Origin of the sequence: Oceanidesulfovibrio marinus (assembly GCF_013085545.1) — a bacterium.
Taxonomy (GTDB): domain Bacteria; phylum Desulfobacterota; class Desulfovibrionia; order Desulfovibrionales; family Desulfovibrionaceae; genus Oceanidesulfovibrio; species Oceanidesulfovibrio marinus.
In genome coordinates this window covers 2,236,544-2,291,376 of sequence record NZ_CP039543.1, presented here as the reverse complement: position 1 = coordinate 2,291,376, position 54,833 = coordinate 2,236,544, and the positions used below count along the sequence as shown (strand labels likewise).

Sequence of the window (54,833 nt, the reverse complement as noted above, 5' to 3'; positions counted from 1 at the left end):
GCGCGATATCCGAGATCGAGAGGCCGAGTCGCTCCCACGCCTCGGCCGAGAGCGTGGACACGGAGAACTTGCCACGGTAGCCGCTGCGCAGAGCGCGTGCCAGCACGTCTGCCACATGGAGCACTGCGCAGTCCAGCTCCTTGTCGTCCGAAACAGGATCGTGGTGGCAACCGATGACGCCGCGCAGGCTGTCCGGGAAGTCCCAGGCCTCAAGCATGGCCTCGGCAACCTCGGTGTGGTCGAAGCCCAGGATGGTGCGCTCCGCCTTATGGATGAGGCATGGCGCCCCCATGGCAAGCCGGAAGACCTCCAGGGCGGCGTGGGGGAATGTCTTGAAGATGACGAGCCGGCCGATGTCGTGGATCAGCCCGAGCATGAAATAGCGTTCCTCGAAAAAGCCGGGCAGGCGCGAGGCGATGAGCTTTGCGTAGATGCCGGAAGCGATGGAATGGGTCCAGAAGCGCTTCATGTTGAAGAAGTCCGGCGGAATATCCTCGAAGTACTGGAGCACGGTTATCCCCAGGGTGAGGATGGACAGCTCCTGGGAGCCGACGATGGTGGTGGCGCGGGCGATCGAGTCGATTTTGGAGTGCAGGCCGTAGAAGGGGCTGTTCACGAGCTGCATGAGCCGGGTGGTCAGGCTCGGGTCCTTGCTGACCACGTTGGCGACCTGGGCCGAGGAGCTGTTCGGGTTCTCCAGAACGCGCATGACCTGGAAGTAGATATCCGGGAAGGTGGCAAGCTGCACCTCCTGGGATACCACCTGCGCCACGCTTTCCGGCAGGGGTGGGCTCAGAAGCTCGGAGTCGGGCAGGGCGGGAAGGTCCTGCACCTCGTCCACGTCCGGCACGTGTTTTCCTGCTGTCAGGTCCGCTGCAGTGCGCAGCGTGGCAAGGCGGCAGAGCTCCTGCACGACGGGGTCGTTCTTGTCGCAGAAACGGAACAGCCGCTGGGCGAAACGGTCGCTCTTGGCGAGAATAGTCGGATCGAGAGCCTCGATGGAAGCGGCGGCGCAGGTGCTTTGGTCGTAGCCCTCGATGTTGGCCTCGGTGACGCCCCAGATGGTGATAATCCGTAGATGCGATTCATCAAGGACCGTATGCTTGGGCAGGAGCATGCGGCCGTTCGGCCCCCGGAGGTCATCGGCGAGTTTCATACCGGGCGTCAGATCATCTATGAAAATCATCCCCATGCCATTAAACGTAGCCTGTGCTGTTGTTCGTGTCCAGCAGGTGCATCTGGTAGCCTGCTGAAATTCGGTGCTATTCTGACATATATGGCAGCTTTTCTGATAATAGCGTTTCCTGAAACGGATAATACTTTCCAGTGGAGTTGTTGTCTATCGTTCCTGGTGGAAGGATCTGGTCGATCTCTCCGCGTTGACATGGCCCCCTGCAATGATATCTACTGCCGTTGAATCGCACACAGCGTATATGCTGTTTTTTTTCCGGAGCTTCCCTTCATGAGCGAATCCAATTCTGCGGCCGCAGCGCAGAAGCTGATACCCATATCCCCCATGATGATCTTCCCCAGCACCATGGGGCAGTTCAGCGTCTATCTCCGACAGGACGACAAGTACGTCCTGTACTCCGGAAAGAACGAGCGGTTCACCGAGCGCCACCGCGAGGCTCTGCACGATATCGGCGTCAGCCAGGTGTTCATCCTGCCCCAGCACAAGGAGCTGTACGACCGCTACGTGGAGGAAAACCTGGGCCGCATCCTGAACGACGAGGACCTGCCCTTGCGCGAGCGCGCCGGCGTGCTCTACAACGCCTCGGTAGAGCTCATGCGCGATACCTTCGAGACCAGCCTGCCCATGCCCCTGGGCCATAAGCAGTTCGAGCGCCTCACCGAGCTCGTTCGCTACTCAGCCTCTTTTCTGACCATGGAGCGCGCGCTCAAGGCCGTGGCCGGCTTCATCTCCCACGACTACAAGACCTTCACCCACAGCGTGCAGGTTTTCGTCTATGTGCTCTCCATTCTCTCCACGTACGATCTGGACAAGGAGACCCTGGTGCAGAGCGGGCTGGGCGCCATCCTGCACGACCTGGGCAAGGCCAGGATTCCCAAGTACATCCTGTACAAGCCGGGCTCCCTGACGGACGAGGAGCGCGAGCAGGTGAACGCGCACCCCGTGCTCGGCGTCTCCATGTGCGCGCAACTCCCTCTTTCGTCCCACGCCACCAACACCATCCTCTTCCACCACGAGCGTATGGACGGCAAAGGCTACCCCACAAAGCTCAAGGGCGAGGACATCCCCCTGTGCGTGCGCGTGGCCTCGGTGTGCGACGTGTACGACATGCTCATCACCAACAAGCCGTACGCCCAGGCGCTGCGGCCTTACGAGGCGTTGAAGATGATGCGGGACGGCATGAAGGGCGCCTTCGACCTGGACGTGTACAAGCGGCTCATCACCGTCCTGAGCGGCGCGGAGATCATCTGACCATGACCTCGTCCGACGCCAACGCCACCTCCCCGCTCACGGGCAAGGATTTTTTCCACGTTTCGCCCATGCTCCTTTTTCCGGAGACTATGAACGACTTCAGCGTCTATCTGAAGCACGAGAGCGGCTACACCCTGTACTGCCATGCGGACGAGCGGTTCACGGAGAAGCATCGCCGGCTGCTGTACGAGAACGGCGTGGCCGAGGTCTATGTTCAGCTCAAGGAGAAGGACCAGTTCGAGCGCTATCTGGAAGACCACCTCGGCGAGATACTGACCAACGAGGCCCTGCCGCTCAAGGAGCGCTCCCGCGTGCTCTACTCGGTGTCCTCGTCCCTGGTGGAGGAGACCTTCCGCACCCGGCTGCCGTCGTCCATCAAGCGCGAGTCCTTCGAACGCGTCACCGCCATGGTCCGCAAGGGCACGGAGTTCCTCTCCCACAAGGACTCACTGCGAGCCATGGCCTCGCTTATATCCAACCACTACCAGACCTACACGCACTCGGTGCACGTGTTTGTGTACGCCACAGCCATGCTCCAGGCGTACGACCTGCCCCGGGAGGAGCTTGTCCAGGTGGGCCTCGGCGCCGTGCTGCACGATATCGGCAAGTCGTCCATTCCCAGGCGCATTCTGGACAAACCCGGCCGCCTGGACCGCGAGGAGCGCGAGCTCATCAATACGCATCCTGTGCAAGGCGTCTCCCTGTGCGCCACCATGCCCCTGGCCCAGACGGCGCTCAACTGCATCCTCTTCCACCACGAGCGCATGGACGGCAAAGGCTATCCGTCCGGCATGCCGGCAGAGAACATTCCGCTGCCTGTCCGGGTGGTCACGGTGTGCGATACGTACGACGCCCTGACCTCCGACAGACCCTATGCCCCGGCCCTGGAGCCCTACGCGGCGCTCAAGCTGATGCGCGACGAGATGAACGGCGCCTTTGATCTGGACGTGTTCAAGCGGCTCATCGGCGTGCTGTCGGACTCAAGGATCGTATGACGGCAGGCGCGCGCAAACCGGACGATGCCCTTGTGCGCATGGGCGAGATAGCTGCGGCCGCCGGTCGTGAGCTGGTCGTCCGGTACGCCGTGCGGACCGGCCTGGCCGTGCGCTACAAGGCGGACAGGACTCCGGTGACCGATGCCGACGACGCGGCCCAGGCGATCATCGCGACCGGGCTGGCCGAGGCGTTCCCCGGCGTGCCCGTCATCTCGGAGGAGTCCGCGCTCCCAGGCTTCGAGGCGCGCAAGGACTGGCCCGAGTTCTTCCTGGTCGATCCTCTGGACGGCACCAAGGGCTTTGTCCAGGGCACCGGCGATTTCTGCGTGAACATCGCCCTGGTGCACGGGCGATACCCCGTGGCCGGCGTCATCTTCTTGCCGCTTACAGGCGAGCTCTTTGCCGGCGGTCCGGAGCTCGGCGCATGGCGCATCCCAGACGGCGAATCGCCTTTGAGCCTGCATCCGCAGCCTGTGCGGCCGGAAGAGCGCATCGTGCTTACCAGCCGCGCCAGGCGTACCCCCAGATTGGACGCCTACATGGCGGGCAAGCCGTACCTCGGAAAGCTCCACGTGGGCGGAGCCGTGAAGTTCTGCATGCTCGCCTCGGGCTTCGGCCAGATCTACCCCTGCTTCCACCCCACCTCGGAATGGGACACCGCCGCCGGGCAGGCCCTGCTGGAAGGGGCCGGCGGCAGTGTTCGCGATCTTCACGGCGACCGCTTCCGTTACAACAAGCCGAGCCTGGAGAACGAGTTCTTCGTGGCCGGGATTTGACGCCCCTCCGACTTGCCAAGCCGTAAATCAATTGCATACAACGCTGCGGAAACATCACCTGCCGCAGGAAGGAGTATTATGAATCCGACAGTGTATTACATCGAAGGGGACGGTATCGGCCCCGAGGTCTGGAAAGCGGCGCGCCCCGTCATCGACGCCGCCGTAGAGAAGACGTATGGCGACGGCCGCCGTCTGGAATGGAACGAGCTGCTTGCCGGCGAAAAAGCGTATGAAGCAACGGGTTCCTATCTGCCCGAGGAGACGCTGGAAACGCTGAAAACCGCGACCCTGGCCATGAAGGGCCCGCTGACCACTCCGGTGGGCAAGGGCTTCCGCAGCCTGAACGTGACCATGCGCCAGACCCTGGACCTGTACGCCTGCATCCGCCCGGTGCGCTACTTCCAGGGCATCGAGTCTCCGGTCAAAAGTCCGGAAAATGTGGATGTGGTCGTGTTCCGCGAAAATACGGAAGATGTCTACGCCGGCATCGAGTACGCGGCAGAGTCGGCCGAGGCCGCCAGGCTCATCGCCTTCCTGCGCGAGGAGCTCGGCGCCGAGGTGGACCCCTCCAGCGGCGTGGGCATCAAGCCTATCTGCGCGTGGCGGTCCAAACGCTTGGTGCGCAAGGCCATCCGCTTTGCCCTGGACAACGGCCGCAAGTCCGTGACCCTGGTGCACAAGGGCAACATCATGAAGTACACCGAGGGCGCCTTCCGGCAGTGGGGCTACGACCTGGCCGCCGAGGAGTTCGGCGACGTGACCATTCCCGAGTCTGCCGGCGAGAATGCCGGGGACCGCGTGGTCATCAACGACCGTATCGCCGACGCCATGTTCCAGGAAGCCCTGATCCGGCCGGAGCAGTACGATGTGCTTGCCACCACCAACCTCAACGGCGACTACCTCTCCGACGCCCTGGCAGCCCAGGTCGGCGGCCTCGGCCTCGCGCCGGGCGTCAACATGTCGGACGACCTCGCCTTCTTCGAGCCAACCCATGGCACCGCGCCCACCATTGCCGGGCAGGACAAGGCCAACCCGGGCAGCCTCGTGCTCTCCGGCGCCATGCTCCTGGCCCACATCGGCTGGACCGAAGCGGCCGACCGCATCCACAAGGCCGTGGACATGGTCATCGGCGCCAAGACCGTCACCATAGATCTGGCCACCCAGATCAAGGGTTCGAAAACGGTAGGCTGCACCGAGTTCGGCGAGCTGCTCCTGGCGCAGCTCTAGCGCCGGACGCGCCGGCCTCGGGAGTGTGCATGGCCGTCGACAAGACTACTCATACAGGGCGCGCCCAGGCGGAGGGGACCACTGGTTCCGCCGCCGAGGCGCGCGCCTTTTTTCCTCGCGGGCTCACGCAGCCCGAAGGCGCGTTCCGCTTCTCCGTGGATGCGCTGTTGCTGGCCTGCTTTGCGCGGGCCCTGCGCGGCGGGAAGGAACCCATGGCGGCCGACCTGGGGGCCGGCTGCGGCGTGGTGGGGCTGGCTCTGGCCCTGCTGCGCGAGGACGTGGCCGTGGCCGGCGTGGAGATCGAGCCCACTCTGGCCGCCGCGGCGCATGAGAACGCCGTCCGGCTGGGACTGGAGCATCGCGTGCGCATTGTGGAAGCGGACCTCGCAACGCTGCGCGGTGGCGTGTCCGTTGCCGAGGAATCCGAAAAACAAGGACTGGCGCTGCTTGGTGCCGAGTCCATGGATGCTGTCGCGGCCAATCCGCCATATCGCGAGCCAGGCCGGGGACGCAGGCCTGCGGGCGATGTCCGCCAGGGCGCGCTGTCGGAAACGCGCGGCTCGCTCGACGACTTTGTCTCTGCCGCGGCCTTTCTGCTGAAAAACCGCGGCCAGGCGTTTTTCATCTTTGCGGCCGACGGCGCTGCCCGGTTGTTCCAGAGCCTGGCCGCCCACCGGCTGGAGCCCAAGCGCGTGCTCGCCGTGCATCCCTATGCGGACAAGCCGGCGCGGCTGGTGCTGGTGGAGGCGCGCAAGAACGGCGGGCCCGAGCTGGCCTGGGAGCCGCCCCTGGTGATGTATGAGCCGTCCCCATCCGGCGGCCGCGGCGTGCTGACATCCCGGGCGCGGGGCTTCTGCCCGTTCATGGCGTGTAATGCGATTGGTGATGGTCCGGCCGGGGCCTCGGAGAACAGCTCAGACAATTGCCCTGAGAACCGCCCGGAGGAGGGCGCATGACTGTGTATGAGTCACAGGAGCCATATACCGGCGTCCTGTTCTTTACCGACCCGCACCTGGCGGCCACGCCGCCGTTCGAGCGGCGGGAGAACTACCTGGAGCATGTGCTCGCCAAAATTTCGGCGTGCCTGGAGCTTGCGCAAGAGCGGCAGCTTCTGCCGGTGCTGCTTGGTGATCTGTTCCACCGCAATCCCGGCGATGTACACCGTGTGCTGCGGCGCGCCTTCGAGGTCCTGGGCCCGTACGCCGGCACAAAGTTCCGGCCGTGGGTGCTGCAGGGCAACCACGACCAGTGGGAGGGCGCCAGCCCGGAGGATTCCTGCCTGACCGTGACAGCGCTTGCCGGCATGATCCACCTGATGGACACATCGGGCATCCATTGCCGCTTTGACGCGGCTGGCCATCGCGTGGCCCTGGGCGGTACGCCGTATGGCTCGCCGCATCCCGATGCAGTGGATTCTGATGTTCGCGGCGATGCCGAGTACGTGCTGTGGGGCAGCCACTGCGGCCTGGGCTTTCGTGATAAGAGGCATAAGTATCCGCCCCTGCATGAAATTCCAGGCGTGGACTGGGTAATGAACGGCCACATGCATTGGCACCAACCTACGGAAACCCTCGGCATGACGCGCTGGTCCAACATCGGCGGCATGACGCGCATGTCCTTTGCCCCGCGCAACCAGGAGCGCGAGCTGTGCGCCGGAATCTGGACGCCGGGCTGCGAAGACCTTGATCGATGGGCTATTCCGCATCTTCCCTTCAATCAAGTCTTTCCGGTCAGGCCTTTTCCACCGTAAGTCGGTGTGTGTCTGTTTTTATTGGAAAATGCGCCGCACGGGTCTCTTTGACACACCCATTCCATCCCCGAAAAAATATTGTTCTGCTGTTGTAACGGGTTAAAAAAGTTGGCCCGTTCATTGCTATAGAAAAGTCATATCCCGGGGGTCAAGAAACCTCGAATCCCGTCGATATATGTAGCAACAGGAGTTGGTCATGCGTACTTTCAGAGACAACATCCAGCACCATCTGAATCCATTGCACGTATACTGCCGTCTGCGCATGCTGGGCATCAGCGCCAGCGCCGCAATGCGCCTCTGCGGCGCCTGGGAACGGATCTTCGTTCTCGCGTTCCCGTGCAACTAGCCGTATTCGGATGATCCCCCACACCGGCCGGCTTCCGTGCCGCCGGTATCTTTCGGCCATAATTTCACGCAGCTGTTTCCATGGGCGCTCTGCCGCTGTATGATGCATGTCATGATGAGTGCATTGTCTAATGATTTGGCGCTGCTATGCAGACCACCATCACAGGAGCGTGCATCATGGAAAGACGTTTGACGCAAAAAGAAATCCAGTCCTACCTGGAGGGCATGAACTGGCCCGCAACCCGTAAACAGCTCAAGGATCAGCTCTTTTCGCAGGGCATCGAGTCCTCCATGCTCAGCGTCCTGACGGATACCTCGCGTCACGATATTCAAAGCGAGGACGAGGCGCGAAGGGAGCTGGAGCAGCTCTTCCACCATAGCTAAGAAGCATAGCTAGACGTCAGCATATGCGTCATGCGCGGCGCGTAGATTCGCTCTGCACCCGCACTCTCCGCCGCCCTTGCGTCTCTCCCCTCATCACCCGGCGCAGAAATGCAGTCCATCCAAGGAAACCCGTTCCGGGGCATCCGCCTGTAGGGAAGCCATCAGCGGGAGTCGTTTCCTTGGCCGGCTTTTCTGCGGCCAGGGATATCCATGGAACCAGACCGTTGCGCCAGGGATCTGATCGCACGCGCACTGGAATTTCTTTGAACCTTCCGTAAAGAAAGGAGCTTGAACGAGTGTCCCACTACACGCCAGACGATATCGCCGCGCTGTCCCGCTACCTCAAAGACGCCAATTTTCCGGCGACGCGGAAAACAATTATCGACCTCGCCGTGGAGAACGGCGCGCCCGAGGAATCGCTGGAGGCGCTGGCCGGGCTGCCGGAGCGCGATTACATCCACATGGACGAGGTCATCAAGGAGATCGGCTCGTTGCACAAGTAGCAACGCTGTGGTTGGCTGCTACAGCCGGCGCCAGAGCATGAACCGCCGGGCGGCGTGGTCGCCGCGTCCGGGGGTTGTCCCGTACTGGGACGCATCTGAAGGGAGGGGAGGGCGTGGCGGCAGGACTCGCCGCCGCGATCTATGAGTATGCGGCCTCAGCCGGTGGTGACCTTGGGAGTCAGCACCATGGGCAACCGCGGTTTGAACTTCTCGTAGAGCTCGATGTCCAGGCCGTTGAGCCGCTCGATGCAGCGGCGTGTCTCCCGCGGCAGCTCCTCCACGCGGGGTCTGTTCTCGGAGAGGTTGCGCGAGGGAGGTGGGGTCAGCTGCTTCTCATCGGCGCCAAGCATCTGGGCGAGCATGGCGTAGGATTCCTCGAAGCGCTCCTTTGTTCCAAGAAAACAGTACGATTCAGAGATGTTGCGCGTCGCCGCCTTGAGCATGGACTCCGGGCACTCGCCGTATGGTGGGTTGATGCCCGAGAGCATGCGCGTCATGCAGTTGTTCATTCGCGGCCGCACCGCGGCGTCCAGGAACTCGTCCAGGGTGGTGGACTGGGCAAAGTCGTGAAAGCGGTGCTCCGGTCGGGTGAAGATGTGCCACCAGTGGGAGAAGACGCGTTCCACCGGATCGCGCAGGAAGGCGGCATAAACGGTGGGGCCGTTGAAAATCTTGTGGATGCCGTAATCCACGTGGCCGGAGAAAAAGCGGATAGCGTCCTTCTTCTCGCGAGGAAGGGTCAGCAGGTTGTCCAGCACCCCGTCCTGATCAAACGCAAACACGGACTGGGACGGATAGAGTGCAGCGAACCCCGCACGGGCCGTCGAGCCGGCGGTTTTCGGAATATGTTGAAAAATCAGACGGTCACGCACTGGCTCGCGGTCGCTCTCGTTCTACGTAAGATGTTATTCAGAGACCGGCGCGCCGCCGGCGTATATATCCTGCGTTGCCAGGCCGGAGCCGATATGAACATGCCCGGGAAGCACCATGGAAATCAACAGCAGGATGGCTACCAGGGTAAGTATCAGGGTTTTGAACGGATCGAAAGACCTGACAGGGGGAATGTGTTCGCCGTTTCTGAGAACGTATGTGTGGGTTCGGTTGTCTTCTTTGCGGTTCATGGTGATACCCTCGTGCTCCAAAAGTCCACAAACGCGGGGGGAGAAATGGAATGATGGCTCGTATTTTAGCAGACTCCCCGGCGTGGAGCCATGGACAAGTACATGGTTTGTGTCGCTTTTTCCAGCGGGCATCCGAAACCTTTCCGATCTGTGACTGATTCGTCGAGATGTCAGGTGCTTAGTTGACATTCCAGGCGTCGGGTATAGTTCGGCTGGGGTGTATTTTCTGGCGTGGCGCTATTAGGAAATGCAAAGACTGAGATTTTGTCGGGATGGACCAGGTTTCCCGCCGGCCGCGGTGGACGCCCCGCTGTAAATGGGCTAGGCCCAGATGTGTCCGTCCCATACGGGTCTTTCGGAAACCATCCGCACCAAAGCCAGAAGTCTACTGTTCACTCACGCAAGGAGCGCGCCCTGTGCTGAAGAAGCAAGTGAAGACGAGCGACGCCGGCTCTTCCACCATCGCCCCCACATACGGTTGTCGGTCGTTCTGCGAACCGATCCCCAGGTACGAAATACCCGAATCGCCCATGGACCCCCGCACAGTGAAGCAGCTTGTCCAGGACGAGCTGAATCTGGACGGCAACCCGGCTCTGAACCTCGCCTCCTTTGTGACCACGTGGATGGACCCCGAGGCCAACGAGCTGATGGCCATGTGTGTGAACAAGAACTTCATCGACCAGGATGAGTACCCGCAGACACAGAAGATTCACGAGCGGGTGGTGAGCATGCTGGCCCATCTGCTGAACGCGCCGGAACAAGGCCGGGCCGTGGGCACGGTGACCATCGGCTCCAGCGAGGCCATCATGCTGGGGCTGCTGGCGCACAAGCGCTCCTGGCAGCATCGCCGCAAGGCGGCCGGCAAACCGGCCGACAGGCCCAACATCATCTACGGGCTGGACGTGCACTCCTGCTGGGAGAAGTTCGCCAACTACTTCGAGGTGGAGGCGCGGACCATCGAGCTTGGGCCCGGCAAGTACGTTATCGGGCCGGACGACGTGGCTCCGCTGGTGGACGAGAACACCATCGCCGTGGGTGCGGTGGTGGGCACCACCTACACCGGCCAGATGGACGACGTGGCCGGCATCGACGCCTTGCTGCAGAAGCTGAACGCCGAGCGTGGCCTGTCCATTCCCATGCATGTGGACGGCGCCAGCGGCGGGTTTGTCATGCCCTTCGTGCATCCGGACGAGGCATGGGACTTCCGCCTGCCCACGGTGCGCTCCATCAACGTCTCCAACCACAAGTACGGGCTGGTCTACCCTGGCCTGGGCTCGCTCATCTTCCGCGACGCCAGCGACGTTCCCGAAGATCTGGTCTACAAAATCAACTACCTGGGCGGCGAGATGGAGAACTACAGCCTGAACTTCTCGCGCGGTTCGGCGCTGGTCATGGGCCAGTACTACAACTTCCTGCGCTTCGGCCGGGAGGGATACCGCCAGGTGCTCTCCAATTGCGTGGAAACGGCGCAGCAGTTGGCGCGGACCATCACGGACAGCGGCAAGTTCGAGGTTATCGGCGACAGCCCCATGCTGCCGGTCATCGCGCTGCGGCTGCTGGACGACTCGCGCTACACCGTGTTCCACATCTCGGAGGCCATCCGCGCCAAGGGCTGGATCGTGCCGGCGTACACCCTGCCGCCTAAGGCGGACGGCACGGCCGTGCTGCGCATCGTGGTCAAGGAGAACTTCAGCCGCGACATGGCCGAGCTCTTTGCCGCGGACCTGCAGAACGTGATGCAGAAGCTGGACGCCTCGCCGCCGTCCCACGCCACGGACCATGGCAAGGAAGGGCACGGAATCTGCTGAGACTCAGTCCTGGCAGGCAAGGCAAGGCCAGCGCCGGATTGTTGATATGTCTGGAAAAGCCCTTTGCGCCGATTGCCCGTCTTCAAACCCCCTGATATACGAAAAGTCCCTGACCACCTCCAAGGAGAGTGCTTCCATGCAGCGCCTTGCCGTCTGTTTCGCATTCCTGTTGGTCCTGTGTCTGCCGGGAGCTGGCCATGCCGCAGAGCCGCTCACCGTGGCCTTTCTCGCCGGAGCCGGCGGGTTGAAAAGCCCCTTCAACCAGCTTGCCTACGACGGCCTGATGGAGGCGTCCGAGAACCTCTCGCTGGAGGTCATCGTGGACACCACGCTGGCCGACGCCAACGATCCCGCCCTGAAGCGCGATGCCCTGAAACGGGTGATCGAGCTGGGCGACGCCGAGTACGTCATCGCCAGCGGCAGCGAGTGGGTGGAAGCCGTACAGCAGAGCGCGCAGAAGCATCCCGACGTCTATTATACGCTGGTTAACGCCAGGCTGGAGGGGTTGGACAACGTCTCCTGCATCGTGTTCGCGGACCAGGAGGGCGGCTATCTGGCCGGCGCGCTGGCCGCGCTGACCACCAAGACCGGTCTGGTCGGGTTCATCGGCGGCATGGATATTCCCGAGATCGAATCCTTTGCGGCCGGCTACGCCGCCGGTGTGCACGACGTGGGGCCCAGGGCATCCGTCTATGTGGAGTACATCTCGGACGATGAGGAGACATTTGCCGGGTTCCGCTCGCCGGAGCAGGGCTACACCATGGCCAGCCGCATGTACGCCAAGGGCGTGGACGTCATCTTCGCGGCCGCCGGCGCCTCCGGCGAGGGCGTTATCCGCGCCGCGCAGGAGACCGGAGCCTGGGCAATCGGCGTGGACTACGACCAGGACCACCTGGCCGCGGGCCACGTGCTTACCAGTGTGGTCAAGCAGGTGAACAACGCCGTGCTCCTGGAGGTTTCCAGCGTGGTGGCCGGCAAGTTCTCCCCGGGCGTGCATGTGTACGGCGTGAAGAACGGCGGCGTGGGCCTCTCGCCCATGACCTACACGCGCGACGTGATCGGCAAGGGCGTGCTCGAAGCGCTCAAGGAGATCGAGACAAAGGTGGCCGACGGCGAGGTGGACATCCCCAAGACCCTGCCGCGCCAGTAGAAGCCATCTCAGAAAAGCCCTTTTGCTCTGTGGCGGCGTCAGACTCGTCCTGCTCAGAGGCCGAATAGTATTGGATAGACTCCTTCCGCGCGGAACTCGTCTTCTTTTGCTACAAACCTAAACTTCTATTTCAGAGATGGCCTCTCGCCGGATGGTTTTCATGACGCCCATAGAACGCAACGCCTCCATCGACGTCGTTAAACGCGACCTGGACTACGCCGTGTATGGCGACGGCGCCGTGCTTGTCACCCCTGGCGGAGCGCCTGTGGCCTCGCCCAAGCTCCGCCTGCTGGAGCACATTGTCCGCGACCTGACCGTGGCCGAACCGGGTAGCCTGACCGCCCTGGATGTGTTTGCCTGCGAGCACGACGTGGTGGAAGGGGAGCCGGCCGCCGCCGAAGAGCGGTTCGTGTCCGCCCTGCAGACAGACCCCGTGGCCGCCAGGCGCTTTCCGGAGCTTGGGGCGCAGTGCGCGCCTGTGGATATCGCGCTGGAAAACGTGGACCCGGACATGCCGCCGCTGTTCTTTCTGTACGGCGGCTTGAGCGAGGCCCTGGGCAAGGCTACCAGCTACCTGATGGAGCATGGCGACCAGACCGCGCTCAGCGATTTTGCCATGTTCAGCGCGCTGCTGCTGCAGACCTTCCGCGACATGGCGCCGTACCGCCGCGCCGGCATTCTCGTACTGGCGGAGCGGCACCAGGCCGGCGGACTGCTGCCGTTTTTGCTGCTGGCTGGACGGCTGGGACCCTCCGAGTACGCCAACGCCATCATGAATATCGAGTGGTTCCGCCACGATGCAGCATCGGCGTCACAGCGCTTCCGCGCACTGCGGGACGAGGCGCGCGTGGTGGTGGAGTATGTGGATGTCTGCATGGCCGTGTCCGGTGGAGAAGCGCTGGGGCCGAGGGCTCCGGAGATCATCGCCCGCGGCGAGAGCCATCATGTGGAGTTCAAGTCCACGCTGCGGCTCAACCTGCATACCCAGAAGAGCGACCCGAGCATTACCCACGCAAGCCTGAAGACAATCGCCGCGTTCCTCAACTCCTCCGGCGGCACGCTGCTGGTGGGCGTGCGCGACGACGGTTCCATCGAAGGCATCGAGACGGACGGCTTTCCCAATGACGACCGTTTTGGCCTGCATCTCTGGCAGTCCATGGAATCGTCTCTGGGCGGCTGCGCCTGCCCGTTCGTGGCCAGCCGGTTCGAGCGGCTGAACGGCCGCACCATTTGCTGCGTCACGTGCTCAGAAAGCCCGCGACCTGTCTTTCTGGAGGCCAAGAAGGGCGGGCAGGAGTTCTGGGTTCGCGTAGGCGCCTCCAGCCGGCAGCTCGGCGTGCGCGAAGTGCTGGAGTACACCAGGCTGCGCTTCAAGGAGTAGGGCGCGGTCAAGGCGTTGCCGCTTCCGGCTCCATTCCCTGACTCAAAATTCTTCACGACGCTGTGTCCAGAATATTGGACAGATGGCATGGGTCCGGCCAACAATCGGTGGTGGCTCGCAAGCGCGTAGCTGTCTAATAATTGAGACAGAGAGTGCGACTGCTGCGATCTCAGGCCGCCTGCCCGCGCATGGTCGCGATGAGCGTCTTGAGCTGTCCGGACAGGTCAGTCAGCTCCTGAATGGCCTGGGTGGACTCGTCCATGGCGTTGGCCACGTCCGCGGAAATGGTTTCGATCTCGCTGGTGGCCTGGTTCACGGCGTCGGACACAGAGGACTGCTCCTCGGCCGTAGTGGCGATGGCCTGGATCTGCCCGGCCGTCTCCTCGCTCATGGCCACGATGGCCTCCAGGGAGGAGCGGGACTCGTCCACCAGGGAGCCGGACTCCACCACCGAGTTGATGGCCACCTCGGTCGCCTCCGAGTTGCGCTTTGTCCCGTTCTGGATGTCAGTGATCACGCGGCCCACGTCGCTTGTGGCGTTCATGGTCTTTTCGGCCAGCTTGCGCACTTCGTCCGCAACAACGGCGAATCCTCGGCCTGCCTCGCCGGCCCGAGCCGCCTCGATGGCCGCGTTCAAGGCCAGCAGGTTGGTCTGGTCCGCGATGTCCTGGATTACCGAAATGATGGAGCCCACATTGTGCGCCAGGGTGGAAAGCTCGGTGTGGCTCTGCTCCAGCTCGCCGGAGTGCGCCTTGAGCGTCTGGAACACCTCGGCCACGCGGGACACGAGATTGGCGCCGTTCTGCGCGTGTGATTTGGCGTCCTCGGCCGTGAGCGAGGCGTTGGAGGCGGACTGCGCGATGAGCACCACGGACTCGTTCATGCGCTCCATGGACAGGGAGTTCTCACTGGACCTGGAGCGCTGGCGGTCGGCTCCGTTTCTGGCCACCTCCGCGCGGGAGGAAAGGGTCATGGCCGCCTGGTTCAATTCCTCGGCAATGCCGTCGGCGCGCTTGGCCGCTTCGGCAATGGTCTTGTTCTGCTCCTCGATGCGCAGGCGCTGCTGCGTGATGTCCGTGAGGTCGTACCAGACAGTGAGCGTGCCGAGCAGGTTGCCGTCCATATCGCGGAAGGGCGTGGTGGTCACATCCACGGTGCGCATGCCCAGGGCTGGCAGGTCCAGCTCCATCACATCGTGCATCTGGCGGCCTTCGTCCATGGCGCGGTGGGAGAGCGTTCGGCGCGAGCCGTCGCCAAAGACCATATCGCCGAATGATTGTCCGGCGTAATCCTCGGGATTGCCGCTTTTTTTGAGCATATCGAGCATCTGGCGGTTGGCCCAGGTGACGGCGCCGTCCTTGTCCACAACGGCGGCCGGCAGCGTGACGCCGCCCAGCACGCCCTGAGCAAAGCCCAGCTTGGCCTTCAGGTCACTTACCATGTCCTGGGTAGAGGAGATGGTCCGGGCGATGACGTCGTTTGCTTCGTACTCGATTTCGGCGTCGTAGTGCCCGTCAGACACGGCCTTGGTGTAGTCGGAAAGCTCGCGCAGCGGCCGGGTGGCTATGCGCACCACAAGCAGGATGACCACAACGACCAGCACGATGGCTACCACGGCGAGCACCGAGCCGATGAGCGTCAGCTTCTCGTCCAGGCCGTGGGCCATGTCGGAAATGGGCATGGCAAAGGCGTAGGTCATGCGCCAGGGTTCGAAGTATTTAAGGTAGGCGGCCATGGGCACGCCGTCCTGCTCGAACTCCACAAGCCCGTCCCTGGTGGCCTGGAACTCCTTCCAGTACGGCTCGTCGGCCAGGTTCTGGCCCTGGCGCGTGGGATGGCTGACCAGCGCCCCGTCCTCGGTGAAGATGAAGCCGTGCCCTTTGCCGCCGATCTTCTGCGCGGCGATGATGCGCCGGAACTCGGGCGTGACCACCTCCCGGCCCACGGCGATGGCCCCGATGATTCGCTCCGAGAAATCCTTGAGTGGCATGTAGGCGGACTGGTACCAGCCGTCCGGCTCCTGGACTATGCCGGAGTACGTCTCGCCGGCGAGCAGGGCCTTGGCGATGGGATCGTCCGCGGGAATGGCGCTGCCCGCGGCGTCGCTGCCGTCCTTGTTGGGGATGGAGGTGGAGACGCGTACGAGGCGGTCGTTGTCGAACTGGAAAAAGGTCGCCTCGCTGGCCATCTTGTTCTTGATGAGGTCGGCCATGGTGGCGTTGCCGGTGACCAGCGTACCGGAGATCTCCAGCGCGGGCATGGTGACACTGTCGGACGCGTCGCTGTCCTGGTCGGCCACACTCATGTCGACCGTGGTCATCTGGTTCAGCGCGGGAAAGCCCATGGAGTAGATGGTCTTGGCCATGAACGCGAGGTCGGCCTTGGCCTTGTCTCGCAGGAGCATGGTCTGCATGTCCATCATGGCGCTCACGCTGTCGGCAAAGGACTTGATGGAGGTCCGACCCAGGCTCTTCAGGGAGCGATCCACCTGGAAGAGGTTTGCCGCGGTGAGGCAGGCGATGGCCAGGGTTACGGACGCGATGGTGCCGAGGAGCAGCTTGTTGTGGAAGGCAATCTGTGCGGGTCGCAGCATGGTATCTCCAAAGGGATTAGCAATACGGCGTGCCATACTGCCTTTATGCTGTGACGCGTGGGCGATGATTCAGTTACGGAACTGTGTCGAAAAAACACAAAGAAATACGGAATGTTGGCGCGGGGAATTGCTGGCCGACCTGCGAATTACGACTGCTGTGATCTTCGGAACAGGCATCGCTTGCCCGATAGCTCGGAGTGTTTGTATAGAGATCAGATGGGATTTCAGACGTTAGATATTTAGAGGCGTGATGACAGGGGGAAGAGTCCTCTACACGAAGGGGTACAGGCGCGTTACGTTGCTCAGGATCGGATCGGGCTCACAAAAACCGCTGCTCCAGCTCCTTCACATAAGCCACCGCCTCGGGCGTGTTTGGCTCTGGGGCCCAGGGCGCGAAGTCCTTGTCCGAGTGGGGCGCGTACGGGCCGTTTTTGACCTCGAAGAGCACGGTATCCGGCGCCAGGCAGACAAGGCCGTGCCAGACGCCAGGCCGGATATCCACGACGTATGAGCCGTGGTCGCGACCGAGCAGCACGTAACCGGCGCTGTTCAGGTCCGGCGTATCGTCCTCCCAGAGTACGAACCCGGCCCGGCCGGTGAGCACGATGAAGGTCTCGGACTTGGCCGGATGCAGATGGCGGTGCGGCCGGATGTACGTTCCAGGCTGCATGGCGTTGAGCATGCGCTGCAGCGGGTCGTCGTCCCCGGCGTGGAGCACATGGATCTCGCGGCGGCGTGGGTTAGCTGCGGCGGCTGCCGCCTTGGCGGCCATCAGCGCCGGGTCCACGCTGGTCCAGCGTTCATGGTCAGATATGGTCGCGTACGGGTTGATGCGTCGTGCGGTCATGCGTTCTCCAGTTGATGAAGGAACAGGATTCCGATCAGCAATGCTTCCACAAAGCCGCGGCCCGGACAAGGCGAGTCTTGCGATTTTCCGGGCGTCGTCTTAGGTAGTGGAATCCCTTTTCGCACCCATATCCCTTGGAGCTTTCATGTGTGTATTATGCCGTATTTGTTGTGGATTTGTTATAATTACCGCTGTTTTGGGCACCGCTCCGGCCATGGCCGGCCTGCCCGGCGAGCAGTTTCTGCAGGAGCAGCAGCTCTGCGAGGCCCAGGACACGCTGCACACGATGGTCGCCGCCATTGACGCGATGGATGCGGAGTTCCAGGCCCAGCCGGAAATGCTGAACGATCCCGAGTGGGTGCGCTCGGCCATCGCGCATATGGCGCAGGTGGACGACACGGCGCGCGACGCCCTGTTCCACGCTTTGGACTCATCCTGGGAGCCGGACGTGTTCGCAACATTTGTGCAGTTCTTCATCAATCCGCGTCCGGCCGGGGACGAGGACATGGGCTATCTCCAGCGGTTGGACCGCGATCATTATACATTGCTGAAGCGCATTCTGGCCGAAAGCGCGGCACTGGGCGAGGCGGGCTGGCCCGCGCCCCCGGTGTTCGACGCGGCAACGTCCTACCAGACGTTTGTCCTGGCGCGGCGGGGGCTTCCCCTGGACGCAGCCTGGCAGCAATCAACCCTGATCCCGCGGCTGAAAAAACTGGCCGGGCAGGGCGACTTACCCATGGCAGCCGTGGCCTGGTACACGGCGGCGTCGCCGGAGGATTTGTCCATGCAGGCCAGCGCGCTGGCGGGGGTCGATGCCCCGTGGTCCGGTCTGGCGGCGCAGACCAAGCGCACCGAGGCCTTGCTCACCGCGCTGCGCAAGGCGCCGGATGCGGAGCTGCTGCCGCCGCTGACGCCGGAGCCGTGCGGCGTGCAGAAGTTTACGGTGGAGCCGGCGCCGAAGGCCGGGAACCAGACGCGGGCCGGGCAGGAGTAGAGGAGGGGGCCGGCTGCTTCAGGGGGGGCGAGCACGGGGCGTGATGGGGCGGTTGTAGTGCGGTTACCGCTCCTGCCGGACGTCCAGCCACGTTCCGCCAGTCAGGCTCCACAGCAGCTCCGGTGTGAGCTTGACCACGGCGAAGGGCGTTCCGGCCGCGGCCCAGATCGTCTCGTAGTGCTGGAGGTCCTCGTCGAGCACGGTCTTCAGCGGCTCGGCATGGCCAACCGGCGGAATGCCGCCGATGGCGAAGCCTGTCTTCTCCTTGACGAGATCGGCCTTGGCCTGCTTCAGGTTGCTGCCGGTGGTCTTGGCGATCTTCTTCGTGTCCACGCGGTTGATGCCCGAAGCGATGACCAACACCAGCTCATCGGAATTCTTATCCTGAAAGACCAGTGACTTGGCTATCTGCGCAACACTGCAGCCCACGCTGTCTGCGGCGTCCTGGGCTGTGCGTGTGGAGCCGGCCAGCTCCATGACCTCAAGGGAGCTGTCGAACTTCGATAGATACTCCTGCACCTTCTGTGCGCTCCTGCTCAACTCCTCTGCCATGGCGATTCTCCTGGTCGATTCCGTGTAATTATGCACGGTTTGTTGATTGCATCACTGCGGCGGTCCTGGTACCGTACGTTATAACGCACATGGGCACTCGTAGCACCGTGCGTTATAACGCACAAGGGGTAATCCGTGTCCTCCGATATCATCAAGGAGTCCGTAGCCAACAGGCTGCGAGCGCACCGCACGCGTTCTGGAATGAGCCTGGACGCGGCTGCTGCTGCCACCGGCGTTTCCAAGGCCATGCTCGGGCAGATCGAGCGGCGGGAGTCTGCACCGACCATCGCAACCCTGTGGAAGATCGCGCGGGGCCTGGGTATCTCCTTCTCCTCGTTCTTTCCGGAGCCCTCGCCGGCCCAACCGGACAGACCGCTTTTCCCCCACGATCCCGATATGCGCGTGGTGCTCGTCTTTCCGTATAACCCGGTCACGCGGATGGAGATGCTGCGGGTGACGTTGAAAAACCACCACCTTCAGCGTTCTTTGGCTCATCAGATAGGGGTTGTCGAGCATGTCGTTCCAATAAGCGGTATCATAGACGTATGGTACGAGGACAGCTGGCGCACGGCCACGCCGGACTCGCCCATCCGCTTCCACGCCGATGTCCCCCACGCCTACCGGGCCGTCACCGAAACGGCCGTCTTCGAGAACATCATTTGCTATACATGACCCCGGCTCTTTGTGCATAAAGGGTAAAACCGACGCATCATCGGCGGGTGTTGACGACCGGTGCCTTTGGGCTGGTGTCCTGATCCGCCCGGCAGAGCAGCCGAAGCGCTGGCTTTGAGCGGGCCGGCGCGTCTGGAGGCGGGCATGTGCTGGGGCTTCCCGATAAACCCGACACAGGGCCGAGCACCCGGCGGCCTTTCCGGCGTTCCTGAAAGCGGGACAGCACGAGCTACGCGAGCCCATATAGTGGAGGATACCCATGCGGAACCCGTTGCCGTACCTCATCGTTCTCGTGATGCTGGCGGCAGGCTGCGTGCAGAGCGACGCGCCCATCTTCGAGGAATCCGAAGCCCAGCGCGGCCGCATTGTCACGCCGGGCGTGTATCTCTGCGAGTCATGCGAGGATGCCGTGGCCGTGGGCTGGGATGAGAGCGCCATGCTCCACGTCTTTGACGGCGAGCATGTCCTGTCCAAGGAGATTAATGGACGGCGGCTCGTGCAGATCAAGTCTGGGAACGACTATATGCTGTTCTGGACGGCCGTGGAAGAAGGCCGCCGCTTCATCATGTTCGATCTCTCGGGCGACGTGGACCCGGCCGCGCAGAAGCAGTACGGCGTGGATGTGGAGCACGACGAGGAGCACGACTTCCATACGCTGCACGGCGAGTCCGCGGCCATCCGGCGGTTCATGCTGGAGTATGCGCCGGAGCACATGCAGGAGGCCGGCGTCTACTCGCTGGTCATTGCAGCCGATATCACCCAGAAAACGCTGGAAGCCTGCGAAGATGCATGCAACGAGCAGCACGGCGAGAGCGATTACTCCGAGATGGTGCGCGGCTGCGTGGCGCGTTGCGCCGCCGCGGTGCAGTGATGGCGTATCGGGGACAGACGTGGCGAGCGTTAAGCCCGCGCGTCAACGATGCGGCCGGCGAGTACGTCGAAGTTCATGTTCGTGGCGGGCTGGGTTATAAGGATGCCGCCGCCTTCCACCACGGTGGAGCCGGCAGGGTGGGCGTAGATCTCGCGCGCGGCAGGGGCCGTGTAGACTTCCCGTGCGGCCGGCGCCGTGAAGGTGATCCGTGCCGCCGGCGCAGTGTAGACCTCCCGCGCGGCCGGAGCCGTGTAGGCCATGGTGGATGTGTCTATGGCGACGCCGTTGAGCGTAAACATGAGTGTTTTGGTAAGGTTTGTTTGTGCTTAGAACTGAACTTATATAAATCCTACCGCGGATCGGTCGGAAGGTAAACGGCCAAAGGCTCGACAGTGGGCCTGAAACATGCGAGTAAGGCCGCGGTACACCTGTAGAATCAGCAGCAAGAGGCTTGCATCATGAGAAACTTCCATCACGAGGTCAATTCTCTTGTCGTCCGGTACATCTGGCCGGTACTGGCGGCATTTTTTCTGTTGACGACGGCCGACGGCGCGGCAGCGCAAAGGAGCGACTGCATGGTCACTTTACATACGAGCAAGGGCGATATCGTCATCGAATTGAACCAGGAGAAGGCTCCGGTCACCAGCGCCAACTTCCTGGAGTACGTCCGCAGCGGACATTACGACGGCACCATATTTCACCGCGTCATCAACGGCTTCATGATCCAGGGCGGCGGCATGGACGCCGAAATGCAGGAGCGCCCCACCAACGAGCCCATCGAGAACGAGGCCGACAACGGTCTGCAGAACGAGGCGTACACCGTGGCCATGGCGCGCACGCAGGACCCGCACTCCGCCACGGCGCAGTTCTTCATCAACGTCGCGGACAACAACTTCCTGAACCACCGCAACAAGACGCCGCAGGGCTGGGGCTACGCCGTGTTCGGCAAGGTCGTGGAAGGCCAGGACGTGGTCGATGAGATCAAAGAGGTGCCCACAGGCCGCAAGGGATTTCATGAGGATGTGCCCACCTCTCCGGTAGTGATTGAGAAGGCCGAGGTGACAGGCGAGGACTGCGAATAATCGCCTGCAATCATGTGATCTTTTCAATATTGTAACTTCAGGTGTTTTCTTCTTGTGAAAAATGCGTTATCACGCAGACTTCTGATTGGCGCATAATGTGTCGCCCTGGTGACGGGCATATCAGTAAGGGAACTTCATCTTGAGGAGAAAGGCATGAAGAAAATTCTGTTCGCGCTCCTGGCCAGTGTCCTGGTGTTTTCCAGCGTGGCGCACGCTGAGAGCATCAAGATCGGATTCAACATCCCTTTGACCGGTGACATTCCGGACGTCGGCGAGTCCTCCAAGAACGCCGCCGAGATGTTGCTGAAGCAGATCAACGACGCCGGCGGCATCGATGTCGGCGGCACGAAGTACACCCTCGAGTTCGTGTACGAGGATAACGAATCCAAGGCCGAGTCTGCGCTCTCCGCTGCTCGCAAGCTCGTCACCCAGGACGACGTCCTGGGCATCATCGGACCGCAATCCTCCAAGCAGGCCGTGCCTGCCGGCGAGGCCGCCAACGACCTGGAAACCCCGATGATTTCCCCCTGGTCCACCAACCCCGACACCACCAAGGACCGTCCCTTCGTCTTCCGCGGCTGCTTCCTCGACCCCTTCCAGGGTCCTGTGGTCGTGAACTTCGCCAGCGACGAGTTCGGCGCCACCAAGGCCGCCGTGCTGTATGACATCGCCAGCGACTATCCCAAGGGCCTGGCCGAGGTGTTCAAGGAAGCCTGGGAGAAGAAGCACGGCGCCGGCTCTGTGGTTGCCTTCGAGACCTTCACCACCAAGGACGTGGACTTCAGCGCCCAGTTGACCAATATCGTCAACTCCGACGCCGAGATCCTCTTTGTGCCCCAGTACTACAACGAGGTTCCGCTGATCGTGAAGCAGGCCCAGAGCCTGGGTTGGGACAAGCCGATCATCGGCGGCGACGCCTGGGCCGGCGGTGACCTGATGAGCCTGTGCGGCGACGACTGCAAGGGTTACTTCTTCTCTACCCACTACGCCGCTGCCGGCGCTCAGGGCGCCACCAAGGAGTTCATCGAGGACTACAAGGCCATCTACGACAAGACTCCCGACGACGTGGCCGCTCTGACCTGGGACTCCACCAACCTGATGCTCGAAGCCATCCAGGCCACCGGCGGCCTGACCGGCGACATCGACGAGGACCGCATCAAGGTCAAGGATGCGCTTGGCACCATCAAGGACTTCAAGGGCATCACCGGCAACATGACCTTCACTCCTGAAGGCGACCCCATCAAGTGCGCCGTGGTCGTGAAGATCAACGACGCGGGCGAGTTCAGCTTCTACAAGCAGGTTTGTCCGTAGATACAATTGGATGAAGCCGCGAGGCCGGGACGTTCCGCGTTCCGGCCTCGCCTTTGCACTCTGACCAGAATCCTATGCGCACCGGGGTTTGATCCGTGCTCGGCCCGATTATTCAGAACATTCTCAACGCGCTGCAGTGGGGCAGCTTCTACTCGCTCATCGCGTTGGGCTACTGTCTCGTCTACGGCGTGCTCCTGCTCATCAACTTCGCCCATGGCGATATCTTCATGGTGGGCGCGTACATCGCCTTTTTCGTTGCGACATTTTTCCTCGCCGCCGTGGGGCTGCCGGGGTGGGCGGTCATCGTGCTGTGCGTACCGCTGACCATGGCGCTGACGGCGCTGGTGGGCGTCACGCTGGAGCGCGTAGCCTACCGGCCTTTGCGGCGCAAGGGCGCGCACCGTCTCTACGTGGTCATCACCGCCCTGATGTGCGGTCTGATCCTGGAGAACGGCAACCTGGCCCTGCTGGGCGCCAGCCGCCGGCTCTTCCCCACGCTGGTGGAGACGCACGTCTACAATATAGGCGGCGTGGCCGTGACCAACCTCAAGATCGCGGTCATCCTGGTGGCGATCCTGGCCTTTGTCTTCCTGGAGACGGTGGTCTCCAGAACCAAGATGGGCATGGCCATGCGCGCCATCTCCTACGACAAGTTCGCCATCCCGCTCATGGGCATCGCGCCGGACAAGGTGGTGGTGTTCACCTTCGTCCTGGGCTCGTCCTTTGCCGGCCTGGCCGGCCTGATGTTCGCCATGAGCTACCCGGTGCTGGACCCCTACATGGGCGCGCTCATCGGCTGGAAGGCCTTTATCGCGGCGGTGGTGGGCGGCATCGGCTCCGTGCGCGGCGCATTTGCCGGCGGGTTCCTGCTGGGCTTCGTGGAGATCATGGTCGTGGCGTTCTTCCCGTCCACGTACCGTGACCTCATCGCCTTCACCATCCTGCTGGTCATTCTCACCTACAAACCCACGGGGCTTTTCGGCGTGGCCCGTTTCCAGAAGATCTAGAGGGGGCAGGAGCGATGCAAAAGTTAGCTGTCCCCATTCTTGTCGGCGCATTGTTCGGCTTTTTCGTGATCACCGCAGCCACGGGCGCGATGAACCTCTACTGGCAGTCGGTGTTCATGTTCATGGGCATCAACGTCATTCTCGCCGCCAGCCTGAACATCATCAACGGCAGCATGGGTGAGTTCGCGTGCGGCCACGCCGGCTTCATGGCCGTGGGTGCGTACGTCTCCTCGCTGCTGTCTGTGCTGCTGTTCGCCAAGGACAAGGTCTTTGGCGCGGCGCTGCTCAGCCCGGACCTGGCGCTGCCCCTGTTCCCGGTCATACTGCTGGTGGGCGCGCTTGTGGCGGCTGTCACCGGCCTCATCGTGGCCATCCCGTCCTTCAAGACACGCGGCGACTACCTGGCCATCATCACCATCGCGGCCAACTACATCGTCAAGTCCACCATCGAGAATATCGACACCATCGGCGGCGCGCGCGGGTTCATGGGCATGAGCCGGGTGACCAAGGCCATGGAGAAGACAATCGACCTGCCGTGGATGGTGATCTGGGTGTTCGTGGGCACCATCTTCACCATCTGGATCATCCGGCGATTCATCTCCTCTACCTATGGCAAGGGCATCATCGCCATCTGCCAGGACGAGATCGCGGCCGAGATCATGAGCGTGAACACGAACAAGATGAAGATCGTCGCGTTCATGCTCTCCTCCGGACTGGCCGGACTGGCCGGCGGGCTCTTCGCCCACGTGCTGGGCTACGTGAACCCGGGCTCGTTCACCATCCTCAAGTCCACCGAGGTCATGGTCATGGTCTACCTGGGCGGCATGGGCTCCCTCTCCGGCTCGGTGATGAGCGCCATCCTCTTCACCCTGCTGCTGGAGGCGTTGCGGCCGCTGCAAATTATCAAGTGGGTGGTCATCCCCCTCATGCTGGTGCTGCTCATGCACATGCGGCCCGAGGGTATCATGGGCAACCGCGAGCTGACGGACGTGTTCCCGCGGCTCAAGAAATTCACCGCGTTCAAGAAGTGATGCCATGAGTCTGCTCGAAATACAGAACATGACACAACGGTTCGGCGGCCTCACGGCGGTCTCCGATTTCAGCGTGCGCCTGGAGGAACGGCAGCTCTGCGGCCTCATCGGCCCCAACGGCGCCGGCAAGACCACCATCTTCAACCTTGTCTCCGGCTTCTACACGCCCACGGTGGGCGACATCTACTTTGCCGGCGAGAAGATCACCGGCAAGAAGCCGCACAAGGTCACGGGCAAGGGCGTCGCCCGGACGTTTCAGAACATCCGTCTGTGGCACGACATGACCGTGCTGGATAACATCCGGGTGTCCCAGCACTACCACCTGGGCTACGGCTTCCTGGACTCGGTGCTCCGCTCGCCGCGCTACAACCGCCGCACGCAGGAGATCGACGACTGGGCGTTCGAGATTCTGGAAGCGCTGGACCTCGCCCGCTACGCCGAAGAGTTTCCCAAGAACCTGCCGTACGGCCTCCGCCGCCGTGTGGAGATAGCGCGGGCCTTGTCCACCAAGCCCAAGCTTCTGTTGCTGGACGAGCCTGCCGCCGGCCTGAACACGGCCGACCTGGATGGGCTCATCTCCCTGATCCGTTGGATCTTCGAGAAGTTCGACATTTCCATCTGGATGATCGAGCACCAGATGCAGGTCGTCATGACCCTGTGTCAGCACATCCAGGTCATCGACTTCGGCGCGACCATCGCCCAGGGATCCCCCAAGGAAATTCAGAACAACCCCGAGGTCATCCGGGCGTACCTCGGAGACGACACAATCTGATGCTGCTCGAAATCGAAAATCTCAAGGTCCGTTACGGAACCATCGAGGCGCTGCACGGGATATCCTTTTCCGTGGACAAGGGCGAGATCGTCGCGCTGCTCGGCGCCAACGGCGCCGGCAAGACCACCACGCTGCACTCCATCATGCGCCTCCCTCCGCCGGAAGCGCCCAAGGTGGTGGAAGGCGACATCCGCTTCCGCGGCCAGTCCATCCTGACCACCGAGCCGTACGACGTGGTGCGCAAGATGAACATGAACCTCGTGCCCGAGGGCCGGCATATCTTCGGCAACCTCTCCGTGTACGAGAACCTCTGGATCGCCACCACCGCGCGCACCGATGGCCAGGAAAACATAGACAAGGACTTCGAGCGGGTCTTCTCGCTCTTTCCCAGACTGGCCGAACGCAAACGCCAGCAGAGCGAGTCCCTCTCCGGCGGTGAGCAGCAGATGCTCGCCGTGGGCCGCGCCCTCATGTCCAAGTGCGACGTCATCCTGCTGGACGAACCCTCCATGGGCCTGGCCCCGCTGCTCATGTACGAGCTGTTTCGCACCCTCAAGCAGCTCAACGAGGAAGGCATGACCATCCTCGTCGTGGAGCAGAACGCCCGCGTCGCCCTCCAGTTCGCCCACCGCGGCTACGTGCTTGATACCGGCGAGATCGTGGCCGAAGGCCCGTCCGCAACGCTCATGGAAGACCCCGAGGTCAAAAAAGCCTACCTCGGCGGCTAGCAAAAAAAGTTATAACAATCAGCCTCCGGCGGGCCGGGGGACTCTGTCCCCCAGCGCCTCCTGCCGGGGACCACTGGTCCCCGGACCCCAATATTTGGGTCCAGGGAGCAGTGCTCCCTGGTGGGGAGTTCGAGGGGCAACGCCCCTCGACACCAGTCATTCCACTGCCACACAATCAAGGCGGCGGCCTCCACGAAGGAGGCCGCCGCCTTTGTTAGTGCAGGGTCATGTTCGGGTTACGGATAGGTCCGGTATATCTCCACGTGCTCGGAGTAGCTGGTGTAGGGCCGGTCGGAGTTCATCTCGAAGGAGAAGGCCGGCCCGAGCTGGATGTTGATCAGCGGGTTGCTGGTGAACAGCCGCCATGCGCCACCCTCGTAGTGGAAGTAGCGGTCGCGCGAGACGTCGTAGTACAGCTTGTGCTTGGGGTAGAAGCGGTACCTGTGGGGTCGCACGATAACCGGGGCAGGCGCCGGAACAGGGACAGGCACCGGGGTCGGGACCATGACGGGGGCCGGCACGGGCTGCGGGTAGTAGTGATCCCTGTGGATCACCCTGGGCGGCGGTCCGCGGTGTCCGCGGCCATGGTGCCCACGGTAGTCGTGATGGTTATGGCGATTGCCATGCCCGCCGTGGCGTCCATGCCCGGCGTACGACGGCGTAGCGGTCAGCAGCAGGATTGCTGCGAGGAGCATCAGGACACAGGTGATACATCCACGTCGTTTCGATTGGGTCATATGAGTCTCCCTCTCGTGTGCCGGGAAGAAGGGTCAGCTTCGTGCCGGCTGTTGAACGTGCGTACTGCGTGCGGCGGTTCGGGGGACCGATCCCCCGGACCCGAACAGGTTCGTGTACTGCGCGCGCCTGGGCCAAAGCTGGCGGGCGCAGGGCGCAACGGTAGCCTCCACGGTTTTTCGTGTTGAAAAAAACCGTGCGCTGCCGTGCTGGAACCGTGTTCCACTACTGTTGAGAGAACGTCCGGCGGTGAAGACGAGTCACCGCCGGAGGGTGCATCCGGAAGCGATCAGGGGCTGACTTTGTAGCGGGTCCTGTGCTCCTGGTAGTGCGTGTAGGGCAGGTCCGTATCCATATCGATGGTGAAGAACGGTCCAAGCTGTATGTTGAGCAGCGGGTTGTTGTCGAAGCGCCGCCACTGGCCGCCCTCGTAGTGGTAGTACCAGCCGTCGTCGATGTCGTAGTAAAGCTTCTGCTCCGGATAGAAGCGGTACTTGTGGCGGTAGCCGTGCGCAGGAGCGTGGGGCGGTGGCCCTGGCGCCTTCTGGCCGGGCATCATCTTCTTGGCCTGGCCGGGCGGCATATGCTTGGGCTGCGCAAAGGCGACCGGGGCCGTCAGCAGCAACGCGAGCATGAGCGCTGCGAAAAGAGTGAGTGTCTTGAGGTGAAAGCGCATGATGTTCCTCCGGTTCCGCAATGATTCTGGGGGGAGGAGGGCGCCGTGCGACGCCCTCCCGTGTTCAAGCGGTTCGAAGTCCTGCTGCTAGTCGTAGGAGACGATCTCCCAGCTACCGTCGGAGCGGCGGTAGGCCGTGGCCGTTGTCCACTCGTCGTAGTAGCCGTCGTTGTTGTTATCCACGCCGATGCGGACCTTGCGGTAGATACGGCCGTCGCGGCGGTACGCTTCATACGGCGTTGCCTGCCACTGGTAGCCGGTGTCCGGGTTTTCCCAGGTTGTGGGCTGATTGGAAGGCTGCTGCTCCAATGTATAGGCGACTTGCTCCTGGTCACGGGCTTCCAGGTAATCACCAATGGCGTAGCCGGCCAGAGCACCGAGGGCCAGGCCGATGGCCGCGCCGGCAGCACGCTGGCCAGGACCGCCGCCGGCCACGGCGTAGCCGACGCCTGCGCCGGCCGCACCGCCAAGAGCAGCGCCTGCCGAACGCTGGGTCTGGCAGCCGAGCAGGGGGATGGAGAGCATGCTCAGGATGAGGAGCACAATGATCGGCTTGGTCGGGATTCGTTGCATGTTGAGGTCTCCTTGAAAAAGTTTAGGCCGGCCGCACCAAAGCGGTCGGGAAATACATGCGTATGTTATGAAAGAATTTTCGGGAGAGTACAAGCTTGCGCGAATCTTCGCCAAGTCTTGGGTGTTCCCTTTTACGCAACAATCACAATGGTCCTCCCGGACCAGGATCGGCGGTTAGTTCATATCCTTTGTGACTTGAGAACGCACATGGAACGTGCAGGTTGACACGAGAATTCAATTTTTTTTGAGGGGCGCACGGAGAACCTCTCGATCCTGCCCGTTATTTCACCGGGGCCGGGTAAGAATGATCGCGCGCCGGCAGAGATGGACCTCACAGGTGCTCCGACCTGGGGGCTTACCTTATGGTCGATTCGTTTACTGCTCCGATCGGGATCTTGCCAGGACGCATTGCCCCCAAGACCCAGAATAGGGGGCCCGGGGAACAGTGTTCCCCGAGCAGGGGCGTGGGGGGACAGCGTCACCCACACTGGGTCGCCGGAGGCATGAACTGCGCTACAGCGCGCCGCGCAGGACGTCGAAGACGGCGGAAAAGTCCTCGTCGCCGCGATCGGCCGCCACCAGCATGCGATAGAGCTGCGCCGCCAGGTGGGTGGCCGGGGCCCAGGCCCCGGTCTCATGCGCCGTGTCGAGGGCGAACTTGAGGTCCTTGGCCATGTGCTTTGCCGGAAACTGCGGGGTGTACTCGTTGGAGGCCAGAAGATCGCGCTTCATGGCAAAGAGCTCGTTGGAGAGCGGGCCGGCAAGCACCACGTTGAGCATCACCTCGCGGGAAAGGCCGCCCTTTTCGCCAAAGGCGAGCATCTCGGCCAGCCCGGAGAGCATGGAGCCCAGCAGGAGATTGATGGACATCTTCATGTGCGAGCCGCTTCCGGCCGGGCCGCAGTGGATGGTCTTCTTGCCCATGGCCTCGAAGTAGGGCGTGGCGCGCTCCACCTGGTCGGCCTCACCGCCGGCCAGGATAACCAGGGTCCCGTCCTCGGCCGGTTTCTTGGAGCCGGAGACCGGAGCGTCGATGAACGATGCCCCGTAGTTGCCCACGCGGCGGGCAAGGTCCTTGCTGTATGAAGGCGGCACGCTGCTCATGTTGATCACCAGCTTGCCCTTGCCCAGCCCGGCGGCGGCGCCGTCCTCGCCGAACAGGGCCTGGTCCACGGCCTGGGGGCCGGTGAGCATGGTGACGATGATGGGCGTTCGCTTGGAAATATCCTCCGGCGATTCGGCCACTGTGGCCCCGGCATCGGCCAGGGGCTTGCATTTTTCGATGGTGCGGTTGGTGACGGTGACGTCGAAACCGGCTTTCACGAGGTTCAGGGCCATGGGAACGCCCATGATGCCCATTCCGACGAACCCGATTGCTTCTGGCATCTGGTCCTCCTGTTCGGTATTCCTGCGGCGGCTGTGGTCGCCGCTGCATGCATACGGATGACCGTACCACAGCAGGCGGTAGGCGGTCAGCCCGTGGAAGGGCCGCGCCTGAATAATTTCCGACCAGAGGCGAGCGCGAGCGGGGTCTGGAAGCCGGACAGGCTCACCCGCGCACGCCGAGCCGCTCCAGCAGCCTCTTGAGCGGGCACCAGTCGGTAAAGGCGGATTGCAGGAGGTTGAGGCCGACAAAGGCCGTGAACAGGAGCCAGGACTTGGAGTGGGTCTGCGCCAGAACAAGGCTGAGGAGTACGAAAAAGCCGGCGACGCCGCGCAGGATGCGGTGGAGCATGACGTCCTCCTGATGTGTTTGTGCTGCTCGAAGAGCCTGCGGATGGGTGTCCGCGGAGCTCGGAACCCTTGCCCGGCTGATTACGCCGGCGATGCCCGGTGTGAGTGGAAGCTGTCGAGGTAGCGCTGCAGCGCCTCCATATCCACGGGCTTGGCGAAGTAGCTGTCCATGCCGCTTTCCAGGAACGTCTCCTTGTCGCCGGGCATGGCATAGGCCGAGATGGCCACGATAGTCACGTCGGGATCGATGCCCGCGCGCTCTCCCGAGCGGATGATGCGGGTGGCCTCCAGCCCGTTCATTGCCGGCATCTGCACGTCCATGAACACGACGTCGTAGGTGTTGGCGGCCAGGAGCTCCAGCGCTTCCTCGGCGCTGGCCGCGCCGGTGGAGGCATGGCCCCATTTCTCGATCATGGTGACCAGGGCGAAGCGGTTGATGGTGTTGTCCTCCACCACGAGAACGTTGACCGGACCGTTGCGGCGAGGCGCGGCGGGCTCCTGCACCTCGGTCAGGCGTTCGCGCCTGGCCATGGGAATGCTGAAGTGGAAGTAGGTGCCCCTGCCGGGGGTTGAATCCACGCAGAGCTCGCCGTCCAGAAGCAGCACGAGCCGTTTGACGATGGCCAGCCCCAGCCCGGCGCCCTGGAAATCGCGCGAGTAGGCCTTCTCCACCTGCGCGAACGGCTCGAAGATGTGGCTGAGCTGGGTTTCGTCCATGCCGATGCCGGTGTCCGACACCTCGGCCACCAGCCTGAGCGTGCCGTCAGGCGCGGTTACGGTGGAGGCGTGGACCGAGACGCGGCCGCCGCTCTCCGTGAACTTGACGGCGTTGCCCACGAGGTTGAAGAGGATCTGCCGCAAGCGGCCCGCATCGCCGTATAGAATCTCCGGCGTGTCCGGCTCCAGGACCACATCCAGGGCGAGGTCTTTCTCTCTGGCCGGCTCGCGGAAGGTGTCGCGTACGGTCTGAATGATCTCGCGAACCTCGAACGGCGAGTCGATGATGGTCAGCTTGCCCGCCTCCACGCGGGAAAGATCGAGTATGTCGGAGATGAGCGCCAGCAGATTCTGGCCGGAGGTCCGCGCCGTCTCCACATACTCGTGCTGCTCGTCGTTGAGGTCGGTGAACTCCAGAAGCTGGAGCATGCCCAGCACGCCGTTGATGGGGGTGCGGATCTCGTGGCTCATGTTGGCCAGGAATTCGCTCTTGGCCAGGCTGGAGGCTTCGGCCTGCTGCTTGGCAGCAATGAGCTCCTCCTGCTTGATGCGCTCCTGGGTCACATCGCGCGCCACGCTGAAAACCTGTTCGCTCTCCAGCTCCGGAATCGAGTTCCAGGATAACCACCGATAGCTGCCGTCCTTGTGCAGGAAGCGGTTCTGGAAGTTGCTCAGCGCCAGACCATCCAGCAACGGTTCGCTGCTCTGTATGGTGCGTTCTTGGTCATCCGGGTGGACGAAGTGGATCACAGGCATGCTTTTGAGCTTTTCCTGGCTCCATCCGAGCACCTTTTGCCAGGCCGGGTTCAGCTGCGTCAGGTAGCCGTCGAAGCTGACGATGCAGATCAGGTCCTGCGAAAGGGTGAAGATGCGCTCCAGGTTCCGCTCCGCGGTTTTGCGTTCTGTGATGTCCTGGATGACGCCAGCAATCTTTGTCGACCCGCCATCAACCGACTGGGCGGCTCCCTGGACTCGGACAAAACGACGCTCGCCAAGGGTGGTGGCGATGGGTGTTTCGATCTCGAAGCTGGTGCCCTTGGAGTAGGCGTCGCTGAAGGCCTTGCGCAGGGTCTTGCGTTCCGGAAAGAGGCCGAGAATGTCTTCCACGGTCGGGTCGAAGGCCGGCGGCAGCCCGAATATCTGGTAGGTTTCCGGTGTCCAGGTAAACGTGCCCGTCTCCCAGTCGAGCTCCCAGCCGCCCACGCGGGCGATGCTCTGCGTGTCGAGCAGCAGCGCTTCCTGCCGGCGCAAATTATCCTCGGCACTGCGCCGGCGGCGGTCCAGATCCAGTGCATGCAGGCCGTAGGCGAGATTGTTCGCCAGCCGTTCCAGCACGGCGATCTCCTTGCTGTCGAACGCATGGGGCGCTGTGGAGTAGAGCATGAGCGAGCCCAGGATGTGCGGGCCGGTACGCAGCGGCAGGTTGATGCACGACCGGAACCCTTCGGCAAGGGCCGTCTCCCGCCATTCCGGGTAGCGCTGCTCGTCCTCGATGGATGGGACCAGCACGTGCTGTCCGGTGCGGATGGCCAGCGCAGTGGGACACTGGTCGTCCTGCGCCTGCAGATACGGCGTCAGCGTCTGGAGAAAGTCCTCGTGTGAGCCGTAGGACGCCGTGGCCGAGATGGGCGCTGTCTTGTCCTGCCCGGTGCAGACCACAGCGGCGAAGTCGTAGCCGCCTATCTGCACACCCACTCGGCAGACCTTGCGGCACAGGGCCTCGGGATTTTTCTCGTGCAGAACGATCTCATTGGAGCGGACCAGCGTTTCCAGGGCGCGGTTCAGGGATTGCAGCTCGCGTTGGGCGCATTCCCGGTCGGTCTCGTCTATGCCCACGGCCCAGGTGTGCCAGCCGGGTATGGGGAAGCTTCCGGCTATGGAGGACCACGCCGTGGACCGCTGCGAGCCGTCCTTGGTGACAAAGGGTACTTGCAGCCCGCGGAAGTTTTCCCTGGCAAGGAGCGATTCCATGGCTTTGGCTCGAATCTGCTCATCCGGGCAGACCAGTGACAGCGCCTTGGGGTCGGCCATCATCGCCGCCTCGGTGTACCCGGTCACGCGCACGCACTCGCTGTTCCAGGCAATGATGGAGCCGGACTCGTCTAAGGCCGCAAGCATGATGGGCATGCGCTCCACCACGGTGCGTTGACGGGCCTCGCTGTCACGCAAAGCCTGCTCCGCCCGTTTGCGCTCCTCGTTCTCGAAGAGCAGCTCCCGGTTCTTGCTCATGAGCTTCAGGTTGGTGGCGGCGAGATTCTCGTTGGCCTTGTCGAGATCACGGTTGGCCGCGGCAAGCTCCCTGGTGCGTTCCTCCACACGCTGCTCCAGGGTGTCGCGCGCTTCCAGCAGCTGCACCTCTGTCACGCGGCGGCGTTCCAGCTCAAGCTGTTGCGCGTCGTGCAGGGCCTGAACCCGCGCCTCCATCTCGTTGAGGGCGTCCACCACGACGTCCAGCTCGTCGGGGTAGCCCGGATCGGATGGCGGTCGCGGCAGGGTGAACGGTTTCAGCCCGGCCGACATGTCGAGGTCTCTGGCCTGGTCCGCAACGGCAGCGAGATGCCGCGCCACGTGGCGATGGAAGAGCAGGTAGAGCACGGCTGCGATGAAGAGGATCTCAACGCCCTGGCGGAGGAACAGGGAGGCTAGCTCGTGCCGGAATGTGTTGTGCAGCTCGTCCACCCCACAGATGACCTGGAGGGTGCCGAGCGTCCGATCCAGTTTCTGGTCGTGGAATGTCAGGGGGAAGTCCCGGACGACGACGTCCTTGGACACCACCTTGCCGGAGTAGGCGCCCCGCACGCCGTTCTCGACGATTACGGCCTGCTCCACGAAGGAAAGGTCTGTGATGGCTTCCAACCCGGATTCGATGAGCTTGTCGTCCAGCAGCCACAACGCCCGGGCAAGGATGGGTACATGGCTTTGGCCGATGTCCGCGAAGACCCGGTTTATGGCGTCGAACCGCTGACGGTAGGCCGAGTACGTCTGCAGACCGCCCACCAGGAAGATGACCACGGCGCAGACCGTGAGCGACTGGATGATGAGCTTGCGCGTGAGCCTGTTTTTTGGGGACAGCATGTTTTCAACGCCGGGCGTAGCGCCCGAATACCTGAGTCCGGATCGAATCAATGGAGCCGTCCGCCTTCATCTCCCGAAAGATTTCGGCCAGCGGCTCGACCAGGTCGATCCGGTTTCTGTTGAGGTACAGGTACATCTTGAGAGAGGCGAGGGGCGGTTCAAGGATGTGCACGTCCTCGATGTGCAGCGCCTTGAGCATTGCCAAACCGTCGAAGCGCGCGGTCAAGGCGATGTCGCAGCGATCCTTGTCCAGAAAGCGGAAGAGGGCGTCGGTGGAGTGGAGCGCGGTCACGGTGGCCTGTTTCGGAATATTGTCGCGGAATATCTGCCAGCCCTCCACGTAGGCCAGGTGGTATGGGGCGAGCGTCTCCCAGCTCGTGGTCGCGATATCCACATGCCGCGAGAAACCCACGAACTCGCGGGAGTCCAGCGCCGGTTCCGGCACGCGCACCAAAGAGGGATACGATTTATCAAGACCGGCTATGCGGCCTATGTCGCCGTCGGCGCGTCCGCTGGCCGCGTCCGCCAGGGCTCGCTGGGCTGGCAGCATGTTCACATGCACCTGGTAGCCCAGCCTGCCGAAGGCCTCGATGAGCAGGAGGTCGAAGTAGCCGTCACGGTTCGGCGTGGTGTAGGGCGGCGAGTAGGTCGAATTGATGGTGATCTGCTGCGAGGCAGATGACGGAACGGCCAGCGCCGCGATCATCAGGGCCGCGAGAGCAAAAGACCATGCAATGGAGCTTCGGACGCAGTATGCGAATGGCGATAGCTGCAAACGTGACATGGCGCCTTGTGTAAATTCGGAGTGTATCGGCCCGATTAATGGATATCTACCCCAGCATTATACCCATAATAGCCTGGGGAAAACATCACGTCCACAATTGATCCCAGAGAAATATGTCCAAATCGTTCGCCATTTGAAGCGCGGCCGCGTATACCGCGGAGCCCGATCGTTTCAGAAAAAACACCTGCCCGGCTGGCCGGAATCATTTTCCGTGATTACCATGCTTCGATTGCGGACCTCGGGGGCCGGCTTCGGTAAAGAAATCCGGGACGGGATTCGCCACACATCGACAAGGACAGACACGGTATGCCTGAGCAAGGGACAACGGAAAAACAAAGCACGGCGGCGCAGCCCGCGAACGTATTGATGCTCGGCGCGCACATGAGCGTGGCTGGTGGGCTGGACACGGCGTTCGGACGCATACGCAAGGTCCGGGGCACGGCCCTGCAGCTCTTTACCCGCAACCAGCGGACGTGGAAGGACGCGCCCATGGACGAGGCCGAGGTGGAGGCCTTCCGCTCGGCCTGGGCCGAGTGGGGACCGTACCCCGTGGCCTCGCACGCCTCCTATCTTATCAACCTGGCCAGCCCCAAGCCGGAGATCGTGGAGAAGTCCGTGGCCTCGCTGGCGCGGGAAATCTACCGCTGCGCACGGCTGGGCGTGACCGACATCGTGCTGCACCCCGGCGCGCCGCAGGAGGCCGGGCCGGAGGCAGGCATTGCCGCCGTTGCCAGGGGGTTGGACGCGGCCTTCGCCATGGCCGGAGAGATGCTGGCCAAAGAAGGCGCGGCTGTGCACGCCGAGCCCAAAGTGCTTCTGGAGATCACGGCCGGGCAGGGCTCCACCCTGGGTAGCACCTTTGCCGAGCTCGCCGCGATCATCGCTGCGGCAGAAAACGAGTCGCGGCTGGGCATCTGCGTGGATACGTGCCACGCCTTTGCCGCCGGATACGACCTGTCCACGCCGGCTGGTTTATCAAAGACCCTGGCGGAGATGGACGCCGCCGGCCTGCGGGGGCGGCTGGGCCTGCTGCATCTGAACGACTCCAAGACCGAGCTCGGGTCCAGAAAAGACAGGCACACCCACATCGGCGAAGGGTTCATCGGTGTGGAAGGATTTGCCGGAGTCGTCAAAGACCCGTACCTGCGGACCATCCCCATGGTCATAGAGATGCCCAAGGGCGAGAATCTGGAGTACGACTTCAAAAATCTGGGTCTGCTGCGGCAACTTGCTGGTATTGCAAAGGAATGATGACGTGAAAAGGCAGCAGGCGACGAGGCGGTTCAGTATAGATTGTCGCAGGCGCTGTGACGGTTTTGTCGTGCGGCGTATAAATGCTACAAAATTGTAGATGGAGTTACTAAAATGTTAACGGAAGCGACAAGAAAACGATACCGGGCAGCGACAAAACATTTCATTTTTGGCGGTATCGGTCAGGTCTGAAATTAATTAATCAGTAATTATAGAGTGTTAAAAACAAATATGAGAAGGGGCTCTTTTTCTGGCCCGCTTCCTGCTAATTTCTAAGCGGGACACGCACGGTAAAGGCACACTCCTCCACAGCAGCACGCGGCGCCCCGGATGGTCCGGGACGCCGCGTTGCTGTTTTCAGCCTCTAGTCAGGCTGCTGATAAAGGCCCGATAGCTGCGTTCCATCAAAAAATTCAAACCCTCGCGTATGAGAAACTACGCGTCGTTCTTGAATTTTTCTTGTCCCTTGCTCTCAAACCTTTCTTAACAGCCTGCCGGATTGCATTGTATAATCAATCCGGAAACGGCTGCCGCCGTCCTTATCTTTCCTACTTCTTCTGCGAACGCTCGATGCGCGCCCAGCTGTCGCGCAGAGTAACCGTGCGGTTGAAGACCGGCTGGCCCGGTTTGGAGTCTCTCGTGTCCACGCAGAAGTAGCCGAGGCGTTCGAACTGCACCTGCAGGCCGGGCTCGGCGTCCTTGAGCGACGGTTCCACGTAGCTCGTCACCATCTCCAGCGAGTCCTCGTTGATGGTGTTCTTGAAATCTCCGTGCTGCTTGTCCATGGGGTTTTCCACGGTAAAGAGCCGGTCGTAGAGCCGTGTCTCGCACTCCAGGGCGTGGTTTGCGCTGACCCAGTGGAGCGTGCCCTTGACCTTGCGGCCGTCCTTGGACCAGCCGCCCTTGGTTTCCGGGTCGTAGCGCAGGATGAGCTCGGTCACGTTGCCCTCGGCGTCCTTGATCACGTCCGTGCAGGTCACGTAGTAGGCATAGCGCAGCCGCACCTCGCGGCCCGGGGCGAGCCGGAAGAACTTCCTGGGCGCCTCCTCGCGGAAGTCGTCGCGCTCCAGGTAGAGCGTACGGGAGAAGGGCACCTGCCGCGTGCCTTTTTCGGGCTCGTCCGGGAAGTACGGCATCTCGAACCACTCAACCTGGTCTTCCGGGTAGTTCTCGATGGTTGCCTTGATGGGGTTCAGAACGCCCATGATGCGCGGGGCCGTGCGGTTCAGCTCCTCGCGCACGCAGTGCTCCAGGAGGGCGATGTCCACGAGGTTGTCCGCCTTGGCTACGCCGATGCGCTCGCAGAAGTCCCGGATGGCAGCCGCCGGAATGCCGCGCCGGCGCAGGCCGACCATGGTGGGCATGCGGGGATCGTCCCACCCGTCCACATAGCCCTCGCGCACGAGCTGGATAAGCCGGCGCTTGGAGAGCACGGTGTAGGAAAGGTTGAGCCGCGCGAACTCGATCTGCTGCGGGTGGTAGACCTCCAAAGTGTCCAGCACCCAGTCGTACAGCTCGCGGTTGTTCTTGAACTCCAGGGTGCAGAGGGAGTGGGTGACCTTCTCGATGGAGTCCGAGATGCAGTGGGTGAAGTCGTACATGGGGTAGATGACCCACTTGTCCCCGGTGCGGTGGTGCGGCGCCTTGCGGATGCGGTAGAGCGTGGGGTCGCGCATCACGATGTTGGGATGGCTCATGTCGATCTTGGCGCGCAGCACGCGGCTGCCATCCTCGAACTCTCCGTTCTTCATGCGCATGAAGAGGTCGAGGTTCTCCTCGATGGTGCGGTCGCGGTACGGGCTGTTCGTGCCCGGCTCGGTCAGGGTGCCGCGGTGCTCGCGGATTTCCTCGGCCGAAAGGTCGTCCACGTACGCCTTGCCCTTCTTGATGAGCTGTACGGCGTACTCGAAAAGCTGGTCGAAGTAATCGGAGGCGAAGTGGCGCTCGCTCCAGTCAAAGCCGAGCCAGCGGACGTCCGCCTGGATGGAGTCCACGTACTCCACCTCTTCGGTCAGCGGGTTGGTATCGTCGAAGCGCATGTTGCAGCGGCCTTCATAGTCGCGTGCAATGCCGAAGTTCAGGCAGATGGACTTGGCGTGGCCGATGTGCAGATAGCCGTTGGGTTCCGGGGGAAACCGTGTCTGCACGCGGCCGTCGTACTTGCCGCTTTCCAGATCGGCGTCGATGACTTCGCGGATAAAGTTGGTGCGGGAGGCTGTCTCGGGGGTAGTGTTGTCCGGCATGGTCTCTTTGTTGCTCATTCTACGTGCTCGTTCAGCATGGGTTCATGAAGGCGCGCCCGGCCCCGAGCATTGTTTCAGCCGGGCGCGCCGGTGTTTCGCGCGTTGCGCTAGGATTTCTCCACGAAAACCTTGAAATTGTCCATAGCCATGAACTCGGTGCCGCGACCGGAAAGGTCGGCGTAGAAGGTGACCTTGAGGGTTCCATTGACCACGGCCGAGGCGGGAACCACCACGGTGATGGGCTGAATCCAGTAGCCCAGGGTGCGGCGTTTGACGCGCACAAAGCCGTCGCTGCCGATGGCAGATTCCTCGACGCCGTACTGCGCGAGCTTGCATGGGAAGTCCTGCAGCTCGTACACGGTGGGGCCGTCTGGCACGTACACATAGTAGTGGTCGGTGAACTTGCCGTGGTTTTCCCACTCGCCGACCATGAAGAGATCATACGTGATGACCACGCGCTTGCCCGCAGGCAGGCCGGTGAGGGTCAGGGTGGTGTCTCTGGGCCATTTCGGGTTGCGGGGGTTGAACAGGCCGATGGTCGAGTATTTATCTATGCGGAACTTCGGCCCGTGGGAAAAGTCGTCCGAAACCTTGTGCTTGAAGCTGTACTCCTTGAAGAGCTCCATCTGCTCTGGCGGCGCGGTCTGCACCAGCGCTCCTCGCGATGTACATCCGGCTATGATCAGGATGGCCAGGCACGCACCGATGAGCACGGCCCGGGTCACGAGCTTCGGGCGGTGGAAGTGAGGCATGCGGGTTGCTCCTTGATGTTGAGGTTCGAGAATCGAACAGTAATGATAACAATCAGTATGACTCGCGTCCACTTTTCCGGCCTTTTTCCTTTGAGCAGCGCGGCCTTTCTGGTAGATTTGGGGTGCATTTCCCGGTGGCGGATGTTCTGCCGCCAGGACGCACCGGCAATGATCGCCGGAGGATACGTCAACCGCCGCCACCTGGAGTCTGATCATGGCAACCAACGGATCGCCTTGCCCGCGCCTTTGGCTCGCATCGCTTTTTGCGGCAGCGCTCCTTGTCGCCCTGGTCGCCGTCGCACAGGCGGAACCGCAGGGGCCGCCAGGGTTTAACGGCATTCCCTGGGGTGCGCCGCGGGAAGGGCTTGAGCACTTCGCCAAGCTCAAGCAGCGCGGCAATGCCGAGTTCTACCTGAACACGCAGGAGGACTTCGAGTTCGAAGGGTTCCCCCAGCCACGCATCATCTATGGCTTTATCGAAGGCAGGCTTTACGGCGTGTATGTGGACGTGGCCACGCAGGAACTTTTCGACATGCTGCTGCAACGCTGGACCAAGGAGTACGGCGAGCCACGCATCATAGACGAGACCGAGACGTACGTCCGGCAGTGGCGCTTCGAGCACCTCAAGGTGAAGCTCAAAAAGATCAAGCGCACTGGGGCCATGAAGCTCGCCTACTACTTTCTGCCACTGTACGAGCACGTGGAGCTGGCCCTGGACCAGGGCGCAGAGGACATCGACGAGCAGAAGCTGGACCGGCTCTACTGGCTGGAGATGATGCGCATGCGCGGCACCTCCATGCCGTAGCGGTTCTGCTGTCCCGGAGCTATCCGGATACGATAGACAACCCAAAAAGGCGCCGACCCCTCGTGTGGGATCGGCGCCTTTTTATAGTGCAAGGATATGCGCGGCCGATGCTACTCGGTGCCGTTGCCCTGGGGCGCCTGGCCCTGGTGCGGCGGCATCTTGCCGTGGGGGGCCTTCATCATGCCGTGGGGCGGCATGCCGCCCATGCCGGAGCCGGGCTTCATGTGCTGGCCGCCGCCGTGCACCTTCATGAACCCGTCCCACTCTTCCTGGTTCAGGCCGCCGCTCTTGTCCCGATCGATAATGGTGAATGCGCCGGCGGCGTTGTTGTTGTCCTTGAAGTGGGTGACGAACTCGTCCTGATCCACGGTGTTGTCGCTGTTCTTGTCCATGTCCTCGAACTTGGCGCTGAATCCGGCGGCTCCGCCGGCAAAGGCCGTGCCTGCCACGGCGAGAGTGGCAAGGGCCGCGAGAACGAGGATGGTGCGGGATATCGTAATGCGCATGGGTTTCTCCTGGGCTGCGTGTCAAAAAGATTGGAACGGGTAACCCACATCATAGCCATGGCCGCTGTTTTGGCAAGCGAGGAGTGGCGACCGTCGATGAAGGATTGGCAATGGAGCGCCAAATAAAAACGCCGGCGGGGTGATTCGCCGGCGTTCTGGGTGCTCGATGGGTGTGGCGGCTACCACTGCTCTTGCGGCTTCAGCGTGTCGTCAAGGCCATGGAGCTGGTCAAAGAGATCATCAAAGGTCAGGGTCATCTCCCGGGCCATGGAGTGGGACGCCTTGTCCGCTTCCGGATCGTGGGCCTCGATGCCGCCGTCATAGGACCGGCTGGCGGACTCCTTGTGCAGTCCCTTTTCCACGACGCCTCGGGTGTGGGTCTTGAGCTCGTCCACGCCGTCCTTGTCCGGATGGGTGTACTCGTGGGACTCCACAGTGCCACGGCTTTTCTCGAAGCCGTTTTCGTAGCCCACATCCGTATGGCTGGTGCTGCGCAGGATGGCGGCAGGGTCGTTCTCGGTCAGGCCGCGGGCCACGTGGAACTCCAGCGGGTTATACGCCGGGTTCTTCCTGGCGGACTCCTCGTCAGTCTGACGGGAGACCATGTCGCCGTCGGCGTAGAGGGTATCGGTCCAGGAGATGCTGTAGGGCTGGCTGCCCGCGCCCCATTTGGCGATGTCGTCGGCCGAGTTGTAATGGCCCTTGCCGATGTGCCGCTTAAGGCCCTTGTTGTGCGTATCGGCCTCGGAGATGTTGTCCAGCAAGTTCCTGGACAGGAGATCGGCCGACGATTGCGGCTCGTCTGTGGAATACTCCTCCTGACTCAGATCGAGCATCTCCAGGAGGTTTGGCCGCTTGTGGAGCTTGGCGTTCTCCGTCTCCTCCAGCGTCAGGCTGCCGGAACTCTGCTTCACGATCTCGCCGTCAACGTACCAGGACACGGACAGATCCTGTTGCAACTTGCCGTCGTTGGCGTCCTGCCCGTCCGCCTGTGCTTCCGTAAAGCTAACCTGGCGGATCAGCTCGCCGTCCTTGTCGTACTCACTGGTTTCAAAGGACAGGTTGACCGAGTGGCTGAGCTCGGCAGTGTGTCTGGCCTCCAGGTTGCCGATGCGTTGGTCGGACCTGTTGGTCACATTGTCGTAGCTCGCATTCTGGCGGATGGCGGTGTCCCGGATGAGCGTGCCGTTGGCATAGTCCTGTATGTTCGCGGAATATTTGGTGACGTGCTTGTCCAGGGTCAGATTCTTCAGGTCTTCCGGATCGACCTGGGTCTCGCCGCCCAGGAACTGCGTTATCTGGAACTGCATGCCGCTGCTTAGGTCGGAGACCTTGCTGTACTGGCTGTTGAGCGACATCTCCTCGTGCATGGATCGGGTCAGTTCCTCGCCGTCGAACCACTGGAGGGAGCGCGAGGCCTTGACCGTGCCGTCCTCTGCTTCTTCCAGCTCCGTCTGGATCGTCTGGCTGACCTTGCCCCACTTGTTGTAGATCTCGGTGTTCAGGGATATGCCCGATTCGGTCAGCCCGCCGGTGGTGGACTGCACCAGCTTGCCATTGGCGAACTCCTGAATCTCCAGGTTTGAGCCCTCTATCTTCACGACGCGGGTGTGGCCGTTCTCCAGCTTGGTGGTCCCGCTCTGCAGGCCCAGCCGGCTTTCCCAGGTGTCCATACTCTCTGTGGCGTTCTCTTCGGGAGACTCCACGGAGAGCGTGGCCCACTTGGTCCGGGCCTCGCTGGAGATGTTCACAGTATCCAGAATTTGGCCGGACTTTCCGGACAGCCCGGCTTTTGCGGCGGCGGTTTCTGCCTCGGTCGGGGAGGCAGCGCCGGCGGACTTAGCCGATTGAAGCTGTGAATAATTGGTATCGATAGGAGCGATCATACCCCATGTATCGGTCCGGGGTGGAATGTTCTTTAGGCTGAATTTCCCCGTGGATAAAGGACTTGAAGCTGAAATGCGCCGGGAAAAACATACTCGCAAAATGTGGATACGCGTTGTTTCAAGGAAAAACGGCGTGTCCATGCAAAGACGGTGCACGAAAAAGTTTTCCAGAATCACAATAAAAACGCCGGCCCCTTGCGGAACCGGCGCGTGTTCTTTTCCGGCGGATGGCGCGGCAGGGCTACTCGCTCTTCATGCCGCTCCCGCCCTGGCCTTCCATGCCGTGCGCCTTCTGGTACTTGGCCCACTCGGTGGCGTCCATGGTGCCACTCATGTCCTCGTCAGCGGCGTCGAACTCGGCCTGGGCGTCGCTCGTGCCCTCGTACCCCTGGGCAAACTCGTTCGGGTCCAGCATCTGGTCGCCGTTCACATCCATGCTCCTGAAGCTCTCGTCCGCGCCCTCACCGGCAATGGCGATTCCGGCGAACATCAAGGTTATGGCGACGAGCGCGGCAAGAATCACACTGTACAGACGGATACGCATAGGGATGCTCCTTGGTGATTGTGGTTTACCTACCATGCCCATCCTATGCGGCGGCGCGACGGAGGCAAGCGTAATCTCCAGGCTAACCACAAATATCCCCGAACTCTAAAGGTTATCTGCCTGGCTGCCGATATGACCGATATACGGCTTTGTTTGTCCTTCCGCCGTTCAGACAGGGCGAGGGACAAGCCCGCGAGGTGACGCCATGGCGCTCAACGATTTCGAGAAGAACTTCATCTACGACATCTCCAGCAGGCTGCTCTCGCAGGACCTGCTCACCAACGCCTACTTCATGAACTCCCAGGTGGGCAGCTCCCTGCGCGACATGGTGCTGGCCAGGCAGCCGGTGCAGCCGCTGACCAACCCGTTTGACGAGGCCATAACCGGAACCCTGCGCGGGGATGCGGCGGCCGTGCGCCGCAACGCGGACAACGTGACCGAGGCGGCCACGATGATGGGGGTGGCCCAGAGCGGCACCAGCCAGATTCTGGACGCGCTCTCGTCCATGGAAGACATCATCGACAAGATCAACTCGGGTGAGCTGATTGCCTCCGACCCCTCGGTGCAGGCCGACTACGATGCCCTGCGCGACCAGATCACCGGCATCTACGAGAGCACGGACTACAACGGCATCTACATGCTGGACTCCAGCCAGTGGGGCACGGAGCAGATCAACTCCAGCGGGCAGGTCTACATCCAGGCGTTCAAGGACGGCGGGTTCAACGTGAGCTTCCACGCCGTGGACGACCCGGTCTCCGGCAGCAGCTGGAGCGATCTGCAGGGCAGCAGTCTGGCCACGGACCTCGCCGGCCAGACGCTTCTGGTGGACGACTTCACCAGCGCGATCACCACCATCGACGACATCTACCAGAGCCGCGAGAGCATGCTGGAGTCCCAGGCGTCTTCGCTGGAAAACCAGGCCACGCTCCTGGACCAGGCCGTGGAAGCGCGGCGGCAGAACACCACATCCCTGTCCGTGGAGAACCTGCTCGTCGATCTCATTTTGAAGGATTCCGGCGGACTGTTGGACGAGCAGGGCTGAGTTGTCCGGGAATGGCCTCCGATACGTGGAGCGCGGCGGATGAGCACCTACAGTTTTCGTTTGACGCCGGCGCTTATTCTTTCCTGGTAGCGAAGGAACAGCGAATCGGTCAGATCAGCCCGTTGGAGGCGGCGTAGCGCAGGAATTGCGTTACCGGCTCGTGGGCGCGGGAGCCGTAGCCGCCGGCCATAATCCAGGCCTGGGGGATAGAGCGCTGGGCCAGAAACCGGTGTACGAGCCGGTCGCGCTGGCCCAGCTGCTCCAATGTCAGCTGCAGGGGCCGTGCGCTGGGCAGCTCGTCGTGCTTGTAGGGGTCGCACCCGGCCACCACGATGGCGGCGTCCGGACCGGCGCCGTTCCAGTTGGCGTGGGTCACGCTCTCCAGCGTGTGCAGCCCTTTTTCCAGAGCAGGCAGATAGAAGGCGTCGCACCCTTCGGCCACCGGAATATCCAAGGTGGAGGGAATGCGCGCGCGGTGCAGCCGGCCGTCGGCCTCGCAGAACGGACCGTCCAGGGGCCAGCCCGAGGCCATGTGGATGGAGAGGGTGGCGGTGTCCGGGTCTTCCAGGCAGAGCGCGGCAGTGCCGTCGCCGCGGTGGGCGTCGGTGTCGATTATCCAGAACCGTTTGGCCGTGTCGGCGGCGCGTGCGGCGCGCAGGGCGGCCACGATGTCGTTGAAGGGGCAGAATCCCCGGCCCTCGCCCGCCATGCCGTGGTGCATGCCGCCCCCCAGGAAGTAGCAGAAGCGGCCCGCGTTGGCGGGGTCCAGGGCGATCGCCACGGCGCGGATGGTGCCGGCCACGTGGCGGCGGGCGCGGTCCACCAGGTCGGTCAAAGGCAGGGTGGCCGCAGCCGGGTCATAACGGTTGGGCCGGCCCTGCTCGTCGAAGAGCTCATAAACTACGTGCAGCGCTGGCGAGGGATCGTCGGAAAGGATGACGTCGAGGTACTCCGGCGTATGGACGCGGGCTAGGTCTTCGGCGCTTGCCGGCTCCAGGAGCACGGATTGCCGCGCACCGTCCAGGTGGCATTCTGTGGAAGCGGTGTCCGGCTCGGTTGTCTGGGAGCCGGGCTCCAGGAGGTCGCAGATCACGCGGGCAGCGCGGTCGCCGGGGTCGGGAATCTGGAATCCGTAGGCGGAAAAGCGGATGGCGATGTCGGGATCGTAGAGCAGCATGGGCGTCCTCCAGGGGCAAGGACGTAGCATGATCCGCGCGCAAGCTCCATCAGGAAGAGGCGAGTGTCCGGAAAAGTGGGCTGATTCTGTCCATAAATTGAGACAAAATCAGCCGCCGGCGGAGCTGTCGCTGTACAGGGTGAAGAACCCTTCCACCAGCTTGTCGATGGCGCGCTCCACCCTGTCCCAGCCCTTGTCCGAGGTCAGATCCACGCCGCCCATGCTTTTGGTGTTGCGCGAGCGCACTGCAAGGTGCTGGATGGCCACGGCCAGGATGAGCACCACCGTGGAAAGGTCGTCCTCTTCCGGCACCTCGCCGGAGAGGTGCTCGAAGAACTCCAGCGCGGTGTGCACGCGGCAGTCCTCCATGAGCTTGGTCAGCTCGTTGCGCTCCACGGCCTCCCAGGCAAGGATGTCCAGGGTTTGCGGCCGGTCCAGCAGGGCGCGCAGGCTGCGTTTGAAAAAGGCGGCCATCTGCGCGTGGGGCTCAAGAGCGCTCAGTGAAGCGGTGTCGTCGCCCAGAAGCTCGGAGGCCGGAGGCCAGAAGGCCGGACTTGCACCCAGGGATTTCACCAGGCAGCGCAATCCGCCGTACTTGCGCAGGGCCACGCCGTAGCTCACGCCTGCTTCATCGGCCACGGTCTGCAGCCGCAGCTTGTTGTAGCCGTCCCTGGCCAGCACGGCGGCGGTGGCCTCGACGAGCTTGTCCTTGGTGGTATGGGGACTGGAGATGGGGATGATCTTGGCCATGGTTCAGTGCGTCGGTATTGGTGCGGCCTTTGGGGCCGGATGCGTGATATGGACAGTGCTTCCTTGCGGCCTGCGTCCGGTTCGCGTAACTACCCGGCCATGAACCGCTTACAATCGATACGGTGGCACGAGGCGGCGTTCTTTCTCGTTCTGGCATCCTTTGCGCTGTGCGTCTCGTTGTCCGATACAGCCGAAGCGGCCACGGACAACGGTCCGGCTGCCTTTGACGGCCTGGCCTGGGGCACGCCCCTGGAGGACGTGGAAAGCGATATGGCCCCGGCGGACCGCCGCGAGGGGGCGATACAGTTCTACCGCCGCAAGGACCAGGAGTACCGCCCGGCCGGGCTCGCTCCCGTTCCCACCGTGTACGTATTCTACCAGGACGCCTTGCAGGGCGTCTACATCCAGCCGCAGTCCGCGGACGAAGCGACGACCATGCTCACCTCGCTCCGGCTGGAGTACGGCGAGGGCGAGCGCTGGACCAAGTTCGGCGTCAGCTACGTGCGCTGGCGGCTCGGACGCCTTATTGTGACACATAAGGCCGATCGCAACACAGGCAAGTTCCGCATCGCCTACATTCACTTGCCGCCGGAGGTGGCCGCCGAGGATGCGGACTCGTTCATCACCACGCTGAACAAGCCGGCCGTGAAGCGCGGCTACTGGTAGCCGATTTTATCCGGAGCGTCTGCTCCGCGCGCCTGGGGCGCGTTTGTACATCGATGCAGTAAAGAACGCCGCGAGGGGGTAACCGCCGCGGCGTTTCATTTTTCCGGAACCCTGGCTTCAGCACTTGTGGGACGAGGGGCGCAGGTAGGTGAGCACCTTTTCCAGCGCTTCCTTGGACTCCTCGGTCTCCAGCCCGGCCACCTCGCTGCGGTCCACATACTGGATGGCGCCGGTGGGGCACATGGCCACGCAGGCCGGGCCCATGCCCAGATCGCGCCGGGAGGCGCACAGGTCGCACTTGCGCACCAGGCCGCCCCTGTCCGAAAGGAACATGGCGCTGTACGGGCAGGACTGCACGCACTGGCGGGTCTCGCAGCCGCGGCAGAGCATGGGCTGCAGGACCACGGCGCCGTCGCGGTCTCGCGCCACCGCGCCCTTGGTGCACACGCGCAGACAGTGGGGCTTGTCGCAGTGGTGGCAGTACAGCGGCACCATCACGCCGTCCGGCGTACGGGTCATGTTGATGCGCGGCGCATCGTGGATAAAGCCGCAGACCGCCTCGCACGTCTCGCAGCCGATGCACTTGGAGTAGTCGATGAAGAGGGTCATACCCTCGGGCGCTGCGGTCTCGTTCTCGTCCAGCAGGGACTCGTCCACGCAGACATCGTTCTTGGGTTCAGACATGTGAAAAACGCTCCTGCGTCATCGCGGCGGCATCATAGGGCCGCCGTCGGCTGTGAACTCGTCCTCGCGGTGCAGCACCTTGAGGTCCATCCAGTTGGCCAGGCTGCGCGCGGCCATGAGACCGCTGTAGATGGCCTTGCCGATCTTGGACGGTCCGGTGAGCACGTCGCCGGCAACAAAGACATTTTCGATGGCCGTCATGTTGAGCCATTTGACCTCGCCCTTGCGGACCTTTTCCAGGCCAAGCTCCTTGGCAAAGGGCGGCGTGGGAATCTCGCCAATGGCAGTGACGGCGATCTGGCAGGGGAGGTGAACCGTCTCCGTTGAGCCGTCCGCGTTTTTGCGCGTGCACTCCACGCCGTCCACGGCGTCTTTGCCTGTGAACCGCACCGGAGTCATATTCCCCATGAACTGCATTCCGCTCTCCACAAGCTGATCTATCTCGTACTGGCCGCAGGGGGCTTCTTTGGCCGTGCGGCGGTAGACCATGGCCACGGAGGCGGCTCCCAGGTGTATGGAGCTGGAAGCCACGTCCACGGCGGAGTGGCCGGCGCCGATGACCACAATGTCGCGGCCCTTTATCTGCGGCACCTTGACCAGGGAGGTGTCGTATCGGGCGGCGCGGATGGGGAAAAGGAACTCCAGCCCGGAAAAGACGCCGGGCAGGTCCTCGCCCTCGATGCACAGCTTGCGGGAGCGCCACGAGCCGGTGCAGATGATCACGGCGTCAAAGTCCTCGACAAGCTCGCCCAATCCGTGGATATCGCAGGAGAAGTGGTCGCCTTCTTCCTCGTGCAGAGGGGCGGAGCAGCAAATTTTGGTCTTCAGGTGGAAGTTGACCCCGTACTGGTGGGAGAGCTGGCGCACACCGGCCTGGATGCGGTCCGCCGGGATGCGGTGGCTGGGGATGCCGAAGGTCATCAAGCCGCCGGCCTGGGGCAGCTTGTCGTACACGTCCACCTGGTATCCCTGGCTGGCCAGGTAGCCGGCCGCAGCCAGACCGGACGGTCCGGCACCGATCACGGCCACCTTGTGGTCCTTGGGCGGCAACGGTTCTTTACGAAGAAAGCCGAAGTCCATGGCTTCCATACTGGACATCATTACACCTCGATGATGGTACGTTGCCGGCGCGTGGGCCGGCGATTCAGGGCAAGGATATTTGACTACACTACGGGTATTTGGAAGCGGGTCAAGCAGCGGGAGCTTTTTCACAAGCTCGGCCTGGGGAGCGCCGCGTTCCCATGCCCCGGCGCCTGTCCCGAGGCCATGGCCTTGCACCGAGGCTTCCTGTCGTCGCTTCGTTCCAGGCGCACCATGTTGAATATAGGCACTGCCGTAACCTGCAGGAATCTGGTACACGGCGTTCATGGGCAGACAGGGAACAACGCAACGCCGCGGCTCTGGAGCTTCGGGCGGGCTCCACGCTTCAGTCTTTTCCGGCGCGGTGCGCGTGGCCCTGGGCACGGGGCTGGTGTTCGGCGCCGGTTTTCTCAAGGAGATCCAGGTCGCGGCGTCCTTCGGTCTGTCGGCCGGGCTGGACCTCTATCTCCTGGTCCTGGCCGTGGTGGTGCTGGGCTCCGGGCTGCTGTCCGGCGCATTCCAGATTTCATTCGTGCCGGCCTGGAGCGAGGCTGCGGCGCGGGGCGAGGAACGCCAGAGCCTGCTCTCCGCCGCCGTGACCATGGCGCTCACTGCGGGCGGCGCGTTCTGGATCACCGTCGTGGCGGCGTTGCCGGCCGTGCTGCCGCTGCTTTCCTCCTCCATGGCCCAGTCCGGGGCAGGGGAGACGCGGCAGCTCGCGTTCATCTTGGGGGCGTTGCTGGTCATCTCGCCGGTCAACGGCCTGGCGCACGGCGTGTTGCAGAGCGAGCGGCGCTTCTTCCTCTCCAGCCTGCTGCCGGCGTGCAGCCACCTGGCCGCGTTCACGGCCCTGTACCTGGCGGGCAAGGAGGCCACGGTATCGCTGCTGGCCCTGGCCGTGGTCGCCGGGCTGGCGCTGGAGACGGCGGCGTTGGCCACGCTGCTGGCCAGGCGCGGGCTGCGCCTTTTGCCGGGACGGTTCTCTGGCGCACGGGAGCGCAGGCTTCTTTCCCATGCGAGCCGGCTGGCCGTGGCCTCGGTCTTCATGTCGCTCACCATTCTGGTGGACCGCGGCATGGCCGCCGTGCTGGGCGAGGGCTCGGTGGCCGCGCTGAGCTACGGCGACCGGGTTCCGAATCTGTTCCGCGGGCTGGGCTCCGTGGCGCTGGCCACGGCCGTACTGCCCTTCTACAGCGAGCAGGCCGCCGTGCAGGACTGGCAGGGCGCACGGCGCATCCTGAACCGCTTCTCCCTGCTGGCGTTGGCCGCTGGCGTGCCGATCACCATTATCTCGGTCGTGTTCTCCAGGGAGATTATCCAGCTCCTGTTCATGCGCGGCGAGTTCGGCGCATCGGACGCGGCCCTGGTGGCCTCGGTGCAGGCGGCGTATCTGTTCCAGGTGCCGTTCAACCTGGCCGCCGCGGTGTCCATGCGGCTGCTGGCCGCGCTGGGCCGCACCGGAACCATAGCCCGGGCAACAGCCACGGCCCTGGCCCTCAACGTTGCCGGCAACCTGGTGCTCATGCAGTTCTTCGGAGTGGTGGGGATCGCCTGGTCCACATCCATCGTGAACCTCTTCATCTTTGTGGCCACGCAGGTTCTTGCGCGGCGGGTGCTTGCGGAGGAACATCCCGCCGGTCCTGGGTCGGCGGACGCCGCAGCACATATGGACGAACCGCCAGCCGGGCTTGGCGACTGACTGCTATGCCCGGGTTGCGCTGGCGTCATTACTGGCCGGATTTATGTTTTTTGGACGGGTCTTGTGCAGCGTCCGGGCGTCAGGGATATTTCGGATGGCCCAAAATACAGTTTGACTTTCCTCCCATGATGGTTGATAGAACTAAATTAGGTATAAGCAACACCCGTGGGGGGCACGGTCTGTTTGTTGGGCGGCTAGTTTTTCGAAATGGAACAGGGCGACTGAGAAGCAGTGTGCATCTAGTGCGTTGCTATTTTTTTTGTACACTTTCAAAGCATCATTTCAATCCTCCTGGAGGGAAACGTTTCATGTCCAAGAACATTTATGTTGGTAATCTTCCCTGGTCCGCTTCTGAAGACGAAGTCCGCGCAGCTTTCGAAGCCTATGGCGAGGTAAATTCCGTGAATCTCATCAACGACCGCGAGACCGGCCGCCCGCGTGGCTTCGGTTTCGTTGAGATGGATGATGCCGGCGCTGCTGAGGCCATCAAGAACCTGGACGGCAAGGATTTTGGCGGCCGCAACCTGAAAGTGAACGAGGCGCGCCCCCGCGCCGAGCGTTCCCGCTGGTAGCCCACGGCGAAAAATAGCGAGATACGCCCAACGGCGCCCGCCTCCCGCACTGGGAGGCGGGCGTTTTTTTTATTTTACCGCATAGGAAGCGTAACGTACGCTGTGCCCGACAACAAACACATCAGCACGGAGGTATTTTTGGCCCAACGCAACTACAAGTTCGAGAAGCGCCAAAACGAAATGGCAAAGAAGAAAAAGAAAAAAGAAAAAGCGCAGCGCAAGCTGGAGCGGAAGCAGGAAACAGAGAAGAATGGGACGGATGCTCCGGCTGCGGATGATGATTTTCAGGACCAGTAACGGCGCGGTCCCCCTGAGGGGCCATCAGGCGGCCGTTCCCACCCTCAGGCGTCTTGTTGCGAGACACGGCACGAACGCTGCGAGGGCCGGCGTACGGCTGTGCGGTTCGTTCGTCGAAACCGCCTTGCCGCATTCCTCCCGATCCTGCCGGGACGGATACCGGATGCAAATGAAAACACGGCCGCGACCTTCCTTGGATGGCCGCGACCGTGTGGTGCAGGTGAAGTTCGCCTGAGAAATGATCTACTCGGCGCTCTCGATCGGGTATTCAGCGCCCTTCCAGGCGAAGATGCCGCCGGGCAGGCGGTAGACGTCGGTGTAGCCCATCTTGCGCGCCCACATGGCGCCGTTGTGGCTGCGGGTGCACTTCACGAAACCGCAGTAGATGACGATGGTCTTGTCCTTGTCCGGGCCCAGGAGCTTTTCGAAATCTTCCTGGCTGCCGCTGGTCTCGGCCGCATCCCACTCGGTCATCTCCGGGATGGGGAAGACGAAGTTCAGCGCGCCCGGAATGTGCTCCTTGGCGTAGCTGTCCTTGAAGGGCATGGTGTCCACAATGACGAAATCCTTGCCCTCGTCGATCCACTTCTTCACGGTGGGCGTGTCCACTGTTTTATAGTCGCCGCGTTCAATCTCGCCGACGTACGTGACCACGGCGGCTTCCTTTTCCAGTTCCTGCTCGAACTTGTCGTTACCGAAGAGGGCGAACGCCGGGGAGGCGAACGCCACGGTTGCCATTACCAGAACGGCGAAAGTCACGATGCGTTTCATGTGATATCCTTTGTCGGGTTTGGGGTGGCTGCTTCCGTACATTTCTACAATCATTGATGTTTGGATGCGGGAACTGTCCGCCGGTTCATCATGCGCCATGACATGCAGTATCCGGCTATGCCCAGCAGGACGAAATCGCGGTACAATGATGTGCGCAGGCTGGAGAATGCCTCGGCATTCGGGTCCCCCGGACCGTAGCACCCACAGTCGATGTCCAGGCCGAGCCAGAGGCCGTAACCGAGCACGGCGATGAACACGAGGGTGAGCGCTGTGATGACGGACAGGCCGCCGCGGGCGTCCCAGAGCAGGGCAATGGCGGCCAGGACCTCGATGATGGGCAACAAAAGCGCGGCCCAATCCACCAGCGGCGCGGGCAGGATGCCGAAGGCGGCGATGGTCCCGGCAAAGGCGTCCGGGTCGGAGAGCTTGATAACGCCGGCGACAAGAAAGGCGGCGGCCAGGATAAGGCGCGCAATACGGTAGGCGAACCGTCCGTGGAGCAGGGCGTCCACGACGGCAGGTATGTTCCGCGAAGGCGGAGTCTGCTTGAGCACGCGCAAAGTCCTATCTCCCAATTTATGTTGAGGATGGGTCGTTGTCTAATATGTGCCCGAGTTGTGCAGTATGCGCCAATAGTTAATCAGAATAGATGGATGGGTATATTATTTAATTAGTCAATCCATACTATTGAGGTGAAAAATGCGAAGCAGGGTTCTTTTGGCGGTGCTAGCCGCGCTGCTGTTGACGGCCGCTGTCGCCGTGTCGCTGTGGCGGGTGCCGGCGTTGCGGCAGCTGGTGCTTCCAGAAGCGCGGAACGCGCCGTTGACGCAGCCGGAAGCTGCGCCAGCCGGATCGTCAAGTGCCGGCGAGGCGGTTCAGGGCCGTGAGGAAACAGGCGGTGGCGCTTCCAGCGTTGCGACTACCGAGGACGCCGCGAGGCCCGCGCCGTCGACGGGTATCGCACCAGAGCAGGGTGGCCGGGAGGCGTGCCCCACGCAGATGCTCGACCCCATTGCCGATTTTGCGCGCTACATTGCCGAGCGCTATGCCGAGTGGCGGCAACGCGGCGGCGTGTTCCTGCCGGCCAGGGATCTGGCCGCGCTGTACGGCCTGGACGTGTACGCCCTGCCGCAGGGGGAGCAGCCGCCGTCGCCGGGAGTCACGCCGGTGGCGTTGCAGCTTGGCTACTTCGTGGTGGGGCCGCGTTTTGTGGAGACCCTGGTCGCACAGGGCGAGGCGCTGCGGCCCGTTCAGGAGCGCGATCTGGCCGAGAGCGGCGGGGATTCAAATACACAAAGGCAAAATGTTGGGGAAAATGGTCAGGATGCCGAAACCGGAGAAGAGTGGACACGCGGCCTGCTGATGCAGACGGCGGCCAAGGCGCGGAACCTGGCGGCATGCCGGGATAGGGAATCGCAGACACAACAGCCTGGCGATGGGACGGCACAGGAGGCAGGGCGCACGGACTGCCGCTTCGCCCATGCGTTCATGCAGGGCCTGGCCGGGCCGGAGGTGGATGTCGGTCGGTTGGAGGCACAGACTGCGGCCGTGCTGCAGGATCTTGCCGGACGGCTGGAGACGCGGGCCGGAACGCTGGGACAGCAGAACGCGAAGCAGAACGGGCAGGGGGCCGCGCAGTAATCGCGCAATAACCATGCTGTGCATCCGGTCGCCGGGACCGGTTCAGTCCAGAGTGCGCACGCCCCGGCCGGGCACGCCGTGGCGCAGGCGGATGTAGGCGATGAGGCCGGACTCCCCCAGGCTGCGGCAGTCCAGGTAGTGGGAGACGTACTCCTCATAGGTGAGCCGGTGCTCGTAGATGCGGAAGCGGTGGTCGGGCTCCAGCCACTTGAGGCCGAGGATTTCCGCCAGCTGCGGGTGCACGGGCAGCTCCAGCTCCGGCTCGATGTCGGGCATGGCCGCTTCGAGCTCCGGGGTGGGCGGCTCCAGGCCCAGAAGCTCCAGCACGCCGCGGGCGATCTCAAGACAGAGCTCCCGGCCGGGGTGGTTGATTGTGGTGAAGAGCTGGCGTTCCGTGTAGCCGGCCTCAACGCGCGGAGTGAGCTTGATGTCCCAGTCGCGCTCCTTGTACCGCTCGATCTCCAGGGAACGCGCGGCCAGGGCCGGGATGTCGTGGTATCTGGAAATATCGGTGTGCAGGGCGATATGGATGACCTCTGCCTTGTTCAGGCCGCGGTCCTGCAGGTCGTTGATGAAGAAATCACTGAAGTCGATGCCTGGTTTGGACTCCCAGAACGGCCAGTACGCCTTGCACAGCAGATTGGGCATGCAGATGGCTTCGGCCAGCAAGGGCAGTTGCTGGCGCAGGGCGTCGCTGGCAAGCTCATTCCACTGCGGGCCGAGCTGCTGATGGATGAACACGGCGGCGCGGCCAAGCTCCTCCGCCGGTATGGGCTCGCGCACGAAGTTTATGTAACGGCGCAGCTCATAGCGTTCGGCAAAGCCCGGGTGGCGCTGAAGCAGCCAGAGCAGGGGATCGCCCTGGCAGTTAGCGTGAAGGATGCAGAGCTCGCGTGGCATGGCCGTACGATAGCGCAAGCCGGCGCGATGCGGAAGCAGTGTATGCGTACTTTACGCGCGTTAGGCAGAGCAAGAAGCCACATTTCGGAGCGCATCAGTCGGCAAATCCTGCGGTGGAAGCAGCCGCAATCCAGCAATACCGCGCATTGCGCCTATGGCGATCCTGGCGATGGCGCCGCAGCTCCCCTGGCAGAGGAAGAACGCAGCCGCTACTTTTGGGTGGTGATCTCGATGCGCTTGGGCGTCTTGTCTGTGGAACGCGGCAGCATCAGCTCCAGCACGCCGTCGGCGAGGTGCGCGGTAATCTTCTCGCGGTCCACATCGTCGGACAGTGTGAAGATGCGGCGATACTCGCCGCCTCCGAACTCCATATGCAGATACTTGGGCTTGGCATGCTCGGAGGGATCGGCTTTGTACGCTGTCCGTGCCGTGATGGTCAGCTCGCCCTCGTTGAGATCGATGGAGAGTGTGTCGCGAGTCACGCCCGGAACATCCATGAAGATATGGAACCCGTCGGCCATCTCGATGATGTCCGTTGCCGGGCGGTAACGGGGTAAGTCCAGAGAATCCTTTTCCTTCTTGATGAAGCTGGCTGCCATTGTCCATATCCTCCTTTAGTCTATGGCGATTTTACGCGCCTTGGACAAGGCTGTTTTGGGCATGGTGATGGAGAGTACGCCGTCGGTCAGGCTGGCCTTGATTCTGTCCGGGTCTACGGGCGTGTTGATGGCGATGAGCCGCTGGAACACGCCGGTGGGGCGTTCCTGCCGGTAGTACTTGCCTTGCGCCGGCTTGCGTTCGCCCTTGATAGAGAGGCTTGACTCCACAATGGTGACCTCGAGATCTTCGCGCGCGACACCTGGCATCTCGCATTGCACATAGATCGCAGAGTCATCCTCGCTGATGTTGACCAGAGGATAGGACGTCTGG

General features: G+C 62.6%; 57 protein-coding genes (2 of these 57 running past the window's edge). 29 read left to right on the top strand and 28 right to left on the bottom strand.

The features are described from left to right. Window positions 1-1,156, bottom strand: partial view of an HDOD domain-containing protein gene (locus E8L03_RS10245; protein WP_171267285.1) — the 5' portion only. 71 nt of this gene lie to the left of the window's left edge; the window shows 1,156 of its 1,227 coding nt (coding positions 1-1,156); it begins with the start codon at window positions 1,154-1,156; the stop codon falls past the left edge of the window. Between the two features lie 306 nt (window positions 1,157-1,462). Between E8L03_RS10245 and E8L03_RS10240 the strand changes: the two genes are divergently transcribed. From E8L03_RS10240 to E8L03_RS10200, 9 genes are all read left to right on the top strand, one after another. Next, window positions 1,463-2,443, top strand: a complete 981-nt coding sequence (locus E8L03_RS10240; RefSeq protein WP_235896674.1) for an HD-GYP domain-containing protein — start codon at window positions 1,463-1,465, stop codon at window positions 2,441-2,443. 2 nt (window positions 2,444-2,445) lie between these two features. Then, window positions 2,446-3,438, top strand: coding sequence for an HD-GYP domain-containing protein (locus E8L03_RS10235; protein ID WP_144305962.1), 993 nt, complete (start codon window positions 2,446-2,448; stop codon window positions 3,436-3,438). Then, window positions 3,435-4,214 (top strand): 3'(2'),5'-bisphosphate nucleotidase CysQ family protein, encoded by a 780-nt coding sequence (locus tag E8L03_RS10230; RefSeq protein WP_171267284.1) that lies wholly within the window; start codon window positions 3,435-3,437, stop codon window positions 4,212-4,214. Before E8L03_RS10235 ends, E8L03_RS10230 begins: the two co-directional genes overlap by 4 nt. A gap of 78 nt (window positions 4,215-4,292) precedes the next feature. Further along, complete coding sequence (gene icd / locus E8L03_RS10225; RefSeq protein WP_171267283.1) at window positions 4,293-5,441, top strand: NADP-dependent isocitrate dehydrogenase; 1,149 nt, start codon at window positions 4,293-4,295, stop codon at window positions 5,439-5,441. 29 nt (window positions 5,442-5,470) lie between these two features. After that, window positions 5,471-6,397 (top strand): tRNA1(Val) (adenine(37)-N6)-methyltransferase, encoded by a 927-nt coding sequence (locus E8L03_RS10220; protein ID WP_171267282.1) that lies wholly within the window; start codon window positions 5,471-5,473, stop codon window positions 6,395-6,397. Further along, entirely contained in the window at window positions 6,394-7,191 is a 798-nt protein-coding gene (locus E8L03_RS10215) for a metallophosphoesterase (RefSeq protein ID WP_171267281.1), read from the top strand. Before E8L03_RS10220 ends, E8L03_RS10215 begins: the two co-directional genes overlap by 4 nt. Before the next feature lie 196 nt (window positions 7,192-7,387). Then, window positions 7,388-7,537 carry a hypothetical protein gene (locus tag E8L03_RS10210; protein ID WP_171267280.1) on the top strand — a complete coding sequence of 50 codons (150 nt, stop codon included), beginning with the start codon at window positions 7,388-7,390 and terminating at the stop codon, window positions 7,535-7,537. Window positions 7,538-7,713: 176 nt separating this feature from the next. Beyond that, a complete protein-coding gene (locus E8L03_RS10205) occupies window positions 7,714-7,920 on the top strand; it encodes a DUF2795 domain-containing protein (protein WP_144305957.1) in 207 nt (68 codons plus the stop codon). A gap of 296 nt (window positions 7,921-8,216) precedes the next feature. Beyond that, complete coding sequence (locus E8L03_RS10200; protein ID WP_171267279.1) at window positions 8,217-8,423, top strand: DUF2795 domain-containing protein; 207 nt, start codon at window positions 8,217-8,219, stop codon at window positions 8,421-8,423. Window positions 8,424-8,578: 155 nt separating this feature from the next. Here the strand turns inward: E8L03_RS10200 and E8L03_RS10195 are convergent, their stop codons facing one another. Next, window positions 8,579-9,295 (bottom strand): sulfotransferase family 2 domain-containing protein, encoded by a 717-nt coding sequence (locus E8L03_RS10195; RefSeq protein ID WP_171267278.1) that lies wholly within the window; start codon window positions 9,293-9,295, stop codon window positions 8,579-8,581. A 33-nt stretch (window positions 9,296-9,328) separates the two neighbouring features. Continuing rightward, window positions 9,329-9,544 carry a hypothetical protein gene (locus tag E8L03_RS10190; protein ID WP_144305954.1) on the bottom strand — a complete coding sequence of 72 codons (216 nt, stop codon included), beginning with the start codon at window positions 9,542-9,544 and terminating at the stop codon, window positions 9,329-9,331. 416 nt (window positions 9,545-9,960) lie between these two features. On the opposite strand from E8L03_RS10190, the gene gad reads away from it, so the two are divergent. The 3 genes from gad to E8L03_RS10175 all read left to right on the top strand — a co-directional run bounded on the left by gad (window position 9,961) and on the right by E8L03_RS10175 (window position 13,883). Continuing rightward, on the top strand, window positions 9,961-11,352 hold the full coding sequence (gad, locus tag E8L03_RS10185) for a glutamate decarboxylase (RefSeq protein ID WP_216367961.1): 1,392 nt from the start codon (window positions 9,961-9,963) through the stop codon (window positions 11,350-11,352). A 136-nt stretch (window positions 11,353-11,488) separates the two neighbouring features. Continuing rightward, on the top strand, window positions 11,489-12,502 hold the full coding sequence (locus tag E8L03_RS10180; protein ID WP_171267276.1) for a BMP family lipoprotein: 1,014 nt from the start codon (window positions 11,489-11,491) through the stop codon (window positions 12,500-12,502). A 160-nt stretch (window positions 12,503-12,662) separates the two neighbouring features. Then, window positions 12,663-13,883: an AlbA family DNA-binding domain-containing protein gene (locus E8L03_RS10175; protein ID WP_171267275.1), complete on the top strand. Its 1,221-nt coding sequence runs from the start codon at window positions 12,663-12,665 to the stop codon at window positions 13,881-13,883. 169 nt (window positions 13,884-14,052) lie between these two features. Here E8L03_RS10175 and E8L03_RS10170 read toward each other — a convergent pair whose 3' ends face one another. Next, on the bottom strand, window positions 14,053-16,476 hold the full coding sequence (locus tag E8L03_RS10170) for a methyl-accepting chemotaxis protein (RefSeq protein ID WP_171267274.1): 2,424 nt from the start codon (window positions 16,474-16,476) through the stop codon (window positions 14,053-14,055). 319 nt (window positions 16,477-16,795) lie between these two features. Beyond that, on the bottom strand, window positions 16,796-17,323 hold the full coding sequence (locus tag E8L03_RS10165; protein ID WP_171267273.1) for a WbuC family cupin fold metalloprotein: 528 nt from the start codon (window positions 17,321-17,323) through the stop codon (window positions 16,796-16,798). 214 nt (window positions 17,324-17,537) lie between these two features. Here E8L03_RS10165 and E8L03_RS10160 point away from each other — a divergent pair, with 214 nt between their 5' ends. Then, a complete protein-coding gene (locus E8L03_RS10160) occupies window positions 17,538-18,317 on the top strand; it encodes a hypothetical protein (RefSeq protein ID WP_171267272.1) in 780 nt (259 codons plus the stop codon). Window positions 18,318-18,380: 63 nt separating this feature from the next. Here E8L03_RS10160 and E8L03_RS10155 read toward each other — a convergent pair whose 3' ends face one another. After that, window positions 18,381-18,869 carry a YbaK/EbsC family protein gene (locus E8L03_RS10155; RefSeq protein WP_171267271.1) on the bottom strand — a complete coding sequence of 163 codons (489 nt, stop codon included), beginning with the start codon at window positions 18,867-18,869 and terminating at the stop codon, window positions 18,381-18,383. A 135-nt stretch (window positions 18,870-19,004) separates the two neighbouring features. Here E8L03_RS10155 and E8L03_RS10150 point away from each other — a divergent pair, with 135 nt between their 5' ends. Together E8L03_RS10150 and E8L03_RS10145 are read left to right on the top strand one after the other, a co-directional pair. Next, complete coding sequence (locus E8L03_RS10150) at window positions 19,005-19,541, top strand: helix-turn-helix domain-containing protein (RefSeq protein WP_171267270.1); 537 nt, start codon at window positions 19,005-19,007, stop codon at window positions 19,539-19,541. Between the two features lie 259 nt (window positions 19,542-19,800). Next, window positions 19,801-20,412 (top strand): hypothetical protein, encoded by a 612-nt coding sequence (locus E8L03_RS10145; protein WP_171267269.1) that lies wholly within the window; start codon window positions 19,801-19,803, stop codon window positions 20,410-20,412. 29 nt (window positions 20,413-20,441) lie between these two features. On the opposite strand, the gene E8L03_RS10140 is transcribed toward E8L03_RS10145, so the two are convergent. Continuing rightward, window positions 20,442-20,711, bottom strand: coding sequence for a hypothetical protein (locus E8L03_RS10140; RefSeq protein ID WP_144305944.1), 270 nt, complete (start codon window positions 20,709-20,711; stop codon window positions 20,442-20,444). 276 nt (window positions 20,712-20,987) lie between these two features. On the opposite strand from E8L03_RS10140, the gene E8L03_RS10135 reads away from it, so the two are divergent. From E8L03_RS10135 to E8L03_RS10110, 6 genes are all read left to right on the top strand, one after another. Beyond that, entirely contained in the window at window positions 20,988-21,494 is a 507-nt protein-coding gene (locus tag E8L03_RS10135; protein ID WP_144305943.1) for a peptidylprolyl isomerase, read from the top strand. 153 nt (window positions 21,495-21,647) lie between these two features. Further along, window positions 21,648-22,805, top strand: coding sequence for an ABC transporter substrate-binding protein (locus tag E8L03_RS10130; RefSeq protein ID WP_144305942.1), 1,158 nt, complete (start codon window positions 21,648-21,650; stop codon window positions 22,803-22,805). A 95-nt stretch (window positions 22,806-22,900) separates the two neighbouring features. After that, a complete protein-coding gene (locus E8L03_RS10125) occupies window positions 22,901-23,812 on the top strand; it encodes a branched-chain amino acid ABC transporter permease (protein WP_144305941.1) in 912 nt (303 codons plus the stop codon). Between the two features lie 14 nt (window positions 23,813-23,826). Then, the gene (locus tag E8L03_RS10120) at window positions 23,827-24,843 is read left to right on the top strand and encodes a branched-chain amino acid ABC transporter permease (protein WP_144305940.1); all 1,017 of its coding nucleotides are present in this window, start codon (window positions 23,827-23,829) and stop codon (window positions 24,841-24,843) included. A 4-nt stretch (window positions 24,844-24,847) separates the two neighbouring features. After that, window positions 24,848-25,615, top strand: a complete 768-nt coding sequence (locus E8L03_RS10115) for an ABC transporter ATP-binding protein (protein ID WP_171267268.1) — start codon at window positions 24,848-24,850, stop codon at window positions 25,613-25,615. Further along, window positions 25,615-26,343: an ABC transporter ATP-binding protein gene (locus E8L03_RS10110; protein ID WP_144305938.1), complete on the top strand. Its 729-nt coding sequence runs from the start codon at window positions 25,615-25,617 to the stop codon at window positions 26,341-26,343. Before E8L03_RS10115 ends, E8L03_RS10110 begins: the two co-directional genes overlap by 1 nt. A 236-nt stretch (window positions 26,344-26,579) precedes the next feature. On the opposite strand, the gene E8L03_RS10105 is transcribed toward E8L03_RS10110, so the two are convergent. The 7 genes from E8L03_RS10105 to E8L03_RS10075 form a co-directional block, all read right to left on the bottom strand. Further along, window positions 26,580-27,080, bottom strand: coding sequence for a hypothetical protein (locus tag E8L03_RS10105; RefSeq protein ID WP_171267267.1), 501 nt, complete (start codon window positions 27,078-27,080; stop codon window positions 26,580-26,582). 287 nt (window positions 27,081-27,367) lie between these two features. Further along, window positions 27,368-27,754 (bottom strand): hypothetical protein, encoded by a 387-nt coding sequence (locus E8L03_RS10100; RefSeq protein WP_144305936.1) that lies wholly within the window; start codon window positions 27,752-27,754, stop codon window positions 27,368-27,370. Between the two features lie 87 nt (window positions 27,755-27,841). Continuing rightward, on the bottom strand, window positions 27,842-28,327 hold the full coding sequence (locus E8L03_RS10095) for a hypothetical protein (RefSeq protein WP_144305935.1): 486 nt from the start codon (window positions 28,325-28,327) through the stop codon (window positions 27,842-27,844). 513 nt (window positions 28,328-28,840) lie between these two features. Next, a complete protein-coding gene (locus E8L03_RS10090) occupies window positions 28,841-29,713 on the bottom strand; it encodes an NAD(P)-dependent oxidoreductase (protein WP_171267266.1) in 873 nt (290 codons plus the stop codon). Window positions 29,714-29,876: 163 nt separating this feature from the next. Next, the gene (locus tag E8L03_RS10085) at window positions 29,877-30,062 is read right to left on the bottom strand and encodes a YgaP family membrane protein (protein ID WP_171267265.1); all 186 of its coding nucleotides are present in this window, start codon (window positions 30,060-30,062) and stop codon (window positions 29,877-29,879) included. A gap of 80 nt (window positions 30,063-30,142) precedes the next feature. Next, on the bottom strand, window positions 30,143-33,853 hold the full coding sequence (locus E8L03_RS10080) for a PAS domain S-box protein (RefSeq protein ID WP_171267264.1): 3,711 nt from the start codon (window positions 33,851-33,853) through the stop codon (window positions 30,143-30,145). A gap of 4 nt (window positions 33,854-33,857) precedes the next feature. Then, window positions 33,858-34,559 (bottom strand): substrate-binding periplasmic protein, encoded by a 702-nt coding sequence (locus E8L03_RS10075; protein ID WP_171267263.1) that lies wholly within the window; start codon window positions 34,557-34,559, stop codon window positions 33,858-33,860. Between the two features lie 384 nt (window positions 34,560-34,943). On the opposite strand from E8L03_RS10075, the gene E8L03_RS10070 reads away from it, so the two are divergent. Then, the gene (locus E8L03_RS10070; protein ID WP_171267262.1) at window positions 34,944-35,888 is read left to right on the top strand and encodes a deoxyribonuclease IV; all 945 of its coding nucleotides are present in this window, start codon (window positions 34,944-34,946) and stop codon (window positions 35,886-35,888) included. Between the two features lie 548 nt (window positions 35,889-36,436). Here the strand turns inward: E8L03_RS10070 and E8L03_RS10065 are convergent. Both E8L03_RS10065 and E8L03_RS10060 read right to left on the bottom strand, forming a co-directional pair. Next, window positions 36,437-38,149, bottom strand: a complete 1,713-nt coding sequence (locus E8L03_RS10065; RefSeq protein ID WP_244963715.1) for a glutamine--tRNA ligase/YqeY domain fusion protein — start codon at window positions 38,147-38,149, stop codon at window positions 36,437-36,439. Between the two features lie 89 nt (window positions 38,150-38,238). Further along, a complete protein-coding gene (locus tag E8L03_RS10060) occupies window positions 38,239-38,883 on the bottom strand; it encodes a hypothetical protein (protein WP_144305929.1) in 645 nt (214 codons plus the stop codon). Window positions 38,884-39,097: 214 nt separating this feature from the next. On the opposite strand from E8L03_RS10060, the gene E8L03_RS10055 reads away from it, so the two are divergent. Then, window positions 39,098-39,688: a hypothetical protein gene (locus E8L03_RS10055; protein WP_144305928.1), complete on the top strand. Its 591-nt coding sequence runs from the start codon at window positions 39,098-39,100 to the stop codon at window positions 39,686-39,688. Window positions 39,689-39,798: 110 nt separating this feature from the next. Here the strand turns inward: E8L03_RS10055 and E8L03_RS10050 are convergent, their stop codons facing one another. From E8L03_RS10050 to E8L03_RS10040, 3 genes are all read right to left on the bottom strand, one after another. Further along, window positions 39,799-40,194 carry an EF-hand domain-containing protein gene (locus tag E8L03_RS10050; RefSeq protein ID WP_144305927.1) on the bottom strand — a complete coding sequence of 132 codons (396 nt, stop codon included), beginning with the start codon at window positions 40,192-40,194 and terminating at the stop codon, window positions 39,799-39,801. 179 nt (window positions 40,195-40,373) lie between these two features. Further along, window positions 40,374-41,945, bottom strand: a complete 1,572-nt coding sequence (locus E8L03_RS10045) for a hypothetical protein (RefSeq protein ID WP_216367960.1) — start codon at window positions 41,943-41,945, stop codon at window positions 40,374-40,376. A 376-nt stretch (window positions 41,946-42,321) separates the two neighbouring features. Continuing rightward, on the bottom strand, window positions 42,322-42,624 hold the full coding sequence (locus E8L03_RS10040) for an EF-hand domain-containing protein (protein ID WP_171267260.1): 303 nt from the start codon (window positions 42,622-42,624) through the stop codon (window positions 42,322-42,324). Window positions 42,625-42,829: 205 nt separating this feature from the next. Here E8L03_RS10040 and E8L03_RS10035 point away from each other — a divergent pair, with 205 nt between their 5' ends. Continuing rightward, a complete protein-coding gene (locus tag E8L03_RS10035) occupies window positions 42,830-43,666 on the top strand; it encodes a flagellin N-terminal helical domain-containing protein (RefSeq protein WP_171267259.1) in 837 nt (278 codons plus the stop codon). 109 nt (window positions 43,667-43,775) lie between these two features. On the opposite strand, the gene E8L03_RS10030 is transcribed toward E8L03_RS10035, so the two are convergent. Next, window positions 43,776-44,843, bottom strand: coding sequence for an arginase family protein (locus E8L03_RS10030; protein ID WP_171267258.1), 1,068 nt, complete (start codon window positions 44,841-44,843; stop codon window positions 43,776-43,778). A 108-nt stretch (window positions 44,844-44,951) separates the two neighbouring features. Then, window positions 44,952-45,593, bottom strand: a complete 642-nt coding sequence (locus E8L03_RS10025) for a TetR/AcrR family transcriptional regulator (protein WP_144305921.1) — start codon at window positions 45,591-45,593, stop codon at window positions 44,952-44,954. Between the two features lie 48 nt (window positions 45,594-45,641). Between E8L03_RS10025 and E8L03_RS10020 the strand changes: the two genes are divergently transcribed. After that, window positions 45,642-46,259: a hypothetical protein gene (locus E8L03_RS10020; protein ID WP_144305920.1), complete on the top strand. Its 618-nt coding sequence runs from the start codon at window positions 45,642-45,644 to the stop codon at window positions 46,257-46,259. Between the two features lie 117 nt (window positions 46,260-46,376). On the opposite strand, the gene E8L03_RS10015 is transcribed toward E8L03_RS10020, so the two are convergent. Next, the gene (locus tag E8L03_RS10015; protein ID WP_235896682.1) at window positions 46,377-46,868 is read right to left on the bottom strand and encodes a 4Fe-4S dicluster domain-containing protein; all 492 of its coding nucleotides are present in this window, start codon (window positions 46,866-46,868) and stop codon (window positions 46,377-46,379) included. Between the two features lie 93 nt (window positions 46,869-46,961). Next, window positions 46,962-48,032 (bottom strand): FAD-dependent oxidoreductase, encoded by a 1,071-nt coding sequence (locus tag E8L03_RS10010; protein ID WP_171268467.1) that lies wholly within the window; start codon window positions 48,030-48,032, stop codon window positions 46,962-46,964. Between the two features lie 277 nt (window positions 48,033-48,309). Here E8L03_RS10010 and murJ point away from each other — a divergent pair, with 277 nt between their 5' ends. From murJ to E8L03_RS09995, 3 genes are all read left to right on the top strand, one after another. Beyond that, complete coding sequence (murJ, locus tag E8L03_RS10005; RefSeq protein ID WP_144305918.1) at window positions 48,310-49,722, top strand: murein biosynthesis integral membrane protein MurJ; 1,413 nt, start codon at window positions 48,310-48,312, stop codon at window positions 49,720-49,722. 308 nt (window positions 49,723-50,030) lie between these two features. After that, a complete protein-coding gene (locus E8L03_RS10000; protein WP_144305917.1) occupies window positions 50,031-50,294 on the top strand; it encodes an RNA recognition motif domain-containing protein in 264 nt (87 codons plus the stop codon). Between the two features lie 102 nt (window positions 50,295-50,396). Next, on the top strand, window positions 50,397-50,591 hold the full coding sequence (locus tag E8L03_RS09995; protein WP_171266202.1) for a hypothetical protein: 195 nt from the start codon (window positions 50,397-50,399) through the stop codon (window positions 50,589-50,591). Window positions 50,592-50,834: 243 nt separating this feature from the next. On the opposite strand, the gene E8L03_RS09990 is transcribed toward E8L03_RS09995, so the two are convergent. Both E8L03_RS09990 and E8L03_RS09985 read right to left on the bottom strand, forming a co-directional pair. Next, window positions 50,835-51,362, bottom strand: coding sequence for a rhodanese-like domain-containing protein (locus E8L03_RS09990; protein ID WP_144305916.1), 528 nt, complete (start codon window positions 51,360-51,362; stop codon window positions 50,835-50,837). Window positions 51,363-51,412: 50 nt separating this feature from the next. After that, window positions 51,413-51,916 carry a MauE/DoxX family redox-associated membrane protein gene (locus tag E8L03_RS09985; RefSeq protein WP_171267257.1) on the bottom strand — a complete coding sequence of 168 codons (504 nt, stop codon included), beginning with the start codon at window positions 51,914-51,916 and terminating at the stop codon, window positions 51,413-51,415. 145 nt (window positions 51,917-52,061) lie between these two features. On the opposite strand from E8L03_RS09985, the gene E8L03_RS09980 reads away from it, so the two are divergent. Next, complete coding sequence (locus tag E8L03_RS09980) at window positions 52,062-53,003, top strand: hypothetical protein (protein ID WP_171267256.1); 942 nt, start codon at window positions 52,062-52,064, stop codon at window positions 53,001-53,003. 42 nt (window positions 53,004-53,045) lie between these two features. Here the strand turns inward: E8L03_RS09980 and E8L03_RS09975 are convergent, their stop codons facing one another. From E8L03_RS09975 to E8L03_RS09965, 3 genes are all read right to left on the bottom strand, one after another. Continuing rightward, the gene (locus E8L03_RS09975; protein ID WP_144305914.1) at window positions 53,046-53,903 is read right to left on the bottom strand and encodes a WcbI family polysaccharide biosynthesis putative acetyltransferase; all 858 of its coding nucleotides are present in this window, start codon (window positions 53,901-53,903) and stop codon (window positions 53,046-53,048) included. 209 nt (window positions 53,904-54,112) lie between these two features. Beyond that, complete coding sequence (locus E8L03_RS09970) at window positions 54,113-54,502, bottom strand: Hsp20/alpha crystallin family protein (RefSeq protein WP_144305913.1); 390 nt, start codon at window positions 54,500-54,502, stop codon at window positions 54,113-54,115. A 15-nt stretch (window positions 54,503-54,517) separates the two neighbouring features. Then, a protein-coding gene (locus E8L03_RS09965) for an Hsp20/alpha crystallin family protein (protein WP_144305912.1) crosses the window boundary here: on the bottom strand, window positions 54,518-54,833 show its 3' portion. 92 nt of this gene lie beyond the right edge of the window; only the last 316 of its 408 coding nucleotides appear in the window; its start codon lies beyond the right edge, outside the window — the gene reads right to left on this strand; the stop codon is at window positions 54,518-54,520.

Excerpts from the sequence above, each read along its gene's own strand:
- E8L03_RS10240 (WP_235896674.1), top strand. The coding sequence starts at position 1,463 with ATGAGCGAATCCAATTCTGCGGCCGCAGCGCAGAAGCTGATACCCATA.
- E8L03_RS10235 (WP_144305962.1), top strand. The coding sequence starts at position 2,446 with ATGACCTCGTCCGACGCCAACGCCACCTCCCCGCTCACGGGCAAGGAT.
- E8L03_RS10230 (WP_171267284.1), top strand. The coding sequence starts at position 3,435 with ATGACGGCAGGCGCGCGCAAACCGGACGATGCCCTTGTGCGCATGGGC.
- icd (WP_171267283.1), top strand. The coding sequence starts at position 4,293 with ATGAATCCGACAGTGTATTACATCGAAGGGGACGGTATCGGCCCCGAG.
- E8L03_RS10220 (WP_171267282.1), top strand. The coding sequence starts at position 5,471 with ATGGCCGTCGACAAGACTACTCATACAGGGCGCGCCCAGGCGGAGGGG.
- E8L03_RS10215 (WP_171267281.1), top strand. The coding sequence starts at position 6,394 with ATGACTGTGTATGAGTCACAGGAGCCATATACCGGCGTCCTGTTCTTT.
- E8L03_RS10210 (WP_171267280.1), top strand. The coding sequence starts at position 7,388 with ATGCGTACTTTCAGAGACAACATCCAGCACCATCTGAATCCATTGCAC.
- E8L03_RS10205 (WP_144305957.1), top strand. The coding sequence starts at position 7,714 with ATGGAAAGACGTTTGACGCAAAAAGAAATCCAGTCCTACCTGGAGGGC.
- E8L03_RS10190 (WP_144305954.1), bottom strand. The coding sequence starts at position 9,544 with ATGAACCGCAAAGAAGACAACCGAACCCACACATACGTTCTCAGAAAC.
- E8L03_RS10180 (WP_171267276.1), top strand. The coding sequence starts at position 11,489 with ATGCAGCGCCTTGCCGTCTGTTTCGCATTCCTGTTGGTCCTGTGTCTG.
- E8L03_RS10175 (WP_171267275.1), top strand. The coding sequence starts at position 12,663 with ATGACGCCCATAGAACGCAACGCCTCCATCGACGTCGTTAAACGCGAC.
- E8L03_RS10170 (WP_171267274.1), bottom strand. The coding sequence starts at position 16,476 with ATGCTGCGACCCGCACAGATTGCCTTCCACAACAAGCTGCTCCTCGGC.
- E8L03_RS10165 (WP_171267273.1), bottom strand. The coding sequence starts at position 17,323 with ATGACCGCACGACGCATCAACCCGTACGCGACCATATCTGACCATGAA.
- E8L03_RS10160 (WP_171267272.1), top strand. The coding sequence starts at position 17,538 with ATGGCCGGCCTGCCCGGCGAGCAGTTTCTGCAGGAGCAGCAGCTCTGC.
- E8L03_RS10155 (WP_171267271.1), bottom strand. The coding sequence starts at position 18,869 with ATGGCAGAGGAGTTGAGCAGGAGCGCACAGAAGGTGCAGGAGTATCTA.
- E8L03_RS10145 (WP_171267269.1), top strand. The coding sequence starts at position 19,801 with ATGCGGAACCCGTTGCCGTACCTCATCGTTCTCGTGATGCTGGCGGCA.
- E8L03_RS10140 (WP_144305944.1), bottom strand. The coding sequence starts at position 20,711 with ATGTTTACGCTCAACGGCGTCGCCATAGACACATCCACCATGGCCTAC.
- E8L03_RS10135 (WP_144305943.1), top strand. The coding sequence starts at position 20,988 with ATGGTCACTTTACATACGAGCAAGGGCGATATCGTCATCGAATTGAAC.
- E8L03_RS10130 (WP_144305942.1), top strand. The coding sequence starts at position 21,648 with ATGAAGAAAATTCTGTTCGCGCTCCTGGCCAGTGTCCTGGTGTTTTCC.
- E8L03_RS10120 (WP_144305940.1), top strand. The coding sequence starts at position 23,827 with ATGCAAAAGTTAGCTGTCCCCATTCTTGTCGGCGCATTGTTCGGCTTT.
- E8L03_RS10115 (WP_171267268.1), top strand. The coding sequence starts at position 24,848 with ATGAGTCTGCTCGAAATACAGAACATGACACAACGGTTCGGCGGCCTC.
- E8L03_RS10110 (WP_144305938.1), top strand. The coding sequence starts at position 25,615 with ATGCTGCTCGAAATCGAAAATCTCAAGGTCCGTTACGGAACCATCGAG.
- E8L03_RS10105 (WP_171267267.1), bottom strand. The coding sequence starts at position 27,080 with ATGACCCAATCGAAACGACGTGGATGTATCACCTGTGTCCTGATGCTC.
- E8L03_RS10100 (WP_144305936.1), bottom strand. The coding sequence starts at position 27,754 with ATGCGCTTTCACCTCAAGACACTCACTCTTTTCGCAGCGCTCATGCTC.
- E8L03_RS10095 (WP_144305935.1), bottom strand. The coding sequence starts at position 28,327 with ATGCAACGAATCCCGACCAAGCCGATCATTGTGCTCCTCATCCTGAGC.
- E8L03_RS10090 (WP_171267266.1), bottom strand. The coding sequence starts at position 29,713 with ATGCCAGAAGCAATCGGGTTCGTCGGAATGGGCATCATGGGCGTTCCC.
- E8L03_RS10085 (WP_171267265.1), bottom strand. The coding sequence starts at position 30,062 with ATGCTCCACCGCATCCTGCGCGGCGTCGCCGGCTTTTTCGTACTCCTC.
- E8L03_RS10080 (WP_171267264.1), bottom strand. The coding sequence starts at position 33,853 with ATGCTGTCCCCAAAAAACAGGCTCACGCGCAAGCTCATCATCCAGTCG.
- E8L03_RS10075 (WP_171267263.1), bottom strand. The coding sequence starts at position 34,559 with ATGATCGCGGCGCTGGCCGTTCCGTCATCTGCCTCGCAGCAGATCACC.
- E8L03_RS10070 (WP_171267262.1), top strand. The coding sequence starts at position 34,944 with ATGCCTGAGCAAGGGACAACGGAAAAACAAAGCACGGCGGCGCAGCCC.
- E8L03_RS10065 (WP_244963715.1), bottom strand. The coding sequence starts at position 38,149 with ATGAGCAACAAAGAGACCATGCCGGACAACACTACCCCCGAGACAGCC.
- E8L03_RS10060 (WP_144305929.1), bottom strand. The coding sequence starts at position 38,883 with ATGCCTCACTTCCACCGCCCGAAGCTCGTGACCCGGGCCGTGCTCATC.
- E8L03_RS10055 (WP_144305928.1), top strand. The coding sequence starts at position 39,098 with ATGGCAACCAACGGATCGCCTTGCCCGCGCCTTTGGCTCGCATCGCTT.
- E8L03_RS10050 (WP_144305927.1), bottom strand. The coding sequence starts at position 40,194 with ATGCGCATTACGATATCCCGCACCATCCTCGTTCTCGCGGCCCTTGCC.
- E8L03_RS10040 (WP_171267260.1), bottom strand. The coding sequence starts at position 42,624 with ATGCGTATCCGTCTGTACAGTGTGATTCTTGCCGCGCTCGTCGCCATA.
- E8L03_RS10035 (WP_171267259.1), top strand. The coding sequence starts at position 42,830 with ATGGCGCTCAACGATTTCGAGAAGAACTTCATCTACGACATCTCCAGC.
- E8L03_RS10030 (WP_171267258.1), bottom strand. The coding sequence starts at position 44,843 with ATGCTGCTCTACGATCCCGACATCGCCATCCGCTTTTCCGCCTACGGA.
- E8L03_RS10025 (WP_144305921.1), bottom strand. The coding sequence starts at position 45,593 with ATGGCCAAGATCATCCCCATCTCCAGTCCCCATACCACCAAGGACAAG.
- E8L03_RS10020 (WP_144305920.1), top strand. The coding sequence starts at position 45,642 with ATGGACAGTGCTTCCTTGCGGCCTGCGTCCGGTTCGCGTAACTACCCG.
- E8L03_RS10015 (WP_235896682.1), bottom strand. The coding sequence starts at position 46,868 with ATGACCCTCTTCATCGACTACTCCAAGTGCATCGGCTGCGAGACGTGC.
- E8L03_RS10010 (WP_171268467.1), bottom strand. The coding sequence starts at position 48,032 with ATGGAAGCCATGGACTTCGGCTTTCTTCGTAAAGAACCGTTGCCGCCC.
- murJ (WP_144305918.1), top strand. The coding sequence starts at position 48,310 with ATGGGCAGACAGGGAACAACGCAACGCCGCGGCTCTGGAGCTTCGGGC.
- E8L03_RS10000 (WP_144305917.1), top strand. The coding sequence starts at position 50,031 with ATGTCCAAGAACATTTATGTTGGTAATCTTCCCTGGTCCGCTTCTGAA.
- E8L03_RS09990 (WP_144305916.1), bottom strand. The coding sequence starts at position 51,362 with ATGAAACGCATCGTGACTTTCGCCGTTCTGGTAATGGCAACCGTGGCG.
- E8L03_RS09980 (WP_171267256.1), top strand. The coding sequence starts at position 52,062 with ATGCGAAGCAGGGTTCTTTTGGCGGTGCTAGCCGCGCTGCTGTTGACG.
- E8L03_RS09975 (WP_144305914.1), bottom strand. The coding sequence starts at position 53,903 with ATGCCACGCGAGCTCTGCATCCTTCACGCTAACTGCCAGGGCGATCCC.
- E8L03_RS09970 (WP_144305913.1), bottom strand. The coding sequence starts at position 54,502 with ATGGCAGCCAGCTTCATCAAGAAGGAAAAGGATTCTCTGGACTTACCC.